48 protein-coding genes, 2 pseudogenes and 1 riboswitch (2 of these 51 cut by a window edge) are annotated in these 56,312 nt (G+C 75.5%); of the genes and pseudogenes, 25 read left to right on the plus strand and 25 right to left on the minus strand.

Annotated elements, in window-relative coordinates; translation table 11 throughout:
- Nucleotides 1–876 carry the 5' portion of a ScbA/BarX family gamma-butyrolactone biosynthesis protein gene (locus tag ACZ7LB_RS23130; RefSeq protein WP_471470770.1) on the minus strand. The gene continues 78 nt to the left of window position 1, outside the view, so only the first 876 of its 954 coding nucleotides appear in the window; its start codon is at nucleotides 874–876; its stop codon lies off the left edge, out of view.
- Between the two features lie 928 nt (nucleotides 877–1,804).
- On the opposite strand from ACZ7LB_RS23130, the gene ACZ7LB_RS23135 reads away from it, so the two are divergent.
- Nucleotides 1,805–2,527 carry a ScbR family autoregulator-binding transcription factor gene (locus tag ACZ7LB_RS23135; RefSeq protein WP_471470771.1) on the plus strand — a complete coding sequence of 241 codons (723 nt, stop codon included), beginning with the start codon at nucleotides 1,805–1,807 and terminating at the stop codon, nucleotides 2,525–2,527.
- Between the two features lie 414 nt (nucleotides 2,528–2,941).
- Here ACZ7LB_RS23135 and thpR read toward each other — a convergent pair whose 3' ends face one another.
- On the minus strand, nucleotides 2,942–3,517 hold the full coding sequence (thpR, locus tag ACZ7LB_RS23140) for an RNA 2',3'-cyclic phosphodiesterase (protein ID WP_471470772.1): 576 nt from the start codon (nucleotides 3,515–3,517) through the stop codon (nucleotides 2,942–2,944).
- A gap of 245 nt (nucleotides 3,518–3,762) precedes the next feature.
- Here thpR and ACZ7LB_RS23145 point away from each other — a divergent pair, with 245 nt between their 5' ends.
- Entirely contained in the window at nucleotides 3,763–4,257 is a 495-nt protein-coding gene (locus ACZ7LB_RS23145) for a GNAT family N-acetyltransferase (protein WP_471470773.1), read from the plus strand.
- A gap of 134 nt (nucleotides 4,258–4,391) precedes the next feature.
- Here the strand turns inward: ACZ7LB_RS23145 and ACZ7LB_RS23150 are convergent, their stop codons facing one another.
- Complete coding sequence (locus tag ACZ7LB_RS23150; protein ID WP_471470774.1) at nucleotides 4,392–5,756, minus strand: MFS transporter; 1,365 nt, start codon at nucleotides 5,754–5,756, stop codon at nucleotides 4,392–4,394.
- Between the two features lie 25 nt (nucleotides 5,757–5,781).
- Nucleotides 5,782–6,219 carry a MarR family winged helix-turn-helix transcriptional regulator gene (locus ACZ7LB_RS23155; RefSeq protein ID WP_471470776.1) on the minus strand — a complete coding sequence of 146 codons (438 nt, stop codon included), beginning with the start codon at nucleotides 6,217–6,219 and terminating at the stop codon, nucleotides 5,782–5,784.
- 158 nt (nucleotides 6,220–6,377) lie between these two features.
- Between ACZ7LB_RS23155 and ACZ7LB_RS23160 the strand changes: the two genes are divergently transcribed.
- A complete protein-coding gene (locus ACZ7LB_RS23160; RefSeq protein ID WP_202548914.1) occupies nucleotides 6,378–6,560 on the plus strand; it encodes a ribbon-helix-helix protein, CopG family in 183 nt (60 codons plus the stop codon).
- 248 nt (nucleotides 6,561–6,808) lie between these two features.
- Here the strand turns inward: ACZ7LB_RS23160 and tgmC are convergent, their stop codons facing one another.
- The 3 genes from tgmC to tgmA are packed head-to-tail and all read right to left on the minus strand — an operon-like array spanning nucleotide 6,809 to nucleotide 9,169.
- Nucleotides 6,809–7,930, minus strand: coding sequence for an ATP-grasp peptide maturase system methyltransferase (tgmC, locus tag ACZ7LB_RS23165; protein ID WP_471470778.1), 1,122 nt, complete (start codon nucleotides 7,928–7,930; stop codon nucleotides 6,809–6,811).
- The gene (gene tgmB / locus ACZ7LB_RS23170) at nucleotides 7,923–8,882 is read right to left on the minus strand and encodes an ATP-grasp ribosomal peptide maturase (RefSeq protein WP_471470779.1); all 960 of its coding nucleotides are present in this window, start codon (nucleotides 8,880–8,882) and stop codon (nucleotides 7,923–7,925) included. Before tgmB ends, tgmC begins: the two co-directional genes overlap by 8 nt.
- Before the next feature lie 14 nt (nucleotides 8,883–8,896).
- Nucleotides 8,897–9,169: a putative ATP-grasp-modified RiPP gene (gene tgmA, locus ACZ7LB_RS23175; protein WP_471470781.1), complete on the minus strand. Its 273-nt coding sequence runs from the start codon at nucleotides 9,167–9,169 to the stop codon at nucleotides 8,897–8,899.
- Nucleotides 9,170–9,524: 355 nt separating this feature from the next.
- Here tgmA and ACZ7LB_RS23180 point away from each other — a divergent pair.
- Nucleotides 9,525–9,879 (plus strand): annotated as a pseudogene (locus ACZ7LB_RS23180) (DUF5753 domain-containing protein); the annotation flags it as partial.
- Nucleotides 9,876–10,088 (plus strand): DUF397 domain-containing protein, encoded by a 213-nt coding sequence (locus ACZ7LB_RS23185; protein ID WP_161223972.1) that lies wholly within the window; start codon nucleotides 9,876–9,878, stop codon nucleotides 10,086–10,088. The pseudogene ACZ7LB_RS23180 and the gene ACZ7LB_RS23185, both read left to right, overlap by 4 nt.
- 155 nt (nucleotides 10,089–10,243) lie before the next feature.
- Here ACZ7LB_RS23185 and ACZ7LB_RS23190 read toward each other — a convergent pair whose 3' ends face one another.
- Nucleotides 10,244–11,701, minus strand: a complete 1,458-nt coding sequence (locus tag ACZ7LB_RS23190; RefSeq protein ID WP_471470783.1) for an NCS2 family permease — start codon at nucleotides 11,699–11,701, stop codon at nucleotides 10,244–10,246.
- Between the two features lie 350 nt (nucleotides 11,702–12,051).
- On the opposite strand from ACZ7LB_RS23190, the gene ACZ7LB_RS23195 reads away from it, so the two are divergent.
- On the plus strand, nucleotides 12,052–12,321 hold the full coding sequence (locus tag ACZ7LB_RS23195; RefSeq protein WP_365209598.1) for a DUF2530 domain-containing protein: 270 nt from the start codon (nucleotides 12,052–12,054) through the stop codon (nucleotides 12,319–12,321).
- Nucleotides 12,322–12,419: 98 nt separating this feature from the next.
- Nucleotides 12,420–14,831 carry an HAD-IC family P-type ATPase gene (locus tag ACZ7LB_RS23200; RefSeq protein ID WP_471470784.1) on the plus strand — a complete coding sequence of 804 codons (2,412 nt, stop codon included), beginning with the start codon at nucleotides 12,420–12,422 and terminating at the stop codon, nucleotides 14,829–14,831.
- Nucleotides 14,832–14,931: 100 nt separating this feature from the next.
- Here ACZ7LB_RS23200 and ACZ7LB_RS23205 read toward each other — a convergent pair whose 3' ends face one another.
- Nucleotides 14,932–18,174: a sacsin N-terminal ATP-binding-like domain-containing protein gene (locus ACZ7LB_RS23205; protein ID WP_471470785.1), complete on the minus strand. Its 3,243-nt coding sequence runs from the start codon at nucleotides 18,172–18,174 to the stop codon at nucleotides 14,932–14,934.
- 1,193 nt (nucleotides 18,175–19,367) lie between these two features.
- Nucleotides 19,368–20,294, minus strand: a complete 927-nt coding sequence (locus tag ACZ7LB_RS23210) for a DUF3027 domain-containing protein (RefSeq protein ID WP_471470787.1) — start codon at nucleotides 20,292–20,294, stop codon at nucleotides 19,368–19,370.
- 535 nt (nucleotides 20,295–20,829) lie between these two features.
- On the opposite strand from ACZ7LB_RS23210, the gene ACZ7LB_RS23215 reads away from it, so the two are divergent.
- Genes ACZ7LB_RS23215 through ACZ7LB_RS23230 form a run of 4 tightly spaced genes read left to right on the plus strand, consistent with a single transcriptional unit; the run spans nucleotide 20,830 to nucleotide 24,439 of the window.
- The gene (locus ACZ7LB_RS23215) at nucleotides 20,830–22,218 is read left to right on the plus strand and encodes an MFS transporter (RefSeq protein ID WP_471470788.1); all 1,389 of its coding nucleotides are present in this window, start codon (nucleotides 20,830–20,832) and stop codon (nucleotides 22,216–22,218) included.
- A 58-nt stretch (nucleotides 22,219–22,276) separates the two neighbouring features.
- A complete protein-coding gene (locus ACZ7LB_RS23220) occupies nucleotides 22,277–22,789 on the plus strand; it encodes a DUF2771 domain-containing protein (protein WP_471470789.1) in 513 nt (170 codons plus the stop codon).
- Between the two features lie 47 nt (nucleotides 22,790–22,836).
- On the plus strand, nucleotides 22,837–23,601 hold the full coding sequence (locus ACZ7LB_RS23225) for a futalosine hydrolase (protein ID WP_471470840.1): 765 nt from the start codon (nucleotides 22,837–22,839) through the stop codon (nucleotides 23,599–23,601).
- On the plus strand, nucleotides 23,588–24,439 hold the full coding sequence (locus ACZ7LB_RS23230) for a 1,4-dihydroxy-6-naphthoate synthase (RefSeq protein WP_471470790.1): 852 nt from the start codon (nucleotides 23,588–23,590) through the stop codon (nucleotides 24,437–24,439). Before ACZ7LB_RS23225 ends, ACZ7LB_RS23230 begins: the two co-directional genes overlap by 14 nt.
- A 202-nt stretch (nucleotides 24,440–24,641) precedes the next feature.
- Here ACZ7LB_RS23230 and ACZ7LB_RS23235 read toward each other — a convergent pair whose 3' ends face one another.
- Entirely contained in the window at nucleotides 24,642–25,025 is a 384-nt protein-coding gene (locus ACZ7LB_RS23235; RefSeq protein ID WP_161223961.1) for a cold shock domain-containing protein, read from the minus strand.
- 152 nt (nucleotides 25,026–25,177) lie between these two features.
- On the opposite strand from ACZ7LB_RS23235, the gene ACZ7LB_RS23240 reads away from it, so the two are divergent.
- A complete protein-coding gene (locus ACZ7LB_RS23240; protein WP_471470792.1) occupies nucleotides 25,178–25,450 on the plus strand; it encodes a hypothetical protein in 273 nt (90 codons plus the stop codon).
- Nucleotides 25,451–25,594: 144 nt separating this feature from the next.
- Here the strand turns inward: ACZ7LB_RS23240 and ACZ7LB_RS23245 are convergent, their stop codons facing one another.
- Nucleotides 25,595–26,608 (minus strand): hypothetical protein, encoded by a 1,014-nt coding sequence (locus ACZ7LB_RS23245; RefSeq protein ID WP_471470794.1) that lies wholly within the window; start codon nucleotides 26,606–26,608, stop codon nucleotides 25,595–25,597.
- Nucleotides 26,609–26,726: 118 nt separating this feature from the next.
- On the opposite strand from ACZ7LB_RS23245, the gene ACZ7LB_RS23250 reads away from it, so the two are divergent.
- From ACZ7LB_RS23250 to ACZ7LB_RS23260, 3 genes are all read left to right on the plus strand, one after another.
- Complete coding sequence (locus ACZ7LB_RS23250; RefSeq protein ID WP_471470795.1) at nucleotides 26,727–29,516, plus strand: helicase-associated domain-containing protein; 2,790 nt, start codon at nucleotides 26,727–26,729, stop codon at nucleotides 29,514–29,516.
- Between the two features lie 540 nt (nucleotides 29,517–30,056).
- The gene (locus tag ACZ7LB_RS23255; protein WP_265292850.1) at nucleotides 30,057–30,227 is read left to right on the plus strand and encodes a hypothetical protein; all 171 of its coding nucleotides are present in this window, start codon (nucleotides 30,057–30,059) and stop codon (nucleotides 30,225–30,227) included.
- A gap of 85 nt (nucleotides 30,228–30,312) precedes the next feature.
- Nucleotides 30,313–31,956, plus strand: coding sequence for a DNA repair helicase XPB (locus tag ACZ7LB_RS23260; protein WP_471470797.1), 1,644 nt, complete (start codon nucleotides 30,313–30,315; stop codon nucleotides 31,954–31,956).
- A 333-nt stretch (nucleotides 31,957–32,289) separates the two neighbouring features.
- Here the strand turns inward: ACZ7LB_RS23260 and ACZ7LB_RS23265 are convergent, their stop codons facing one another.
- Nucleotides 32,290–32,475: a hypothetical protein gene (locus tag ACZ7LB_RS23265; RefSeq protein ID WP_471470798.1), complete on the minus strand. Its 186-nt coding sequence runs from the start codon at nucleotides 32,473–32,475 to the stop codon at nucleotides 32,290–32,292.
- A gap of 495 nt (nucleotides 32,476–32,970) precedes the next feature.
- On the opposite strand from ACZ7LB_RS23265, the gene ACZ7LB_RS23270 reads away from it, so the two are divergent.
- The gene (locus ACZ7LB_RS23270; RefSeq protein WP_471470800.1) at nucleotides 32,971–35,025 is read left to right on the plus strand and encodes a HelD family protein; all 2,055 of its coding nucleotides are present in this window, start codon (nucleotides 32,971–32,973) and stop codon (nucleotides 35,023–35,025) included.
- A gap of 785 nt (nucleotides 35,026–35,810) precedes the next feature.
- Here the strand turns inward: ACZ7LB_RS23270 and ACZ7LB_RS23275 are convergent.
- Nucleotides 35,811–36,506, minus strand: a complete 696-nt coding sequence (locus ACZ7LB_RS23275) for a copper homeostasis protein CutC (protein WP_471470802.1) — start codon at nucleotides 36,504–36,506, stop codon at nucleotides 35,811–35,813.
- 404 nt (nucleotides 36,507–36,910) lie between these two features.
- Nucleotides 36,911–37,591, minus strand: a complete 681-nt coding sequence (locus tag ACZ7LB_RS23280) for a maleylpyruvate isomerase family mycothiol-dependent enzyme (RefSeq protein WP_471470803.1) — start codon at nucleotides 37,589–37,591, stop codon at nucleotides 36,911–36,913.
- A 371-nt stretch (nucleotides 37,592–37,962) separates the two neighbouring features.
- Between ACZ7LB_RS23280 and ACZ7LB_RS23285 the strand changes: the two genes are divergently transcribed.
- Nucleotides 37,963–38,625 carry an HD domain-containing protein gene (locus tag ACZ7LB_RS23285; RefSeq protein ID WP_471470804.1) on the plus strand — a complete coding sequence of 221 codons (663 nt, stop codon included), beginning with the start codon at nucleotides 37,963–37,965 and terminating at the stop codon, nucleotides 38,623–38,625.
- A gap of 106 nt (nucleotides 38,626–38,731) precedes the next feature.
- Entirely contained in the window at nucleotides 38,732–39,781 is a 1,050-nt protein-coding gene (locus ACZ7LB_RS23290) for a GNAT family N-acetyltransferase (protein ID WP_471470842.1), read from the plus strand.
- Nucleotides 39,782–39,909: 128 nt separating this feature from the next.
- On the opposite strand, the pseudogene ACZ7LB_RS23295 reads toward ACZ7LB_RS23290, so the two are convergent.
- A pseudogene (locus ACZ7LB_RS23295) lies at nucleotides 39,910–40,176 on the minus strand (DUF4031 domain-containing protein); the annotation flags it as partial.
- Between the two features lie 8 nt (nucleotides 40,177–40,184).
- Nucleotides 40,185–40,568, minus strand: coding sequence for a hypothetical protein (locus tag ACZ7LB_RS23300; protein WP_471470806.1), 384 nt, complete (start codon nucleotides 40,566–40,568; stop codon nucleotides 40,185–40,187).
- A 54-nt stretch (nucleotides 40,569–40,622) separates the two neighbouring features.
- Between ACZ7LB_RS23300 and ACZ7LB_RS23305 the strand changes: the two genes are divergently transcribed.
- From ACZ7LB_RS23305 to ACZ7LB_RS23315, 3 genes are all read left to right on the plus strand, one after another.
- Nucleotides 40,623–41,582: a MurR/RpiR family transcriptional regulator gene (locus tag ACZ7LB_RS23305; RefSeq protein WP_471470807.1), complete on the plus strand. Its 960-nt coding sequence runs from the start codon at nucleotides 40,623–40,625 to the stop codon at nucleotides 41,580–41,582.
- 224 nt (nucleotides 41,583–41,806) lie between these two features.
- Nucleotides 41,807–42,757, plus strand: a complete 951-nt coding sequence (gene murQ, locus ACZ7LB_RS23310; RefSeq protein ID WP_471470808.1) for an N-acetylmuramic acid 6-phosphate etherase — start codon at nucleotides 41,807–41,809, stop codon at nucleotides 42,755–42,757.
- A 35-nt stretch (nucleotides 42,758–42,792) separates the two neighbouring features.
- Complete coding sequence (locus ACZ7LB_RS23315) at nucleotides 42,793–43,356, plus strand: hypothetical protein (RefSeq protein WP_471470809.1); 564 nt, start codon at nucleotides 42,793–42,795, stop codon at nucleotides 43,354–43,356.
- A gap of 171 nt (nucleotides 43,357–43,527) precedes the next feature.
- Here the strand turns inward: ACZ7LB_RS23315 and ACZ7LB_RS23320 are convergent, their stop codons facing one another.
- The 5 genes from ACZ7LB_RS23320 to thrC all read right to left on the minus strand — a co-directional run bounded on the left by ACZ7LB_RS23320 (nucleotide 43,528) and on the right by thrC (nucleotide 49,074).
- Complete coding sequence (locus ACZ7LB_RS23320; protein WP_471470810.1) at nucleotides 43,528–44,658, minus strand: NADH:flavin oxidoreductase; 1,131 nt, start codon at nucleotides 44,656–44,658, stop codon at nucleotides 43,528–43,530.
- 247 nt (nucleotides 44,659–44,905) lie between these two features.
- A complete protein-coding gene (groL, locus tag ACZ7LB_RS23325; RefSeq protein WP_161223941.1) occupies nucleotides 44,906–46,528 on the minus strand; it encodes a chaperonin GroEL in 1,623 nt (540 codons plus the stop codon).
- Nucleotides 46,529–46,861: 333 nt separating this feature from the next.
- Nucleotides 46,862–47,065, minus strand: a complete 204-nt coding sequence (locus ACZ7LB_RS23330) for a cold-shock protein (protein ID WP_004929928.1) — start codon at nucleotides 47,063–47,065, stop codon at nucleotides 46,862–46,864.
- A gap of 447 nt (nucleotides 47,066–47,512) precedes the next feature.
- Nucleotides 47,513–47,788, minus strand: a complete 276-nt coding sequence (locus ACZ7LB_RS23335) for a MoaD/ThiS family protein (protein WP_471470811.1) — start codon at nucleotides 47,786–47,788, stop codon at nucleotides 47,513–47,515.
- Nucleotides 47,785–49,074: a threonine synthase gene (gene thrC, locus ACZ7LB_RS23340; RefSeq protein WP_471470813.1), complete on the minus strand. Its 1,290-nt coding sequence runs from the start codon at nucleotides 49,072–49,074 to the stop codon at nucleotides 47,785–47,787. Before thrC ends, ACZ7LB_RS23335 begins: the two co-directional genes overlap by 4 nt.
- An 18-nt stretch (nucleotides 49,075–49,092) precedes the next feature.
- Nucleotides 49,093–49,241, minus strand: a riboswitch (SAM riboswitch).
- 184 nt (nucleotides 49,242–49,425) lie between these two features.
- Here thrC and ACZ7LB_RS23345 point away from each other — a divergent pair.
- Nucleotides 49,426–50,370, plus strand: coding sequence for a glucosyl-3-phosphoglycerate synthase (locus ACZ7LB_RS23345; protein WP_471470814.1), 945 nt, complete (start codon nucleotides 49,426–49,428; stop codon nucleotides 50,368–50,370).
- Between the two features lie 167 nt (nucleotides 50,371–50,537).
- Nucleotides 50,538–51,926, plus strand: coding sequence for an alpha,alpha-trehalose-phosphate synthase (UDP-forming) (locus ACZ7LB_RS23350; RefSeq protein WP_471470815.1), 1,389 nt, complete (start codon nucleotides 50,538–50,540; stop codon nucleotides 51,924–51,926).
- Nucleotides 51,927–51,981: 55 nt separating this feature from the next.
- Here the strand turns inward: ACZ7LB_RS23350 and otsB are convergent, their stop codons facing one another.
- From otsB to ACZ7LB_RS23365, 3 genes are read right to left on the minus strand one after another with little or no spacing between them, the layout of a single operon-like run.
- Nucleotides 51,982–52,860 carry a trehalose-phosphatase gene (gene otsB, locus ACZ7LB_RS23355; RefSeq protein WP_471470816.1) on the minus strand — a complete coding sequence of 293 codons (879 nt, stop codon included), beginning with the start codon at nucleotides 52,858–52,860 and terminating at the stop codon, nucleotides 51,982–51,984.
- 36 nt (nucleotides 52,861–52,896) lie between these two features.
- Nucleotides 52,897–53,130: a DUF3263 domain-containing protein gene (locus tag ACZ7LB_RS23360; protein WP_471470817.1), complete on the minus strand. Its 234-nt coding sequence runs from the start codon at nucleotides 53,128–53,130 to the stop codon at nucleotides 52,897–52,899.
- Between the two features lie 58 nt (nucleotides 53,131–53,188).
- Nucleotides 53,189–54,454, minus strand: coding sequence for an ABC transporter substrate-binding protein (locus tag ACZ7LB_RS23365; RefSeq protein WP_471470819.1), 1,266 nt, complete (start codon nucleotides 54,452–54,454; stop codon nucleotides 53,189–53,191).
- 136 nt (nucleotides 54,455–54,590) lie between these two features.
- Between ACZ7LB_RS23365 and ACZ7LB_RS23370 the strand changes: the two genes are divergently transcribed.
- Together ACZ7LB_RS23370 and nagA are read left to right on the plus strand one after the other, a co-directional pair.
- Nucleotides 54,591–55,571: an ROK family protein gene (locus ACZ7LB_RS23370; protein ID WP_471470820.1), complete on the plus strand. Its 981-nt coding sequence runs from the start codon at nucleotides 54,591–54,593 to the stop codon at nucleotides 55,569–55,571.
- On the plus strand, nucleotides 55,571–56,312 hold the 5' portion of the coding sequence (gene nagA, locus ACZ7LB_RS23375; protein ID WP_471470821.1) for an N-acetylglucosamine-6-phosphate deacetylase. The gene runs 404 nt beyond the window's last position; the window shows 742 of its 1,146 coding nt (coding positions 1–742); its start codon is at nucleotides 55,571–55,573; its stop codon lies beyond the right edge, outside the window. Before ACZ7LB_RS23370 ends, nagA begins: the two co-directional genes overlap by 1 nt.

Genomic DNA, 56,312 nt, shown 5'->3' on the forward strand with positions numbered 1-56,312 from the left:
CCGCGGCGTCTCCGGGCGGAGCACCCTCGCCTCTATCAGGCAGGGGGCGTCGAGTTCGGCGTAGCGGGTGAACTCGCTGCGCAGGTCGACGAGAAGGGCGTCGGGGCGGCCCACGGCGGCGCGGGCGGCCTGGCGGGCGGCCTCGATCAGCATCATGCCGGGGACGTGGTCGACGGGGTGGTCGAAGAAGACCGGGTGGTCCGTGTCGACGCGCAGCGTCCAGAGGTTCTCCCGGGGGTTCGCCGCGAGCAGCACGTTGTCCGGGTCCGTGTGGCCCACGCGGGCCGCGCCGACCGGTACCGGCGGGCGCTGGGCGACGGTGGTGGGCCGCCCGCCCCGCAGCCTGCGGTGGGCGGCGGGGCTGGCGCAGCTGAAGCGGGCGCCGCCGGTCGCCACGGGCAGTCCGTCCCGCAGCACGGTCACCCCGTACCGCATGCCGGCCAGGGTCCGTCCCCGGCGGACGACGTTGACGCACTCGGCGCGCAGTTCGACGTCGGTCGGGCGGGGGCCGATGACGAAGGCTGACGGCAGGGCCGTGAAGGAGATGTCCCACATCACGAACTGGTGGCCGAACGGGAGCCCGTACTCGGCGTGGGAGAGCAGGCTCCCGGTCTGACGGATCGTCTCGACCAGGAGCAGCGGGTCCTGGTGGCCGTGGGCCGGGGCGAAGAGGGCGTGGCTGCGCGGCCACTGGGCCCGCACCGTGAACCGCTCGGGCGCGCCCGGCGCCGCAGCGGCCGTGTCCGACTCCCAGCCGGTGAGCAGCACCTCGGCCACGGAGGCCCGGTGCACGTATCCACGCGGAACCGTTGCGAGCAGGGGGCCGCTCCCTAAGGCGGCGGCCTCATTCCCGGTGCCTTCGAACGAAGTCAGCATGCGCGGCACTCCTGCCTGGTCGGGACAGGGGCAGGCGTGGACGCGCGCCTGGACTCCCCCCGTCGCCCTGCAATGCGTACGCCCACAAAGTACAGACAGGCTGGTCTTTTTTACAAGGAGAGCGGAGGACCTTCCGGCGACCATACCGACAGCCCGTACTCGTCACCCGAAGCGAAAGTTGCCACCGTATGACCAGAACATTGACGACGTGACATGACAAACGGGATGCGTACACATCGCGAGGCGGCGGACCCACCGGTACGGCGGCCCGCTTTTCGGCACCTTCACCCCTTCGTTCCACGGACAGCACATTGACAAGCAGGCAAGTCTGTCTGTTACTGTCACCGCCAGTGACCGGATGGACGGTCACCGTGAAATACCGGGAGGGGCCGATGGACCGGCAGGCCGTTCACGCGGGCGGACCTCGCCGCGCCGAAGGAACCGTCCCTCCCTTCTCCGGGGTGGCGGACCCTCCCCCCGCCACCCCGGCCACCACGGCGCGCGCCGACTCCCGGGCCCCCGCCGCGTCCACCGCCCCGGCCGCCCGCACCACCCGCGCCGCGAGGCCCGGCGGGCTCCACCGGCCCGCCCCCGGCCCGGCCGCCGGACCCGCCCCCTCCCCCGGCACCACGGCGTTCCGGCCCGTCCCGCCCCGGCGTCCCACCACCGCCCGCGGCCCCGGCCCCCGTACCGGCGGCCCCTGAGACGGCCCCGCTCCACGCCCCGAGGACACCCGGGGCGAGCCTCCCCGGAGGCACCCGGGGACGCCTCCCCGAGCGGGCCGCGGCCGGGCGCACCGCCGGCGTCGCGGCGCCCTGCCGGGCCGCCCGGGGGTGGCGGAAAGGGCATGCGCCGGGGAGGAGACCCCGGGCACCACTACTATGCAGGCAGGCTTGTATGTTCTGCTGCGGGTAAGGAATCGCGAGTCATGGCCCGACAAGAGCGCGGTATTCGATCGAGGCACTCGATCCTGGAGGCCGCCGCGGACGTGTTCGGCGAGCGCGGCTACGACGCGGCGAGCACGAACGAGATCCTCTCCAGGGCCGGGCTCACCCGGGGCGCCCTGTACTACCACTTCCCCTCGAAGGAGGCCATCGCCACCGCGCTCGTCGAGGCGCAGGGCGAGGCGCTGACGGTCCCGGAGCGCCGGACCTGGCTGCAGAGCGCGATCGACCTGACCCTGAGCTTCGCCCACCGGCTGAAGACGGACACGGTGCTCCGGGCCAGTGTGCGGCTGACGGTGGAGCAGTCCTCGTTCACCTCCTCCGCCCGGGCCCCCTACGACCAGGCGATCAGGGCCATGGAGGACCTGCTGCGCCGCGCCGAGCGGCGGGGCGAGCTGCTGCCCGGCACCGACGTGGCCGAGGTCGCCGCCACGATCGTGAGCGCCTTCACCGGGCTCCAGGTGGTGTCACAGGCCTACAGCGACCGGCGGGACCTGCCCCTGCGGATCTCCGCCATGTGGCGGCTGGTGCTGCCCGGGCTCGCCACCCCGGGACTGCTGCCCCGCCTGGACGCGTCCCCCTCGGGCGAGGGCGTACGGCTCCCCGGACAGCAGGTGCCCTCGGCGACCGTCCCCCGCGACGACGGCGCGGAGCCCGCCGGGCACGCAAGCCGGGCCGGGGCGCCCCTCGCCGACGGGCTCCCCTGACGGGCCCGGGCCCCGCAGTACCGCGGGGGAATCCCGTACGGGTCACCCCGGCCACCCGCCCCGCGCGCGCCCCGGTCCCGGGGCCCCCGGCCCGCCGGGAACAACGGGAACAACGGGAACGACGGGGACAACGGGAACGGCTGGTACGGCGGCCCGTGGGCCCCGCCCCGCTTCGCCCTGGCCGTGTCCGACGCACCCGGCACGGGCTCGCGCCGGCACCACCGGCTCCGGCCCACCCGGTGGCTCCGGCGCCCGGTCACCGCCGGAACGGCAGCGCCGGACGGGCACGCCGGGTACGACGGGACCGCCGCGCGGTGACGCTAACGGAGCGCCGCCACCACCACGACGACGAGCATCAGCACCAGCACTACGGCCATGATCCGGTTACGGCTCTTCGGGTCCACGCCCCCGAGCCTAACCGGCGCCGCCGAACGCCGGGCGGGCGACCGTCCGGTAGCGGGGCCGCTCGCCCGGCACGCCCGACCTCGGCAGATCGCTGCGGACCAGCGCCAGGTCCGTCACGGTCCAGCCGGGGCCCTCGAACCCGTCGAGCGCCGCGAGGCAGGGGCCCACGGAGGTGGCGGAGCGGGCGCGGGCCACGGTGAGGTGGGGCCGGTGGCGGCGGTGCCCGCCCGGTTCCGCCACCCCGGCCCGGCGGCCCGCCGACTCCGCGCGCCCGGCGAGCAGCCGCAGGGCGGCGAGGTCCCCCGACACCCCCGTCCACAGCGCCCGCCCCTGCCCGAACTGCCCGCCGCCGCGCAGGGCGAGCCGGAAGGGCGCTGTCCGGTGGGCGGCCCGTTCCAGCCGGGCCGTGAGGCCGGGCACCGACTCCCCGGCGACGTCGCCGTAGAAGGCGAGCGTGAGGTGCCACCCCGCCCGCTCCGTCCAGCGCAGCCGGTCCGCGCCGGGCAGCCCCCGCACCGCGGCCACCTCGGCGTCGAGCGCGGTGAGGACCTCCTCGGGCGGCAGGACGGCGGCGAAGAGTCTCATGCGCCCAGTCTGCCGCCGACGGCTGCGGCCCGGGAACGGCCGGGCTCGCGCCGGGGCGCCCCGGGCACCGGACGCCCCGGGCCGTACTCCCCCGGCGCCCGGCCCCGCGCACCGACGGGCCCTACGGGACGCCCGCCGGGCCCCGCGCGACGCCCGGCGGCCCCGCGCACCGCCCGGCCCGCGCGACGCCAGGGGCGGGCCCCGTACGCTGCCCGGGACCGTCGAACGCACCCGTGGAGGCCGCCGTGCCCCGACCGTCCGTCCGCCCGGCGCGCCCCGCCGACCTGCCCGTGGCCGAGCGGCTGTGGCTGCTGTTCCGCCACGACATGTCGGAGCTGTCCGGCACCCTTCCCGACGCCGACGGGACCTTCGCCGCCGACCGCCTGGAGCGCGCGTTCACCGACCCCGGGTGGGCGGCCCACCTCGTGATGCTGGACTCCCGCCCGGCCGGCTTCGCCCTCGTCCGGGGGCTGGACGGCCCGCAGCGCGTGCTGAACAGCTTCTTCGTCGTGCGGGGAGCCCGCCGGTCGGGCGTCGGCCTGAGCGCCGCGCGGCAGGTGGTCGCCGCGTACCCCGGGCCGTGGGAGGTCGCCTTCCAGGACGCCAACGCGGGGGCCGTCCGCTTCTGGCTGCGGGTGGCCGGGGAGATCGCCGGGGAGGCGTGGACCGAGGAGCGCAGACCGGTCCCGCACCGCCCGGACCTGCCGCCCGACGTCTGGATCTCGTTCGAGGCGCGGTAGGCGGACGGCCGCGCGGTGGCCGCGGTGGCCCGGCGGCCGGGGCGCTTGGAACGGGGCGCACGGGACGCGGTGCGACGTACGCCGCCCCGGCCCCCGGCGCCCTACCCCGCCCCGCCGGGAGGCCCCCGGCCCCGTCACCCCACCGGTGCCAGTTCCTCCCGGTGCTCGCGCGGGACGAAGCGGAGCCTCGGGTGGCCCCCGTTCCAGCCCAGGCTCAGGCGGAGGTTGCCGACGCGGGCCATGACCAGGCCGACGGCGGCGGCGGACAGCGCCGCCACGGCGCCTCCGGCGGCGAGGCCGGTGCGGGCGCCGTACATGTCCGTGACCCAGCCGACGAGCGGGGCGCCGACCGGCGAGCCGCCGAGGAAGACCATCATGTAGAGGGCCATCACCCGGCCCCGCATGGCGGGATCGGTGGTCATCTGGATGCTGGTGTTGGCGGTGACGTTGAAGGTCATGCCGAAGATCCCCAGCGGCACCATCAGCAGCGAGAACATCCACAGCTCCGGCGCCGCCGACGCGGCGATCTCCAGCAGCCCGAAGCCCGCCGCCGCCGCGATCAGCACCCGCACCCGGGCCGTGCCGCGCCGGGCGGCGAGCAGCGCCCCGGCCAGCGAACCGACGGCCATGAGGGTGTTGAAGAGGCTGTACACCCCCGCCCCCGCGTGGAAGACGTCGTCGGCGAAGGCGGAGAGGAAGACCGGGAAGTTGAAGGCGAAGGTGCCGATGAAACCGACGAGGACGATGGTCCAGGTCAGTTCGGGCCGCCCGGCGACGTAGCGCAGGCCCTCGCGGAGCTGGCCCTTGCCGCGCGGGGTGCGGCGGGCGGGGTGCAGCTCGCGGGAGCGCATCATCAGCAGCCCGGTGAGCGGCGCCACGAAGGACAGGCCGTTGGCGAGGAACGCCCATCCGGTGCCCACGCCGGTGATCATCAGTCCGGCGACGGCGGGGCCGACGAGGCGGGCCGACTGGAAGTTGGCGGAGTTCAGGCTGACGGCGTTCTGGAGCTGGTCGGGCCGGACCAGTTCGGAGACGAAGGACTGCCGGGCCGGGTTCTCGATGACCGCGGCGAGCCCCAGGGCGAAGGCGGCGACGTAGACGTGCCAGACCTGGACCTGGCCGCTGAGGGTGAGGACGGCGAGGAAGAGCGAGCTGACCGCCATCGCGGACTGGCTGAACAGCAGGGCGGGCCGCTTGGGCAGCCGGTCGACCAGGACGCCGCCGTAGAGGCCGAGGAAGAGCATCGGCAGGAACTGCAGGGCCGTGGTGATGCCGACCGCCGCCGAGGACCCGGTGAGGCTGAGCACCAGCCAGTCCTGGGCGATGCGCTGCATCCAGGTACCGACGTTGGAGACCGCCTGCCCGAGGAAGAACAGGCGGTAGTTCCGGACGCTCAGGGAGGCGAACATCCCGTTGCGGCGGCGGGCGCCGGGCGGGGCGGCCGCGGTGTCGTGTCCATGGGGTGCGGGGGCGGAGTCTGCTCCGGGTCCCGTACTCAACAGGGTCGCCTCCTCGCGATGGGGATTACAGGTGTGCGAGCTTCTCCAGCACGGGGGCGGCCTCGCGCAGTTTCGCCCACTCGTCCTCGTCGAGCCCCTCGACCAGGGTGGCCAGGAACGCGTTCCGCTTGCGGCGGCTCTCGTCCAGCATCACGACGGCCTGTTCGGTCTGCGTCACGACCTTCTGGCGGCGGTCCTCGGGATGCGGCTCCAGCCGGACCAGCCCCTTGGCCTCCAGCAGCGCCACGATGCGGGTCATCGAGGGCGGCTGGACGTGCTCCTTGCGGGCCAGCTCACCCGGGGTGGCACTGCCGCAGAGGGAGAGGGTGCCGAGCACCGACATCTCGGTGGGGCTGAGCGACTCGTCGACCCGCTGGTGCTTGAGGCGACGGGACAGCCGCATCACGGCGGAACGCAGGGAGTTCACGGCGGCAGCGTCGTCGCCGCGCTTGAGGTCCGGCATGTTTCTTAGCGTAACTCATTAGTCTTGCGAAATACCACCGCTCGTCACGGCCTCCGCCCGTGATGCCCGCCACGCATCCCACCGGGCATCACCCTTACGAGTGAGCCGCCCGCGGAATCCGGGGCACCGCCCGGCTTCCCGGGGTGACCCTCGTGGGCATGGGGACGAGTGTGCTCAGCCTGCGCGTGGACGGGGAACTGCTCGACCGGCTCCGGCACCACGCGGCGAGACGGGGGATGAGCGTCCAGGACTATGTCGTCCGGACGCTCGTTCGCGACGACTTCGACCAGCGGTTCCAGTCCTCCGTGGAGGAGACGGAACGGTTCTACGGGGTCGGCTGACGCCGGGCCCCCGGGGCCCCGGGTCCCCGCTCCTCCAGGCCCCGGGGCCGGGGGCGGGTCGGCCCGGGGGCCGTCACCGGGCAGGAGGGGGAGAGGACCACCGACAGGACTCACGGCGGTCCGGAAACCGCACCTGCGGTAGTGGCCCGACGCGGATGGCGTGGCCACCGGGTCACCCGTAGAGGGGGCCGTTTCACCGGAGGTGCCCGCAGTGGAGGTCGGGAGCACCGGGTCCTGCCGGCCCGCGGTCACGCCCAGGTCAGACGTTGCCCCTCGGGGCCGACGTGCAGCCGCATGCGGTCGGCCGCAGGGCATCCGTCCGCCTGCCACCGCATGACACGCTCGGTGATCTCGTCCCACAGACGCGTCGGCCCGCCCTGCCGGACCATCCACCGACCACCGTCCTGGAAGACGGCCGCCCATGCCCCGGCCTCCACGTCGATCACGACGTGTTCCGTCCGGCCGTCCCGTACGAGCGTGAGCCGCTGGGCGCGCGGCGCGGCGGACTGCGCGACGAAGCGGGCGGTCCAGTCGTCGAGCGCGTCCGCGCCCAGCTCCGCGGGCACCGCGTCGCCCTCGCCGAGGTCCGGCAGGACACCCGGCGGCGGCGGCAGGTGGGGGCGGGCCAGCATGAACGAGACCTGCCCGCCGAGGACCCGGCCGCTGGCCGTGCCGTCGTCGGCGACCGTGAGCCGCACGAGTTCGGATGCGTGCATCCATCCGCCGACCGTGACCAGGACCTCGCCTCCGGTGCGGGTCTGCGCGAGCCAGTCGGCCGGCACCGTGTGCACACCGCACGTGGCGATCACACGGTCGTAGGGGCCGCCCTCCTCGCAGCCCGCCAGTCCGTCACCGACCACGCGGACAGGCCAGTGCCCGGCACCCGCGAGCGCGATCCCGGCACGGGCGGACACCTCGGCGTCGACCTCGACCGTGGTCACGTTGTCCTCGCCGACGGCATGGCACAGCAGCGCGGTCGAGTAGCCCGTGCCCGTGCCGCTCTCCAGGACGCGCGTCCCCTCGGCCGCCCGCAGGTCTTCGAGCATGCGCACGACCAGACTCGGCAGAGTGGACGACGACGACGGAGCCGCGGCGACGCGCCCCTCGACCTGGTCGGGGAAGACGCCCCCGGCCACCTGCGTCACCAGAGTGTCGTCTTCGTAGATCCGCGCGAGTCCTTCCGCGGAGTCCCCGGCCGCGGGCCGGTACCAGCCGCCCTCCTCGTACTCGAACCAGCCGTGCGCGAGGAACGCCTCGCGGGGGACCGCCAACAGGGCCGCGGCCCATTCCGGGCTGCGCAGGGCGCCGTTCTCGGACAGGCGCCGCACGAGGTCGGCCCGTAGGTGTTCCGACGCCAGGGGATCACTCATGCTGACTCGCTCCGTTCTCCAGCAGATCCGCGATCGCGGTGGTGATCGGCAGTCCGGCCGCGTCCTCGATCCACGCCCACTGGCCGTTGGGATCGCACTCCAGGAACCACCACGCGCCGTCCCCGGTCACGGCGAAGTCGAAGGCGCCGAAGTTCAGCCCGAAAGCGGCGAGGAACCGCACCGTAGCCCCACGCAGCCCGTCCGGGCAGGTGACCGGTTCATAGGCGAGGCCCTGGTACTCGGATCTCCAGTCCACGACCCCGGGCGGCGCGGTGATCCGCGCGCTGAACACCTGCTCGCCGACGACGACCGCACGCACGTCCGCCACCTTGGGCACCTGCGCCTGGAACAGGTGCGCACTGTGGCTCACCGCGCCGTCGACCTCGCCCGCCCCTACCGGAGCCGCCCAGATTCCGGCGGGCTCGCCCTCGACCTCGTACACCCCCGCGTGCAACGGCTTGTAGACGGTCGGTTGTGCGGCGCAGAACGCCCTGGCCTCCGTCGGGTCGTTCGTGATCAGGGTGGCCGGGACCGCGAATCCGGTCCGGAGCGCCGCGGAAAGCTGCGCGGGCTCGTACTCCGCCCTCGCGATGGCCAGTGGATGGCTCAGGTACAGGCACCCCGACAGCGCGCCCAGCACGCCGCCCAGGCCACGCCGGTTCTCCTGCGCGGCGAACCGGGTCGTCTGCTCGTCGCTGTGCGTCGGCCAAGGACTCGGCCGACGGTGGTACAGGGAACGCACGGCGGACAGATCCGCCGTACGCTCCCCGACCGTCACGCGCCCGTCCCAGCCTCCCGTCCCGACGCGCGCGGCGAGCACCACGGGCGCCGGAAAGTCGCGCCCCGGATCGAACCGGAGCACGGGAACCCGGCGCCGGTTCAGCTCCGCGATGACCAGGTCAGCGGTTGCGTCCTCGAACTCCGTGCAGACCAGCACCGGGCGTTTGTCCATGGCGCTCCCACCCCCTAGTCCTGCGTCGCGTCGTGACCGGAGTCGCCGTCCGCCTTGCCGTCCTTGCCGACCTGTGTGGGCGGGTAGGTGTTCACACTCGTGCCGTGCTTGCCGAGTTCGGCCGGCGTCATCGCTCCGTCCTCCCCGGCCCGTCGGCCGGTCTGCGTGGCCGGGTCGATGCCCACGTACCGCCACGGCGAGGGAGCACCGTTGCGCAGCGGGACCATACGGCGCAGCCCCCACGGGGTCGGCGCGGTGGTCTTCGTACGTGCGAGGCCCGTTCGCAAGTCTCCTCCTTGGTCGCTTCTTGCGGTGGGGCGCGCAGGACCCGCCCCGGCGGGCGCTCTGCCCGTCCCAGCGTGCGGGCACCGGTCCGACCGGGGCGGGGGTGGTTCCCTCTCCGCTGTCTGCGCCGTCATGGCTGCCGCTCCGTATGCCGTTGGCCGCTCGCCCGTCGTGCGGGGCGGGTACTTACGCTGTGCACTCCCGGCATCACCGGCCGGACGTACGCCCGACAGGCCGGGAGGCTTTCCAAACCAGTGGGAAAGAAAGGGAGTTGAACGCACGACCGAACCGTCACCCGAACTGGACGGTGAGCCCGCGAACGGCCTTGAGTGGTTCGGGCGTGAGGTGGTGGCGGCCCTGCTCTGGGTGATCCTGCACGAATCGACGCTACGGACGGAGGCGGGCAGCCGGGCCGTCATGGCCGACCAGCTCCGCCACCTCGTCTCGGCCGCGGGAAACCCCCACGTCACGCTCCAAGTCCTGCGCTTCGACGCGGGTGCCCCCGCCTCATCCCCACCGTTTACCCTGCTAACGCCCGACGACGGGGCAACAGTCCTGTACTCGGAGAGCGGGGGGGCAGGGGCACATGACGGACTCCGCGACGGCGGTGGACAACGCGCGCACCACATACGAGCGTCTGCGGGCTTCCGCCCGCGGCCCCGAGGAGTCCTTGGCTCGGATACGAGAAATCGCGGAGGAGTACGCCAGATGAGCAGCACGCACGGCTCCCGGCCCCTGCGGTGGGTCAAGAGCACGTACAGCGGTGGCGAAGGCGGCCAGTGCGTCGAGTGGGCGCCCGAACACGCGGCGGCCAGGGGAGAGTTCCTGGTCCGCGACAGCAAGGACCCGAACGGCCCCCACCTGGCCCTGACCCGCGAGGGGTTCGCCGGTCTCGTGAGGTTCGCCAGGCGCCACGGGTGACAGCCCCCACCGACCCGCGCGCCCGTGCCGTCCCGCCGACCCGCCCGTGACGGCCGTCAGGCGGGACGGCGCGACCTGCCGGGGCCGGTGAGCGAACGCGGACGGCCCCGCACTCCCCGAAGGAACGCGGGGCCGCCGTCACGGCCGGGGCCCGGTCAGGTCAGGCCGAGGGCCGGCATCAGGTAGTAGAAGGCGAAGACCACCGACACCGCGTACATCGCCGGCGGCACCTCCCGGCCCCGCCCGGCCGCCAGGCGCAGCACGCAGAAGGCGATGAAGCCCATGCCGATGCCGTTGGTGATCGAGTAGGTGAACGGCATCATCACCATCGTCACGAAGGCCGGGATGGCGATCGTGAAGTCGGCCCAGTCGATCTCCCCGATCGAACCGGCCAGGATCAGGAAGCCGACCGCGACCAGCGCCGGGGTGGCCGCCTGGGCCGGGACCATCGTGGCGAGCGGGGTGAGGAACAGCGCGAGGGTGAACAGACCGCCGGTGACGACGTTGGCGAAGCCGGTGCGGGCGCCCTCGCCGACACCGGCGGTGGACTCCACGAAGCAGGTGGTGGCCGAGGAGGAGCTGGCGCCGCCCGCGGCGACGGCCACGCCGTCGATGAAAAGGACCTTGTTGATGCCGGGCATCTGGCCCTGGGCGTCGGTCAGCTTGGCCTCGTCGCTGACGCCCATGATCGTGCCCATGGCGTCGAAGAAGCAGGACAGCAGCACCGTGAAGACGAACAGGACGCCGGTCAGGATGCCGACCTTGCCGAAGCCGCCGAACAGGCTGGCCTGGCCGATCAGCCCGAAGTCGGGCGTGGAGAGCGGGTTGCCGGGCCACTCGGGCGTGGTCAGGCCCCAGGAGGGGATGTCCGCGAGGACGTGGACGACCATGGCGACGCCGGTCATCACGACGATGGAGATGAGGATGGCGCCGGGCGTCCTGCGGACGATCAGCGCGAGCGTCAGCAGCACGCCGAGGACGAAGATCAGCACGGGCCAGCCGTGGAGCTGGCCGCCGCTGCCGAGCTGGAGCGGGACGGTGGTGCCGGCCGCGTCGGGGATCCGGCTGATGAACCCGGAGTCCACCAGGCCGACGATCATGACGAAGAGGCCGATGCCGATCGAGATGGCCTTGCGCAGCCCGTAGGGCACGGCGTTCATCACGCGCTCCCGCAGACCGCTGGCGACCAGCAGCATCACGATGAACCCGGCGAGCACCACCATGCCCATGGCGTCCGGCCAGGACATCCGCGGGGCGAGCTGGAGGGCGACGACCGAGTTCACCCCGAGTCCGGCGGCCAGCGCGATCGGCACGTTGCCGATCACGCCCATGAGCAGCGTGGTGAAGGCCGCCGTCAGGGCGGTCGCGGTGACGAGCTGCCCGTTGTCGAGGTGGTTCCCGTACACGTCCTTCGCGTTGCCCAGGATGATCGGGTTCAGCACGATGATGTAGGCCATCGCGAAGAAGGTGGCGAAACCACCGCGGATCTCGCGCGGCAGGGTGCTGCCGCGTTCGGAGATCCGGAAGTAGCGGTCGAGAGCGCCCTGCGGCGCCCGGGGCGCGTCGGGGGGCTCGGGGCTGGGGGGTACCTGGGCGGAAGCCGGGGTGGACATGCTGAACCTCATGTCACCAGCGGGTCTCCCCCATGCCCGCTTGGTGTTTCCTACGAATGAAAGTGGTCAGAGACAAACGGGTTCAGTATGAAGGTATGAGCCCGTGGGGCGCCATCTTCGCGCGTAGACCCCTTCCGTGCCATGCCCCGCGCCACGCCCCGTGCCACACGCCGCTCCGCGCCGGACGCACGCCGGACCCACGGCGGGCCCACCGCGGGCCCACGCCGGAGATGCGGCGCCACCCGGGCCGGGCCCGGCCGGCACCCGGGCCGCGCACCGGAGCGGCGGGCGGCGGGCGGCGGAGGGGACGGCCCCGGCGCGCCCGCCGGAGCCCCTCGTAAGCTGTACGCATGGCGAAGTGGACACCTACGCACGAGGCGCCGGAGCCCCTGGAGGGCCCCGTGGTCGCGACCATCACCGGCGGCACCGTCATCTGGTTCGTCCTCTTCCTGGCACAGGTGCCCTTCTACGGCTGGTTCGACGACCGCGGGCACGCCTGGTGGGTGTGGACCTGCCTGGCCGGCGGCGGCCTCGGGCTCATCGGCGTCTGGTACGTCCGCAAGCGGGACGCCGCGATCAGGCGCGCGGCGGCAGCGGGCCCCCCGGCGACCGCCCCGTAGCACCGGCTCCCGCACCTCCCGGGCCGCGCCCCGGGAGGCCGGGCCGTTCCGCCCCCCCTCGGGGGGTGAAGCCGGAGCGCCGCACGTACCGTCGGAGCATGACGCATACAGACGCGGACGCCGCCGACGCCGTGGTCGACCCCGCGTACCCCGTCACCGCCACCCCGCCGGAGACCGGGCTGACCGCCGCCGAGGTCGCGGAGCGGGAGACGCGCGGCCAGGTCAACGACGTGCCGGTGCGCAGCAGCCGTTCGCTGGCCGAGATCGTCCGCGCCAACGTCTTCACCCGGTTCAACGCGATCATCGGCGTGCTGTGGGTGATCACGCTGGTCGTGGCGCCCATCCAGGACGGCCTGTTCGGCTTCGTGATCATCGCCAACACCGGCATCGGCATCGTGCAGGAGTGGCGGGCCAAGAAGACGCTGGACTCCCTGGCCGTGATCGGCGAGGCGCGCCCCACGGTGCGGCGCGACGGGACGGCGGTGGAGATCCGGACCTCGCGGATCGTGCTCGGCGACGTGCTGGAGATCGGCTCCGGCGACCGGGTCGTCGTGGACGGGGTGTGCGTCGAGGCGGACGGGCTGGAGGTCGACGAGTCGCTGCTGACCGGCGAGGCCGACCCGGTGGTCAAGCGCCCCGGGGACCCGGTGATGTCGGGCAGCTTCGTGGTCGCGGGCGGCGGCGCCTTCCAGGCCACGAAGGTGGGCCGGGAGGCGTACGCGGCGCAGCTCGCCGAGGAGGCGTCGCGCTTCACCCTCGTCCGGTCGGAGCTGCGGACCGGGATCTCCACCATCCTGAAGTACGTGACCTGGATGATGGTCCCGACCGCGATCGGGCTGATCATCAGCCAGCTCGTGGTGAAGGAGAACGCCTTCGGGGACTCCGTCGCGCGGACCGTCGGCGGCATCGTGCCGATGGTGCCGGAGGGGCTGGTGCTGCTCACCTCGGTCGCCTTCGCGATCGGGGTCGTCCGGCTCGGCCGCAAGCAGTGCCTCGTGCAGGAGCTGCCCGCCATCGAGGGCCTGGCCCGGGTCGACACCGTCTGCCTGGACAAGACCGGCACCCTCACCGAGGGCGGCATGGACGTGACCGGGCTGCGGATGCTCGGCGGGGCGGACGAGGCGTACGTGCGCACCGTGCTGGCGGCCCTCGGGACGTCCGATCCCCGGCCCAACGCCTCCCTGCGGGCGATCATCGACGCCTTCCCGGCGGACGGGCCCGCGCGCGACTGGCAGCGCACCGGGACGCTGCCCTTCTCCTCGGCCCGCAAGTACAGCGGCGCCGCCTTCCGCGAGGGCGACGGCTCGTCCGGCGCGTGGCTGCTGGGGGCGCCCGACGTGCTGCTGGCCGAGGACGATCCGGCGCTCGCGGAGACCGGGCGCCTCAACGAGCGGGGGCTGCGGGTGCTGCTGCTGGCCCGCGCCGCGCGGGGGCTGGACGATCCGCGCGCCGGGGACGGGGCCGTGCCGACCGCGCTGGTGGTGCTGGAGCAGCGGCTGCGCCCGGACGCGGCCGGGACCCTGCGCTACTTCGCGGAGCAGGGCGTACGGGCCAAGGTGATCTCCGGGGACAACGCGGTGTCGGTCGGCGCGGTCGCCGCCAAGCTCGGCCTCGACGGGGAGGCGGTGGACGCGCGGCGGCTGCCCGCCGGGCGGGAGGAGATGGGCGCGGTCCTGGACCGGGGCACCGTCTTCGGCCGGGTCACCCCGCAGCAGAAGCGGGACATGGTGGGCGCCCTCCAGTCGCGCGGGCACACGGTCGCGATGACCGGCGACGGCGTCAACGACGTGCTCGCCCTCAAGGACGCCGACATCGGCGTGGCGATGGGCTCGGGCTCGGAGGCCACCCGGGCGGTGGCCCAGATCGTGCTGCTGGACAACAGCTTCGCCACGCTGCCGTCGGTGGTGGCCGAGGGCCGCCGGGTCATCGGCAACATCACGCGGGTGGCGACGCTGTTCCTGGTCAAGACGGTGTACTCGGTGCTGCTGGCGGTGCTGGTGGTGTGCTCGCAGGTGGAGTACCCGTTCCTGCCCCGGCATCTGACGCTGCTGTCCACGCTGACCATCGGCGTGCCCGCCTTCTTCCTGGCCCTCGCGCCCAACAAGGAGCGGGCCCGGCCGCACTTCGTGCGGCGCGTGATGCGGTACGCCGTCCCGGGCGGGCTGGTGGCGGGGGCGGCGACCTTCGTGACGTACCTGCTGGCCCGGAGCCACTACACCGGGGCGAACGCGCTGGAGGCGGAGACCAGCGCGGCGACGCTGACGCTGTTCCTGGTCTCGATGTGGGTGCTGGCGATCATCGCCCGCCCCTACACCTGGTGGCGGGTGGCCCTGGTCGCGGCGATGGGCGGGGCCTTCCTGGTGGTCCTGGCGGTCCCCTGGCTCCAGGACGTCTTCGCCCTGCGGCTGGTCGGCACGGCGATGCCGTGGACGGCGGTCGCCGTCGCGGTGGTGGCCTCGGCCGTCCTGGAACCGGTCTGGCGGTACATGGACCGCCGCGCCGGGGACTGACCCCTCCGCGGGCCACTCCGGGACCGCGGGCGGCCCCGGAACCGGAACCGGGCCCCGCCCCGGTGGGGGCGGGGCCCGGCGGGCGGCCCGGGCGGGCCGGTCAGTCGAACCAGCGGTCCCGGGACAGCTCCTCCGTGCGGGTGGGGTCCTCCAGCAGGGCCGCCGTCTCGAAGCGGCGGGGCCACTGCCCGGTGGCCCAGGCGAGGGCGGCGGCCACGCCCTCCAGGGTGGCGGCGTGCGGGACGCCGTCGGCGGTCAGGCGCCAGTCGACGGCGACCCCGTCCACCACCAGTTCCCCGTGCTCCACGTAGGACCGCGGGGTGCGCGCGCCCAGCAGCGCCCGCACCGCCTCCGGCACGTCGTGCTCCGTGCCCTCGGAGTCCACCGTGCCGCTGACGGAGTCGCTCAGCCGCCGCACCTGGAACAGCTCGGCCAGGTCGGCGGCGCGCGCCGGACGCACCGGCAGCAGCGGCACCCCGGCGGTGAAGGGCAGCAGGTCGGGCGAGTCGACGACCACGGCGTCGACGGCGTCCACCACCTCGACCCGGCCGTCGACCACCGCGCGGACCTCGTCCGGCAGGGTCACCCGGTCCGGGTCCAGCTCCGCCAGGACGCCGTACAGGGCGTGCAACTGGGCGGCGGTGACCGGGCGGCCGGGGTCCGCGAGGCGGTCCAGCAGCTCCGCCGCGCCGCCGGGCTCGTCCAGCAGGGCGGCGACGGAGGTGCGGACGCCGAGCGCCCGGAGCACCTGCTCGTCCTCGAAGCCGGTGGCGTCTGCCTCGTCGTACAGGCCGCGCAGCAGCGGGTCGCCGCCGGCCGCGCGCAGTCCGGCCGGGCGCCGGCCGCCGAGCACCGGGTGGCCGCGCAGCCACCAGGCGGTGTAGGGCCGCACGGTCTCGTGGGTGCCGTCGGGCAGCAGCACCCGCACCGGCTGGACCAGGGCGTCGCGCAGCGGGGGCCGCGACAGCAGGGCGAGGGCCTCCGGCCAGCGGTCGTCGTCGACGAGGTCGAGGTCGCGCACGGCGACGAGTTCGGTGGCGACGGGCGGGACGGGACTGTCCGGGAAGCGGTCGAGGACGTCCTCGCTCCAGACGTCCACGGCGTCCAGCAGCCCCGCGTCGTCCGGCTCGGCGAAGTCGCCGTCCCGGGAATCCAGTTCGTCGGGGTCCAGGACGACGTCGGCGGCGCGCACCAGGGCGAAGGTGACCAGGACGCCGCAGGCGGCGAGCGGTTCGGGGCCCCACTTCCCGGCCAGTCCGGCGTCCACGGCGGCGAGTTCGTCCTCCCGCATCACCCGGGCGAACGGGCCGCCGGGGAAGACGAGTTCACCGGCGGGGGCGAGTTCGCCGTCCTCGTCGGGCAGGGCGAGGGCGCCCAGCCAGGGCTCCTCCCCGGCGTCCAGCCCGGCGTCCCGGACGAGGCCGAGGACGGTGTCGGCGAGTTCCTCGGCGTCGAGGGTGTCCTCCTCCCAGACGGCCCCGCCGTCGTCGTCCAGGGAGGCGGCGACGGCGGCCCGCACCTGCGGCGTGGTGAGCACGGCGCGCGCGGTGGCCGGCAGGGCGCCGAGCTTCTCCAGCAGCGGGTGCGCGGCGTCCGGGTGGGCGACCTTGAGGCCCAGACGGGCCAGGATCTCCGGGTCGAGGGCGCTGGAGTCCGGGGAGGGCAGCAGGACCTGGCGGGGGCCGATCGCGGTCCGGACGGCGCCGGTGCCGAACCCCCGGGGGGCGTCCCCGGCCAGCGGCACCGGCAGCCCGGAGAGCCGGTCGGGGTCGACCCCGGCGAGGCTGTCGTAGAGCCGCCACCACCAGGACGGGGCCTTCTCCAGCCCGGCGAGCCGGTCGACGGCGTCGCTCAGCGGCAGCCTGGCCACGCCGAGGGCGCGCAGCTCGGCGCGGCGCTCCAGCCCGGCGGGCAGCAGCGTCGGCAGCACCTCCGCCAGGACCCGTACGGTCGCGGCGCCCGCGCCCTCGACGATCTCGGCGTCCCGGGGGCGCAGCGACGCGGGGAGACGGTCCGCGTCCTCGCCGTCCCCGTCGCCGTCGCCGTCGCCGGGGGGCAGGGCGGGGGGCAGGAAGGAGGTGCGGGGCAGCCGGTCGAGGACGGCCCGGCGCAGCGCGCCGTCGAGTTCGCCGCTGCCCAGCGGGCCGGGCACGAGGTCGACGAGGCCGGGGCCGACCGGCCGCCAGTCGGCGAGCAGCCCGGCGTAGGCGTCGGCGGCGCGCTGGACCAGGAAGTCGGTCAGCGGGCCGGGCGCGGTGTGCCGCCGGCTGGAGTCCAGCGGGAAGGAGGCGATGAGCAGGGCGGGCACGCCGAGCGGCTCTTCGCTGGGGGTGGGGGCGTGCACGACGGGCTCGGTGCGGGGGCGGGCGGGGGCGCCGTCGGCGTCGACGGGCACGGCCCAGGTGACCGACCAGTGGGGCCGCAGCCGCTCCTCGACGGGCCGGTCGGCGAGCAGGTCCGGGGTGAGCGGGCCGTGGGCGGCGGCGGTGCGCCAGCGGGTGGTTCCCTCGCGCGAGTCCTCGACGGCGGTGAGGGCGCCGTCGGCGCGGCGGCGCAGGGTGCGGACCTCGTCGCCGGTCTCGACGACGACCTCCGTCAGCCCCGGCAGGGCGAGCAGCAGCGCGTCGTCGACGGTGCGCAGCAGGCGCTCGGCGAGGTCGGCGGCGGCGGTGTCGCGCAGCGGCAGGATCACGACGGTGTCGTAGGACTCGGGGGCGGTGCCCTCGGCGGGGAACGGCAGCCGCAGCAGCGGCACATGGCCGTCGCGGCGGCGGATCTCGTCCCCGAGGCCGGGGCTGTGCCGGGCGGTCCCGGCGGCCAGGTCGCGGGCCTCCGGCAGCGACCAGCGGACCCCGCCGTGCCGTCCGATGACGGCGGGCTCGTCGGTGACGGCGAGGACGGCGGCGAAGCCGACGCCGAACCGGCCGACGGCGACGGCGGCGGCGCCCGGCCCCTCCGGGCCCCCGGCACCGCCGGGGCCGCCCGGGCCACCCGCGCCGGGGACGGGCGCGTCGCGCTTGGCGGAGGCCCGCAGCGTGGACAGCGACTCGACGCCCGCCGCGTCGGGCGGGGCGCCGGTGTTCGCGGCGACCAGGACGCCGTCGCGCAGGGTCAGCCGGAGCCGTCCCGGCACCCCGGCGCGCGCGGCGGCGTCGGCCGCGTTCTGCGCCAGCTCGACGACCAGACGGTCGCGGTAGCCGCCGAGGACGAGGTCCTCCTCGGCGTTGGCGTCCTCGCGGAACCGGGCCGGGCTCGCGGCCCAGGCGTCCAGCACCCCGCGCCGCAGCCGCGCGGTACCGAACGGGTCCGCGCTCTCGGCGGCGGGCCGCACGAACATGCTCACGGTCATCTCTCCTCATCGGCCCTCGTCGGCGTGAGCTCGAAGGTACCGCCCCGCCCGGCACGGGGCGCATTCCCACCGGCGGGTACGCCCCGGCGGGGACGGGGGAGCGCACCGGCGGACACGGGCCGGGTACCCCGCCCGGAGCGGGCGAGCGCCCTCGTACCAGCTCGGGCGTACGCCCCCGACGGCGCCCGGCGGCGAAGGCGGCACCGGCCGCACCGGCGACGCGACGGCCGGGCGACGCGGAAACCGGGAGCCGGAACCGGGCCGCCGGGAGAGCCCGGCGGCACGGGAACCGGCCGACACGGGCGGCCCCAACGGGGCGGGAGCCCGGCGACGCGGAAACCCGAACAGGGCGGAGCCGGGCAAGGGACGGGCCCGGCGGCCCGAAAGCCCGGCAGTACAGGAACCGGACGGCACAGGCGCGCGGCGCGAGGGCTCGGCAGCACGGCGGCACGGCGGCACGAGAGTCGGGCGACGCGGGGGCCCAGAGGCGCGAGAACCGGGCTGCGCGGAGGCCCGGACGCGCGAGAACCGGGCTGCGCGGAGGCCCGACAGCGCGAGAGCCCGGCAGCGCGAGAACCGGGCAGCGCGAGTACCCAGAGGCGCGAGAGCCCAGCCGCGCGAGTGCCCGGAACGCGGGAACCCGGAGGCCCCGGAGCCGAAGGCCCGGACGCGCGGGGGACCGGAGGCGCAGGGCACAGCCCTGTCCTCGCCTCCCCGTCCGCCCGGCGGCAGCCGGCACCCCGCACGCGCTCCCGCCGCGCCGGGGACCGGGCCCCTCCCGCGTGCCGCCGGCGCACGGGCCGAGGCCCGGCACGCGCGGCCGTACGGGCTCGGCGCCACCGGGTCCGCCCTCCGGGCGGGCGGGGGCGACGGGGTCCAGTGACCTGAGTCAGAGATATCCGGGTAGTTCTCGCGAGCCGCCCGGCGTGCCGGAGGCCGGATGTCAGCAGGCCGGGCCGGACCTGCCGGCCGCACGGCATCCGGCTGATGGCCGCGATCTGACGAGGAATCTCTGACTCAGGTCACTGGGGTCTTTCGTTCGGGTCGGGCCGGATCGGGGAGCGGGGTCCGGCGCCGTGCGTCGCGAGGCGGAGGAGGGAGTCGGGGCGGAGCCCCGGCGACCGACGACAACACCGCGAGATGCGGCGCCGGACCCCGCGAGCCCGGCATGATCCGAACGAGAGGCCCTAGGAGTGGCCCAGCTCCGCCGCCGACGCGTCCTCGCCCTCCGGCACCGAACCGGAGTCCGCGGCCGGGCGCAGCGGGAACGGGTCCACCCGGGTCTCGTCGATCACCGGCGGCGGGGGCTGCGGGGGCCGGGGCATGACCGCGGCCTCGGAGTGGCCGCCGCAGCCGTAGGCGAGGGAGACGACCCTGCCGTCCGCCGGGGAGAACTCGTTGGCGCAGAGGCCGAAGGCCTGGCCGAGGGAGCCGCCGATGCGGACCAGGAAGCCGCAGGAGACGCAGGGGGCGGGTGCCGCCTGGGCCATCGGGGTCCTCGGGCCGAAGGACTCCTCCCAGCGCTCGGCGGCGGCCAGCAGGCCGTAGCGGGACAGGACGCGGGCGCGCCGCAGGCCCAGCTCCTCGGCGACGGAGGCGATGGTGCCGCGGGCCGGAGTGGTCGTCAGGCCGGCCGGCGGACCCGCCGTCAGCTCGGCGTCCTCGGCCTCCACGAGGTCGGCCATCTCGTGGGAGACGGCGGAGTTCGGCGGCGGCTCGTCCTCGCCGGACCAGCCGGGCTCCAGCCGGAGATCCTCGGCGTCGGTGGGCAGCAGGTCGCCGGGGCCCATGTCCCCGGGGCGCAGCCGCTCGCTCCACGGCACCCACTCGGGGGCCAGGAGGGCGTCGGCGCCGGGCAGCAGGACCGCCTCGTCCACCGTGACGACGCGGGCGCGGGAGGCGCGGGCGACGGTGACGGCCCAGCGCCAGCCGCGGTAGCCCATCTCCTTGGAGGCGAAGTAGTGGGTGACGACACGGTCGCCCTCCGACACCATCCCCTCGTGTTCGCCGACCACCCCTGGCGCGGCGACCTCCTCGGCAGCGGCGCGGGCGAGATCGACCGCCTCGGCGCACAGGCGGTCGGGGGTGCGGCTTCGCGTTGTCGCTGCGCTCACAGGTATCGCTTCTCTCCATACGCCGTCTCACGAGTGCGCCCCTGTCCGCGAGGGGCGGACGGAGCGGACCTGTGGACCGCGTCGACGTCCGCGCCCTGTCGCCCTCGGGCGCGCCTACGTCATCCATTCTGCGGGATGACCGTAAGGCGCGCGGCCGAGAACGTTCGCCATGGCGCAGCTACGCACGCTACCTGCTCATCTGCGCTGGGCCTACACCGACGGGCTTTTCCACCGCGCCCCGCTTCCCCCGCCGGCCCGCCGGACGCTCCCCCGCCCCGGGGGTGAACACCCCCCGCGCCCCTGACGGAAACGGCCCCGCGGCCCCCGGGCGTGTCCCCCGGCCCCCGCCGGGGGCGGCTCCGGGCACCCCTCGCGAGCGCCCCCGAGTCCGTTCCCCCGGTGCGCCCCCGGCGTGCCCCGGCACCCCCGGGGGACGCCCCCGAGGGCCCCGCGCCCCGCCCGCCGGGGTCCCCCGGGGGCGTCCGTCCGGGTCCGGGCCGCGCTAGATCGGCTCCCGGCGGGGCACTATGTCGGAGTGGCAGCCGCACGGACGGAGTTCAAGGGCGGGAGCCGGGGACGGGGTCCCGGGTGGTTCCGCGCGGTCGGCCGTGCCCTGCGGCGGCCGGTGAGCGCGACGGCGCGCGTCATCCGCCGGGCGACCCACGCGCACGGCGCCGGCGAGTCCGGCCTCGGCAAGCTGATCGAACTGCACGGGGTGAACGGCGCGGGCGACGTGATGATCACCGTCGCGCTCGCCTCCACCGTCTTCTTCTCCGTCCCCACCGACGAGGCCCGCGGCCGGGTCGCCCTCTACCTGGCCATCACCATGGCCCCGTTCACCCTCCTCGCCCCCGTCATCGGCCCGCTCCTGGACCGCGTGCCGCACGGCCGCCGCGCCGCCATGGCCACCGCGATGGGCGCCCGCGCCCTGCTCGCGCTGGTGCTGTCCGGCGCGGTCGTCACCGGCAGCCTCGGCATGTACCCGGCGGCCCTGTGCGTCCTGGTCGCCTCCAAGGCGTACGGCGTGGTCCGCAGCGCGGTCGTGCCGCGGCTGCTGCCGCCCGGCTTCTCCCTGGTCAAGGCGAACTCCCGGGTCACGCTCTGCGGGCTGCTCGCCACCGGGATCGCCGCGCCCGTGGCGGCCGGGCTCCAGCAGGTCGGCCCGCGCTGGCCGCTCTACGGCGCCTTCGTGATCTTCGTGGCGGGGACCTTCCTGTCGTTCACGCTGCCGCCGAAGGTGGACTCCGCGCGGGGCGAGGGCCGGGCCCTGCTCGCCGCCGAGGAGCACCTGCTGCACGGGCCGCGGCGCGAGGAGGGCAGGCGCCCCGGGCTGCGCACGGTCGGCCCGGCGGTCACCCTGGCGCTGGCCGCCAACGCCGCCATCCGCTGCCTGACCGGCTTCCTGATCTTCTTCCTCGCCTTCCTGCTGCGCGTGCACCCGATGACGGGTCAGAGCGCGGCGGTCTCGCTGGGCATCGTGGGCGTGGCCGCCGGGGCCGGGAACGCGCTGGGCACGGCGGTCGGGGCGTGGCTGAGGTCGCGGGCGCCGGAGATCATCATCGTGACGGTGGTCGCGATCCTGGTGGGCGCGGCGGTGACGGCCGCGGTGTTCTTCGGCGCCGTGCTGGTGGCCTGCCTGGCCGCCGTCGCCGGTTTCGCCCAGGCCCTCGCCAAGCTGGCCCTGGACGCGCTGATCCAGCGGGACGTGCCCGAGCACGTGCGCACCTCGGCGTTCGCCCGCTCGGAGACGCTGCTCCAGGTCTCCTGGGTCTTCGGCGGCGCCGTCGGCATCGCGCTGCCGCTCAACGGCACCCTGGGCCTGGCCGTCGGCGCCACCATCGTGGCCGCCGGCTGGCTGACGACCGTACGGGGGCTGATCGCGTCGGCGCGGCACGGCGGCACCGCGCGGCCGAGGGTGGCGTGAGCACGGCACGCCGCCCCCAGGTGGGGAACGGGCCCCGGGCGCCGTATAGCCTTTCGCCATGACCACGTTGCCCCGCGGCGCAGCCGCTACCGGACACCGCGCTGTGCGACGCCGCCGTGCCGTCGCCACCGTCGGCGCCGTCTCCGCAGGACTGCTCCTGCTGTCCGCCTGTGACGAGCCCACCCCGGTGTCGACGATCACGGTCGGCACCGACTCGGTGAGTTCCCAGGCCGCCTGCGGCTGGGAGGGCAAGGCCCTCTCCGACGCGCAGATCACCGCGTGTCTGAAGGACAAGGACGCCAAGACGATCACGGTCGACCCGGACGAGACCGTGCGCTTCGGCGTCGACCCGAAGATCGCGGACAAGCGCTGGACGATCCTGATGAACGGTCAGCAGCTGGTCAACGACTTCAAGAAGACCTACACCACCGTTCCCGGCAGCGTGTTCTTCAACGCCCAGTACGGCGCCAAGGGCAACTCCACCAACGTCGCCATCGCCGCCCGCGACGGCAAGGCGGACAGCGAGAAGATCACCGCGGTGTGGGTGTTCAAGCTGAAGAAGGCGGACTGACCGCGTCCGCCCCCGCGCGGCACCCCGGGGCCCCGCCCCGCGTCCTGGTGGCCACCGCGGTCCCCGCGGAGCGGGACGCGGTGGCCCGCGCGTTCCCGGGCCCGGTCACCGAGGTGATCCGTCCCGGGGCCGTGCTGCACCGGCTGCCGCACGGCTGGGACCTGCTGACCGCCGGGGTGGGCCCCGCGCTCGCCGCCGCCTCCACGGCCGCCGCGCTGACCGCCGCGGCCCTCGGCGGCGACCCCTACGGGCTGGTCGTCTCGGCCGGCATCGCCGGCGGCTTCGCGCCCGGGGCACCGGTCGGCTCGCTGGTGGTCGCGGACGAGATCACCGCCGCCGACCTGGGCGCCGAGACGGCCGACGGCTTCCTGCCGGTCACCGACCTCGGCTTCGGCACCGTCACCCACCGCCCCCCGGCCGCCCTGGTGCGCGCGGTCGCCGCGGCCACCGGGGCCCGCCCCGGCACGGTCCTGACCGGCTCCACGGTGACCGGCACCGCCGCCCGCGCCGACCTGCTGCGCTCCCGGCATCCGCGGGCCCTCGCGGAGGCCATGGAGGGCTTCGGCGTCGCCGAGGCCGCCGCCGCCCACGGGGTGCCCGTACTGGAACTGCGCGCGGTCTCCAACCCGGTGGGCCCGCGCGACCGCGCCGCCTGGCGGGTGGGCGACGCCCTCGCCGCCCTGACGGCGGCCTTCGCCGCGCTCGGCGGGCCGGGCGGCGCCCGGGAGCCGGACGGGCCCCGAGGACCGGGGAGACGGCCGGGGAACCCCGGGACCGTCCTGACGAGTTGGACCACACATGACCACCGGTGAAGCCCTGCGGATCGCCTACTCCCCCTGCCCGAACGACACCTTCGTCTTCGACGCCCTCGCCCACGGCCGCGTCCCCGGCGCCCCCGCCCTCGACGTGACCTTCGCGGACATCGACATCACCAACGGCATGGCCGAGCGCGGCGAGCACGACGTCCTGAAGGTCTCCTACGCCGTGCTGCCGAGGGTCCTCGGGGAGTACGCCCTGCTGCCCTGCGGCGGGGCCCTGGGCCGGGGCTGCGGGCCGCTGGTGCTGGCCCGCGAGGAGGGCGCCGACCTGCGGGGCCGCACGGTGGCGGTGCCGAGCGAGACGTCGACGGCGTACCTGCTGTTCCGGCTGTGGGCGGCGGACGCGGTGCCCGGCGGGGTGGGCGGCGTCGTGGTCATGCCGTTCCACGAGATCATGCCCGCCGTGCGGGACGGCCGGGTCGACGCCGGACTCGTCATCCACGAGGCCCGCTTCACCTACCGGGACTACGGGCTGCACCGGATCGCCGACATGGGCGAGCACTGGGAGAGCACCACCGGGCTGCCGATCCCGCTGGGCGCGATCATCGCGAAGCGGTCGCTGGGGGCCGGGACGCTGACCCGGCTCGCGGACTCCGTCCGGGCCTCGGTCCGCGCGGCCTGGGACGACCCCGCGCTCTCGCGGCCCTATGTGATGGAGCACGCCCAGGAGATGGACCCGTCCGTCGCCGACCAGCACATCGGGCTGTACGTCAACGAGTTCACCGCCGACCTCGGCGAGGACGGCTACGCGGCCGTCCGGGGCTTGCTGACCCGCGCGGCGGCCGAGGGACTCGTACCGGCCCTCGGCCCGGACGCGCTGGATTTCCCTTAGGGTCTTCCGTTCGGATCGGGCCGGATCGGGGAGCGGGGTCCGGCGCCGTGCGTCACGAGGCGGAGGAGGGAGTCGGGGGCGGAGCCCCGGCGACCGACGACAACGCGACGGGGTGCGGTGCCAGGGCCCGCGAGCCCGGCCTGATCCGAACAAGAGGCGCCCCAAGGAAAACGCGTCCGGGCCGCGGGCGCGGAACGGCGGCTCACACGTCCAACTGGTCCGCGACCGCGCGCAGCAGACCGGCGATCTGCTTTCCCGCCGCCTTGTCGGGATAACGGCCCTTTTCCAGCATCGGGGTGATGTTTTCGAGCAGGGTCGTCAAATCCTGCACGATCGAGGCGAGTTCGTCGGGCTTCCGGCGCTGCGCCGCGGCGACCGAAGGCGCCGGTTCCAGCAATGTCAGGGAAAGCGCCTGGTCGCCGCGCTGACCCGCGACGACACCGAATTCCACGCGCTGGCCGGGCTTCAGCGCCTCGACTCCGGCGGGGAGGACCGAGGAATGCACGAAGACGTCACCGCCGTCGTCGCGGGAGAGAAAGCCGAAGCCCTTCTCGCTGTTGAACCACTTGACCTTGCCGGTGGGCACGTCCGTCCTCGTCCTCGTGTTCGTCGGAAAACCGCTCATGACAGCACTCGGGCGGGTCGTGGGGACCCGCCGGTGTCCAGGCTAATGCTCCAGGGGCCGGTGACAAGACGTCCGCCGGTCGGTCCCCTCGGGGTGGGAACTACCCTGGTGGGGTGGCTGACAAAACCCAAGCGAATTCCTCCGGGCCCGGCGACCGGCTGGTCCGCGCCGGAGCGGTCGTCTTCTTCGTCGGCGCCGTGGCCGCCCTGATCACGGTGGCCCCGCTGCTGATGGGGACGACGCCGTTCCCGGTCTACATGTTCGGCCTGAGCATGCTGATGGGCGTCGGGTTCCTCATCGCCGGCGCGGGCGTCCTGCGGTCCGTCGCGGCGGGGCGCCGCCGGGCGCGCGCGCTGACCGGAGGGGCGCCCTCGCCCACCCCGTAGCGCCCCTCCGTCCACCCCGTGGCGCCCCCCAGGACCGGCCGGGCCGCCCCCCGGGTCCCTCGGGGATCCGCCCGGAGGGGCTCCGGAGCCTGCCCGGAGAGGGCCTCGGGGCCGTCCCGGAGGGGCCGTGCCCGGACCCTCGGGTCAGCCCTGGTGGCGGCGGGCGTGCCAGAGGAGGTAAAGGGCGGTGGCGACGGCGGCGGCCCGCAGCGTCCAGGGCCAGGTCTCGGCGACCGCGTCCCGCATCGCCCCCTGCGCGACCGGATCGCCCCAGCGGCCGTCCGCGCGCCCCCAGAGCCAGACGGCGGACGCGGCGGCGACCGTGCCGGGCAGCCCCAGCACCGCCCACCGGGACTGCTCGCGGGTCAGCCGCCGCGAGCAGTAGGCGATCAGCCAGCCCAGGCCCAGCGGGACGAGCGAGCCGAGCAGCGCCCCGGCGGCCAGCAGCGCCGCCCCCGTCAGCAGCAGGGGGTTCCGCGCGCCCCCGGCGGGCCACAGGCGCGGCAGCCCGAACCGCCGGGCGGACCCGCCGGGCCCGCCGCCCGCGGCCTCCGCCCCGGGGGCGTCCGGCGCCCCGCCGTCCTCGGCGTCGTCCTCGTCCGGATCCCCGGACGGCGGCGGCCTGAGCAGTTCCGGGATCTCCACGCCGCCGACGAACCCCGGCACGCCGTCACCGGCCCCGAACGGGCCCCCGGCGGTCCCGAACGGTCCCCCGGCGCCGCCGGACGGCCCGTCCACCCGCCACCACTCGCGCCGTTCGGCGCGCTCCCCCGCCATGCCCCCCGGCACCGCCGCCCCGGTCCCGGCGGCCCCCGGGGACGGCGCGGCGCCGCGCGGGCCCGCGCCCCGGGACCCGGCGGAGGGCTCGTCCGCCCGCTGCACGGGCACGGCGGGGGCGGGCGGCGGGGGCGCGCCGCCCGCCGCCCCCGGCCCCGCTCCGGCCGCCTCGACCAGGTCGTCGGGGCTGCCCAGCCCGTCCAGGATGCGCCGCACGGCGGCGGGACTGTCCGCGGCGGCCCCGGACCGGTGCCGGTCGATCCGCTCGCGCAGGTCCGCGACCAGCCGCATCCGGGCGGCGGACGGCAGCTGCCGCTGCTGCGCCACGTCGCCGACGCGGCTCAGATACTCGTAGACGACCTGGTCGCTCTCGATCCCCACGAACCCCTCCGGGCCGGTGCGTTGTGGTGCTCCGAGGCACGAAGGTACCGGTTCACCGCGCCGGGGCGGCCCGGCGGCACGACTGCTCGCCGCACGGGACACCGGCTAAGTTGGGCCGATGAGCACCGAGGAGAAGCCCGCGGCCCCCCGGTCCCTCGCGGAGGCGCTCCGCGGCAGGGACGACGCCTCTCTGGCCGCCCTCCTGCGCAGCCGGCCCGACCTCGTCACCCCCGTGCCCACGGACCTCACCCAGCTCGCCACCCGGGCCGGCACCCGCGCCTCGGTGGTGCGGGCGCTGGAGCGGCTGGACCGGTTCGCGCTCCAGACGGCACAGGCGCTGGCCGTGGCCGCCGACCCGGCGCCGTACTCCGAACTGCTCGCGCTGATGGCCGGTGACGACGCCGACCCGGCCGTGACCGCCGCGCTCCCCCGGGCCCTGGCCGGGCTGCGCGAGCAGGCCCTCGTGTGGGGCGGCGACGACCGGCTGCGGCTGGTGCGCACCGCCCGGGAACTGCTCGCCCCCTCCGCCCGCCACCCCTCGCCGACGGGGCTCGGGCCCACCGTGCGGGAGGCCGCGGCGGGCATGTCGCCGGGCCGGGTGCAGGAGATCCTGGCCGCCGTCGGGCTGCCCTCGACGCACGACTCGGTGTCCGCCGTGGCCGCCCTGGCCGCCCTGTTCGCCGACCGGCGCCGGATGGCCGGGGTGCTCGCCGGGCTTCCCGAGGAGTCCCGTCAGGTGCTGGACCGGCTGGTGTGGGGGCCGCCGTACGGGCAGGTCACCCATGACCCGGCGCCCCATCTGCGCCGGCTGCTGGAGCGCGGGCTGCTGCTGCCGACCGCGCCGGGCACCGTCGTCCTGCCCCGCGAGGCGGCCCTGCACCTGCGCGGCGGCCGGGCGCACCGCTTGCCGGAGCCGCTGCCGCCCGCCGTGGAGGCCGCCGCGGCGCACCCTCCCCGGGTGGTGGACGCCACCGCGGCGGGCCAGGCGCTGACGGCGCTGGCCACGGTGGAGGAGTTGCTGAAGGACTGGGACGAGGGCGGTCCCGCGGTGCTGCGGGCCGGCGGGCTGAGCGTGCGCGACCTCAAGCGCACCGCGGCCGCGCTGGACGTGCCGGAGCAGGTGGCCGCCTTCTGGGCCGAGCTGGCGTACGCGGCGGGCCTGCTGGCCTCCGACGGCGAGGCCGACGAGCGGTACGCGGCGACCCCGGCCCACGACGAGTGGCGGGAGCTGCCGGCGGCCGAGCGCTGGGCGCGGCTGGCCGGGGCCTGGCTGACGGCGACCCGGGCGCCGGGGCTGGTCGGCGGCCGGGACGCGAAGGACCGCACGCTCTCCGCGCTCGGCCCCGGCCTGGACCGCTCGGCGGCGCCCGAGGTGCGGCAGCGGGTGCTGGGCCTGCTGGCCCGGCTCCCCGAGGGCTCCGCGCCGGACGAGGGCTCGCTACTGGCCCGGCTGGACTGGGAGCGCCCGCCGCGCGGGGACCGGCGGGAGCGGGCGGACGACGATCCGCGCACCCTGCTGGCCCGGTGGACGCTGGCGGAGGCGGAACTGCTGGGGATCACCGGGCGGGGGGCGCTGTCGGCGCCGGGACGCGCGCTGACCGGCGGGCCCGAGGCGCCCGCCCCGGGTGCGGAGGAGTCCGGCGCGGGGGGTTCCGGCGCGGACGGCGCGGGTGCGGGCGCGCCGGGCACGGGCGCGGACGGCGGCGGAGCGGGGGCGGGCGGGCGCGGTGGAGCCGGGACCGCCGGGGCCGACGGGGCCGACGGGGCCGACGGGGGCCGGGGTTCCGCGCGGTCCGGGGGGCGCGGGCCGGTGGCCGCCGGAGCGCACCACCCGGCGCCCGCCGACGGGCAGCCGCCGGAGCACGAGGCGCCCGCGGGCCCCGGTGACAAGCTCCCCGTGCACCACCGCACGCCCCCGGTGACGGCACCCCCGACGGCGGCCGAGCGGGCGGCCGCCGCCGCGCGCGCCGCCCGGCTGCTCGCCCCGCTGCTGCCCGAGCCGCTGGACCACGTCCTGCTCCAGGCCGATCTCACGGCGGTGGCGCCGGGCCCGCTGGAGCGGCCGCTGGCCGATGTCCTCGGGGTGCTGGCCGACGTGGAGTCCAAGGGCGGGGCCACGGTCTACCGGTTCACCCCCGGCTCCGTCCGGCGCGCCCTGGACTCCGGGCGCACCGCCGCCGACCTGCACGCCTTCCTGGCCGCCCACTCCCGTACACCGGTCCCCCAGCCCCTCGCGTACCTCATCGACGACGTGGCCCGGCGGCACGGGCGGCTGCGGGTGGGCGCCGCCTCGGCGTACGTGCGCTGCGACGACGACGCGCTGCTCAGCGAGATCCTGGCCGACAAGCGGGCGGCCCCGCTGGGCCTGCGCCGCCTGGCACCGACCGTGCTGGCCGCGCAGGCCGACCCGGGGGCGCTGCTGGAGGGGCTGCGGTCGATGGGGTTCGCGCCGGCCGCCGAGTCCGCCGCGGGCGATGTGCTGATCACCCGCGCCGACGCCCGCCGCACCCCGCCGCGCACCCCGCCGGAGCCGGTCCCGGACGGGCCGCCGGTGCCGGACGACGTCCTGCTCGCCGCCGCGATCCGCGCCGTCCGGGCGGGCGACCTGGCGGCCACCGCGCCGCGCAAGCCCGCCGCCGACGGCTCGGGGGCCGCCGCCGGGCCCGGGGAGCTGCCCCGGACCAGCGCCGCCGAGACCCTCGCGACGGTGCAGGCCGCGGTCCTGACCGGCGGGACGCTGTGGATCGGCTACGTCAACGCCGAGGGCGCCGCCAGCCAGCGGGTCATCGCGCCGGTCGGCGTGGAGGGCGGCTTCGTCACGGCGTACGACCACACGGCGGACGAGGTGCGCACCTATCCGCTGCACCGGATCACGGGCGTGGCGGAACTCGCGGACGAGGTGCCCTGACCGGGGGCCCGGCCGGAGGGGCGTCCGAGGCCGGTCGGGCCACGGGACCGGGGCGGCGGGACCGGCCCCCTCCCCGGGGGCCCGGGGAGGGACGCGGGGACCGGGGCCTGGCCCGGGGCCCGGGGAGGGACGTCGGCTCGGGGCGGAAGCGGGCCCGGAGACCCGCAGATCAGCAGATCAGGGCCGCGCCGGGTGCGGGGCCGGTGTCCAGTGGGAGCGAGCGGCGCCGGGCGGGTGCCCACCGTGACCGGGCGATGGCCGGGACCGGGCGGCGCTGGGACCGGTCGGCACCCCACCGGCAGCGCGGGACCGACCGGTGCCCCGCCGGGAGTGCGGGGACGCCGGTGCCCCGACGGGAGTGCGGGACGGGTGCGGGTCCGGCCGCCGTTGCGCCGTCCGGGTGTACGCGCCGGTCCATGCGCGCCACGCCGTGCGGTTCCCACGCGCGGGGGAGTTCCGCCCGCTCCGCGCATCGGCGCCGCGCGGCGCGGGCAGCCACCGGACGCACCGCGTTCCGCACCCTCCGAAAGGCCGGCCCCCATGTGCGCGCAGCTCTCCGACACCACCCGCTCCGCCGTCGCCGTCTCCGTCGCCGCCGTCGTGACCGCCGCCGCGCTGATCGGCGCCCTCGCCCCGGGCTCCACCGGCCCGCCCCCGCCCGGCCCCGCGGCCTCCGGGACACCGGGAGCCGACAAGGTCACGTTGCCGTAGCCGGACCGGGCACCCCGCGATCAGGCACACTGGACGATTGGCCGAACCGACGTCCGGCCGTCTGTGCGTGCGAAAGGTGCCGCCCGTGAATGGTCCGTTGATCGTCCAGTCCGACAAGACCCTGCTGCTCGAGGTCGACCACGAGCAGGCCGACGACTGCCGCCGGGTCATCGCGCCGTTCGCGGAACTGGAACGGGCACCGGAGCACATCCACACCTACCGCGTCACCCCGCTCGGCCTGTGGAACGCGCGGGCGGCCGGGCACGACGCCGAGCAGGTCGTGGACGCGCTGGTGGAGTACAGCCGCTATCCGGTGCCGCACGCGCTGCTCGTCGACATCGCGGAGACGATGGACCGCTACGGCCGGCTGACCCTCAGCAAGCATCCGGCGCACGGGCTGGTGCTGACCACCACCGACCGCCCGGTGCTGGAGGAGGTGCTGAAGTCGAAGCGGATCGCCCCGCTGGTCGGCGCCCGGATCGACGCCGACACGGTGGCGGTGCACCCCTCCGAGCGCGGTCAGATCAAGCAGACCCTGCTGAAGCTGGGCTGGCCCGCGGAGGACCTCGCCGGGTACGTCGACGGGGAGGCGCACCCGATCGAGCTGGCCGAGGACGGCTGGGCGCTGCGCCCGTACCAGAAGCAGGCCGTGGAGAACTTCTGGCACGGCGGCAGCGGGGTGGTCGTCCTGCCCTGCGGCGCGGGCAAGACCCTGGTCGGCGCCGGTTCGATGGCGCAGGCCCGGTCGACGACGCTGATCCTGGTCACCAACACCGTCTCCGCCCGGCAGTGGAAGCACGAGCTGGTGCGGCGCACCTCGCTCACCGAGGACGAGATCGGCGAGTACAGCGGCACGAAGAAGGAGATCCGCCCGGTCACCATCGCCACGTACCAGGTGCTCACGACCCGGCGGAAGGGCGTCTATCCGCACCTGGAGCTGTTCGACTCCCGCGACTGGGGGCTGATCATCTACGACGAGGTGCACCTGCTCCCCGCGCCGGTCTTCAAGTTCACGGCCGACCTCCAGGCGCGGCGGCGGCTCGGCCTGACGGCGACCCTGGTGCGCGAGGACGGGCGGGAGTCGGACGTCTTCTCGCTCATCGGGCCGAAGCGGTTCGACGCGCCGTGGAAGGAGATCGAGGCGCAGGGCTACATCGCGCCCGCCGACTGCGTCGAGGTCCGGGTCAACCTCACCGAGTCCGAGCGGCTGGCCTACGCCACCGCCGAGTCGGAGGAGAAGTACCGGTTCTGCGCGACGACCGCCACCAAGCGGAGGGTGACCGAGGCGATCGTGCGGCGCTTCGCCGGGCAGCAGATCCTCGTCATCGGGCAGTACATCGACCAGCTCGACGAGCTGGGCGAGCACCTGGGCGCGCCGGTGATCAAGGGGGAGACGACCAACGCCCAGCGGGAGAAGCTCTTCGACGCCTTCCGGCGCGGGGAGATCGGGGTGCTCGTGGTCTCCAAGGTCGCGAACTTCTCGATCGACCTGCCGGAGGCGACGGTCGCCATCCAGGTCTCGGGCACCTTCGGCTCCCGGCAGGAGGAGGCCCAGCGGCTGGGCCGGGTGCTGCGGCCCAAGGCCGACGGCCACCAGGCGCACTTCTACTCGGTCGTCGCCCGCGACACCATCGACCAGGACTTCGCCGCCCACCGCCAGCGCTTCCTGGCGGAACAGGGCTACGCCTACCGGATCATGGACGCGGACGAACTCCTGACCGAGGGCTGAGGGCCCGGGCTCCGGCCAGCGGCTCCCGGTGGCGGGGCCGCGGACCGCGCGGGACGCGGGACGCGGGCTGCGGGCTCGCGGGCTGCGCGGTCCGCGGGACGCGATGCCGGGCGCCCGAACGGGCGTCGCCGGGACGGGCGTCGACACCGGCACCACCCGGTGCGCGGCGCGCGCGGGGCCGGACGACGGGTGACCGTGTGCGCCGGACGACGGGACGACGGGACGACGGTCCACACCGGGCGGACGGAACGGCACCGGCGGTACGTCCGGCGCGGTCCGGTACTCCGGGACGGGTTCCTGTCCGCCGGGGCGGCGGTACGGCGGAGGGCCGGGTCAGCGGCGGCGGACGCCGGCCTCCTCGCCGTACTCCCCGAGGAGGACCACGTCGAAGGCGGCGCCCGCGAGCACCTTGGCGGCCCGCAGGGCATCGCCGAGGCGGTGCCGGTGGCTGTCGGTCACGGGCGTGGCACCGGCCGGTCGGGCCGGGGCCGGGACAGGGGAAACGGTTGCTGCGCTCATGCCTCCATGGTGATATTCCGGGCATGCGTCCGGCATCGGTCCGCAGACCGAATCCGCCCGCCCCCGCGTACGCCCCCGGACGGACCCCGGCCCCCGCCCCGGCACCCCTGTCCCCTAGGGGACACCTGGGGGAGGAAGGGGGGTCGGGAGAGGAACGGCCGGAGAGGCGGGGCCCGGGCCTGCGGAAACCGGGCGAGGCACGCCAGGAAGGGCGGTAGGGCGGGCCGACCCGGACGGTGGCGGCGCGGTCCTGCGGGTACGGCGCGCGCGGGAGCACCCCCCGCTTACCCGCGCCCCCCGGGAGGGACGGACACCCCGGGGAAACCCGTTGGCGTCCGCCGGCCGCCGTCGCCTAGAATCCCGCTCTTCCCCGCCTCCTCCACGGAGTGCCTCCGTCCGGACGGAAACCGGCCGGTTTCCGCGCGACACCGGGCCGCCGCAGCGCGTGCCGCCGCCCGCGCCGTCCACCCCCGCAGGCCGTCCGAAGGAGCTCCCTTGTCCACGCCCGTGCCCCCGCCCGCCCCCGACGACCCACTGGCCCGGGAGCGCGCCCACCTCGCCTCCTCCCGTTCCGCGCTGCGCGCGATGCGCGAGGACGCCGAGGCCCTCGACATCACCGACGTCACCGCGAACTGGGTCAACGCTACCGTGCTGCAACGCCAGATCGAGGACCGCGTCAAGGCGCTCGCCGACCTCGGCGGCACCCCGCTGTTCTTCGGCCGCCTCGACTACCTGCACGCGCCGGGCGCGGAGGCGGCCGAGGGCGCCGGGGGCGAGCGCTTCTACATCGGACGGCGCCATGTGCACGACGCCGCGGGCGACCCGATGGTGATCGACTGGCGGGCGCCCGTGTCGCAGCCGTTCTACCGGGCGTCCGCCAAGGACCCGATGGACATCGGGCTCCGCCGCCGCTTCGGCTACACCGGCGGCGACCTCACGGCGTACGAGGACGAGCGCCTGTCCGACCCGGCGGAGGCGGCGGCCACCAGCAGGCTGCTCCAGCGGGAGATCGAGCGGCCGCGCGTGGGCCCGATGCGGGACATCGTGGCGACGATCCAGCCCGAGCAGGACGAGATCGTGCGCGCCGGGCTCTCCGGGAGCGTCTGCGTCCAAGGCGGCCCGGGGACCGGGAAGACCGCCGTGGGCCTGCACCGGGTCGCCTACCTCCTCTACGCCCACCGCGAGCGGCTGGCCCGCGCCGGCACGCTGGTCGTCGGCCCGAACCGCTCCTTCCTCCACTACATCGAGCAGGTGCTGCCCGCGCTGGGCGAGCTGACGGTGCGGCAGGCCACCGTGGACGACCTGGTCGCCCACGTCGAGGTGCGCGGCGCCGACGACCCCGCGACCGCCGCGGTCAAGGGCGACGCCCGGATGGCCCTGGTGCTGCGCCGGGCGCTGTACGCGGGGATCACGCCGCCCGCCGAGCCGGTCGTGGTGGTCCGCGGCTCGCGCCACTGGCGGGTGCCCGCGCACGAGGTGGCGGAGATCGTCGGCGAGCTGCTGGAGCGGGACATCCGCTACGGCGCCGCCCGCGAGGCCCTCCCGCAGCGGATCGCGCACGCCGTGCTGGTGCGGATGGAGCGGGCGGGCGAGGCCCCGGACGACCGGGTGCAGGACGCGGTGGCCCGCAATCCCGCCGTCAAGGCGCTGGTGAAGGCCGTCTGGCCGCAGGCCGACCCGGCGAAGCTGGTGCTCCGGCTGCTCTCCGACCCGGACCACCTGGCGGAGCACGCCGAGGGCGTGTTCGACGCCGACGAGCAGAAGGCGCTGCTGTGGGCGCGGCCGGCCCGGTCGGTGCGGTCGGCCCGCTGGTCGCCCGCCGACGCGGTGCTGATCGACGAGGCCGCCGACCTGATCGAACGCACCCCCTCCCTCGGCCATGTGGTCCTCGACGAGGCGCAGGACCTCTCCCCCATGCAGTACCGCGCGGTGGGGCGGCGCTGCACCACCGGTTCCGCGACGGTGCTGGGCGACCTGGCGCAGGGCACCACGCCGTGGGCGACCCGGAGCTGGGCCGAGGCGCTGGCCCACCTGGGCAAGGCCGACGCGGTGGTGGAGGAGCTGACCGCCGGGTTCCGTGTGCCGACGGACGTGATCGCCTATGCCTCCCGGCTGCTGCCGCACATCGCGCCGGGGCTGGCGCCGGTCGGGTCGGTGCGGGAGAACCCGGGGTTCTTCGAGGTCCGCGCGGCCACCGGGACGGACGACGTGACCGGTGCCTGCCGGGAGCTGCTGGCCCGGGAGGGGTCGGTCGGCCTGATCGCCGCCGACGCGCGCGTGCCGGAGCTGGCCGGGGCGCTCGCCGCGGCGGGCCTGGCGCCCCTGGCCCCCGGCGAGGAGACCACCCGCGAGTCCCGGCTGACCCTGGTCCCGGCGTCCCTGGCCAAGGGCCTGGAGTACGACTACGTCGTCCTGGACGAGCCGGGCGCGGTGGTCGACGGCGAACCCGACGAGCGCACGGGCCTGCGCCGCCTCTACGTCTGCCTCACCCGCGCCGTCTCGGGCCTGATCGTCACCCACACGACGGCCCTGCCGGCCCAACTGGGCTGAGCGGCACGGAGCCGGACGGTCCGGACGTCCCCGCGCCCGGACATCCCGTGCCCGGGTCCGCCGAGGCGCCGTGGGGGTTCCCACTGAGCCGTCCCGGAACGTCCATGGGCGCCGGGGCGGAGCGTCCCCGGCTGGAGTGCGGGCCGGGGTGTCCCGGGCGCGGTACGAGCCGGGTGTCCCGGGCCGCCGTACGGGCCGGGTTCGTCCGGTGCGGGACGGACCCGGTGGGCGCCGCCGGTACCGCCGCCCCCGGCGGCCGTCCGCTCACGGCGCCCCGGCCACCACGCCCCAGCCGGCCCCCGTCCCCGGACACGCCCGCCCCCGCTCGCGCGGTCCCGTGGGCGCGGCGGTGCTCCCGAGGTCCCGGTGGACGATCGGCCCACCTGTACGGAACCCCGGCAGCCCCGCGGCGTCCCGGGGGTTGTGCCCCGCCGCTCCCCGCCCGCGCCCGCGCGGAACACGCACCGGTACCGGGCGCGGGCCCGGGAGTCCGGGCAGGCGCGTCGGAACCTCACCCCGGGCGGCCCCCGGCCGTACGACCACGGCCGTGACCGTCACGAGAGCCCGGTCGCGGCCACGACCGTCAGCGCAGCCTCAGCGGCCTCCGGCCGCCACGGCCGTCCCCCGCCCCGCGCCCCGCCGGGCGCGACCGGCACCGTGCGGCGCGTACCCACGGCCGCCGGGCGGCGCGTGCTCACCGTGCCCGGCCGACCGGGGGTCTCCGGAGGACGGCGCGTCGGTGGGGAGGCGCCGGACGGCGTGCCCGGTGCCTCCCCGCCTCGGGGTCACTTCGCGTCCAGCACGGCCCGCCACTGGGCGACCGACTCCGCCGACACCGGGCCGTCCCAGCCCTCCGGACGGGCCGCGCCGCCGATGTGGAAGCCGTCGATGCCGGCCTCCAGCAGCGTGGGCACGTGGTCCAGGCGCAGGCCGCCGCCGACGAGGAGCTGCTGCTCGTAGCCGTGCTCGCCGTGCCGCTCCGCCTCGGCGACCAGGGTGGCCAGGCCCTCGTCGACGCCGTCGGCGGCACCGGCCGTCAGATAGGTGTCCAGGCCGGGGAAGTCGGCGAGCCGCTTGCGCAGGGCGTCGCGGTCGGCGGCCCGGTCGATGGCGCGGTGGAAGGTCCACCGGCAGCCGTCCAGGGCCCCGGCGACGCGCTCCACCGCGTCGACGTCCAGATCGCCGTCGGCGCCGAGGAAGCCGAGCACGAACTGGGTGGCCCCGGCGGTCTCCCGCAGCTCGCCGGCCAGCTCCGCGAGCCGGTCGACGTCACCGGCGGCGAAGCCGTCGGCGAGCCGCAGCATCACCCGGAGGTCGATGTCGACGGCGGCGCGGATCGCGGCGACGGTCCCGGTCGACGGGGTGAGGCCGTCCGCGGCCATGTCGGTGACCAGTTCGAGGCGGTCAGCGCCTCCGGCCTGGGCGGCGACCGCGTCCTCGACGTCGAGGGCGATCACCTCCAGGACTGCACGCTTGCTCATGGGACCCCATTCGTCGGCTTCGTGGGCTGCTATAGGTCTAGTCCAATCAAAGACTAAACCCCGACAGGCCCCGGAGGGGCCCCCTCGGAAACCGCGCCGCCCCCGTTTCCCACCGCCTCCGTCGTCCTTCGGCCACCCTTCCGGACACCGTGCCCCCGCCCCCGCGCACGGCCGGGCACGGGACCGGGACGCACCGGACGCGGAACCGGGGCACACCGGACCCGCGTCCGGCCCCCGTCCGACCGTCGCCGGCCGGACCCGGCGCCGTGTCCGGCCCTCGCCCGGACCCGTGGCCGACCCGCGTGCCGACCCGCGTGCCGGTCCCGGCCGGGCCTCCGCGCCCGTGCCCCGCACCCGGCCCCGCCGCACCGCGTCGCACCCGCGCCCCGCGCCCGGCGCGCGCCTCACCAGCCGAAGAGGCTCAGCTCCTCCGCCGTCGCCCCCGCCAGCTCGTACCCGGAGGGCGCCGTCGCGCGTCCGCCGTAGAGGCGGACCAGGACCGGGGCCGGGCCGAGGTAGCGGGCCGGGGTCCGGTCGCCCGGGGCGGCGCCGAGGCGCAGCGGGGCGTCCGTGTCGTCGAGGTCGGCGTGGAGCGGCAGATGCCCCTGGCCACGGGTGATCTGGGCGAGCAGCGGCAGGGCGTGGGCCAGCCCCGCGCCCGCGTACGCCCCCGGCACCCCGAAGGTCTCGCGCAGATCACCGGCGTGCACCCACTCCCCCAGCGCGAGCAGGTCCAGCACCCCGTCCGCCCGCGCGATCAGGGGACCGACCCCGGTCATCCCGCGCTCCAGCTCGTCGAGGACGCGCGGGGCGTCCCAGCCGGCCCGCTCGGCGATGTCCCGTTCGTTGGACTCCGCCGTGAACACGCCCTTCTCCAGCCGCCCCTCCAGGACCCGGGTGAACGCCGCCGCGCAGTGCGCCAGCAGGTCCCGCGCCGTCCAGCCGGGGCACGCCGCCACCGGCAGCGCGAGGTCGTCCGCGGAGCGGGAGCGCAACAGGGGGAGCAGTTCGTCCCGTTCGGCCTCCAGGAGCCGTCCGGGGAGCGCGGGATCGCGTACGTCGTGCACATCAGCGGGAGTCGTCATGCGGACACGGTAGGGGCGGAGGACGCCCCGCGCGGGGAGGCCCCGCGCTCCCGCCCCGCCGCGGACGCGCGGACCGGTGGGGGCGCCGGGCCGGAGGACACCGCTCCGGCCCGGCGCGGGGACCGAGGGGCGCGGGACCGAGGGGCGCGGGGAGGCCCGGGAACACCGGCCCCCGGCACCACCGGGACCAGAGGCCGTCCGGGACCGGCACCCGGCGCCCTCACAACCCGCACCGCCGTGCCCCGCCCCCGCACCCTCAGAACCCGCACCGCCGGGTACCGGTGCCGCCGGCGGCCGGAGCTCCCGGACCGCCGGGCCCGCCCGGACCGCCGCCGGATGTGCCGGCGTCCCCCGGGCGCCAGAATGGGGCCATGACCGACGCCGACGCCCTGCGGGGGCGGTTCGTCAGGGTGCTGGACGCCGTGCGGGAGCCCGGGGCGGGCCCCCCGGCCCAGCCGTACGCCGAGGACCTGCTGCGGCGATGGGGCGAACCGCAGCGGCGCTACCACACGACCGCGCACCTGACCGCCGTCCTCGACCACGTGGACGCCCTCGCCGAGTACGCCGCGGACCCCGGCACCGTGCGGCTGGCCGCCTGGTTCCACGACGCCGTGTACCGGCCGGAGCTGTCCGGGAACGAGGAGCGCTCGGCGCGGCTCGCGCGGCGGGCGCTGACCGAGGCCGGGGCGGGGGCGGGGCGGACCGCCGAGGTGGCCCGGCTGGTGCTGCTCACCGCCACCCACGACCCGGCCGGCGACGACCGCGACGGACAGGTGCTGTGCGACGCGGACCTGGCCGTCCTGGGCTCGCCGCCCTCGGCGTACGCCGCGTACACGGCGGCCGTCCGCGAGGAGTACCACTTCGTGCCCTCCGACGCCTTCCGCGCCGGGCGGTCCGACGTCCTGCGCCGCCTCCTCGCCCTGCCCCGGCTGTTCCACACCCCCCGGGGGCGGGACGCCTGGGAGGCCACCGCCCGCTACAACCTCGCCGCCGAGCTGGAAATCCTCTCGCCCGGGGACGCGTCCGCCCCGTAGCCTCCCGGCCATGGTGACGACGGGGCGGGACACGGACGGGGCCACGGGGCACGGCGCGGGCGGGGAGCCGGCCTGCGGCAGGGGCGGGGAGCTCGCCGCGGCGCGGGTGACGGAGGCCGTCGCGGGCTCCGTCGCGCTGCTGCGCACGGCGGTGGACCGGGACTGGGACGGCACACCGGCGGCGGGCCTGGAGTGGAGCTGCCGCGCCACGGCGGAGCACCTGGCCGAGACCCTCTTCGCCTACGCCGGGCAGCTCGCCGCGCGGGCCGCCGACGCCTACGTCCCCTTCGGGATCACCCTCGACGAGGGCACCGGGCCCGAGGACGTCCTGCACGTCCTGGAGACCGCCGGGGCGCTGCTGGCCGCCGCCGCGGCCACCGCCCCGGCCGACGCCCGCGCCTTCCACCCCTACCCCCACCGCAGCGCGGGCCGCGAGGGGTTCGCGGCCATGGGCGTCACCGAGGTGCTGGCGCACACCCATGACATCGCGACGGGCCTCGGGCTGGTCCACGAGCCGTCCGCCGAGCTGTGCGCGTACGCGCTGACCCGGATCTTCCCGCACGTGCCGCCCGGCCCGGACCCCCTGAGCACCCTGCTGTGGGCCACCGGCCGCGGCGAGCTGCCCGGCCGGACCCGGCCCGCCGCGTGGACCTGGCGCAACGACCTCGTCCTGCCCGCCGGGCGTCTCCGCCTCCACGGCCTCACCCCGGCCGCCGCCCTCGACCTCGCCGCGGGCGGCGGCGGCGGCTTCGACTGGGTGGCGAGCGGGCCGTTCCAGGGCACCCGGGACGCCTCGCGGATGCTGGTCACGGCGTACGAGGCGGGGGCCCACCGGCCCGAGTGGGGCGTCTTCGTCCTGGTCCGCGCCGAGGACGGGCGCGCGGTCGGCGCCATCGGCTTCCACGGCCCGCCGAACGGCGAGAACCGCGCCGAGATCGGCTACGACCTCGCGGTGGACGGCCGGGGCCGGGGATACGCCACCGAGGCGCTGCGCGCGCTGTCGGCGTGGCCGCCGGCCCGGGAGGGCGGCACCCGCCTGCTGGCGATGACCGAGCCGGACAACACCGCCTCGCAGGCCGTCCTCACCCGCGCCGGATACGTCCGGACCCGGCGCGAGGAGGAGACGGGCCTGCTGGTCTACGAACTCCCCGGCTGACCCGGCGGACCCGCGCCGCCCGGCGCGGGCCACGGGTGGGGACCGCCCGGGACCACAGGACGCCACGGCGCCGGACGCGCCGAGGGGAGCACGGGCCCGCCCGACGTCCCCGGGGGCACCGGGCCCGGCGGCCCCGCCGCGCCCTTGCGCCGCCGCAGCCCCGCCCCGTGCAGCAGCCGCACCACCTCGCGGCTGCTCACCTGGAGCGCCCCGGCGGCGACCGCGTCCGCGTAGCGCTGCGCGGGCAGGTCGTAGTGGTCGCGCTCGAAGGCGCGGCGCGGCACGCCGAGGGCCGCCGCGAACAGGTGCAGCTCGGCGTAGGAGACGTCGCTGACCAGGTGCGACCAGAGGCGGCCGTGCCCCGGCCAGGTCGGCGGATCGATGTAGAGCGCCACCGGGACCCCTACGACGGCAGGGGGCCGCCGAGGGCGGCGCCCAGCGAGCCGACGGGGGCGACGACGACACCGGCCCGGTGGCACACCCAGCGCGGGTCCGGCCCCAGCTCGGGCTCCACCTCCAGGGCGTGCGGGTCGCCGGAACCGCAGACCGGGCACAGCGGCCAGCGGCCGTACCGCTCCAGCAGGGCGTCCTGCACGTCCTGGGCGACCAGTCCGGCCACGAACCCGGCGCCCTCCGGCCACTGCTCGACCCACCAGCGGCGCCCGGCGACGGCCTCCTCGACCAGCGAGACGACGTCCGCCTCCGCGACCCGTCCCGCGACCAGATCGGCCAGGACGAGGGCGCGGGCGGCGTGCAACGCCTGTTCCAGGGGGCTGATGGGGTCCATGCCTCCATTGTGCGCACTCTTGACCCGGCACCATAACGAAAATATCTTTCATTAGTGACCGATGACCTGAAGGAAAGTTTCGTCCCACCGGCCGCGGCCACCGTTCCCGGCGGTTCCCGGGCCTCCCTCCCGGCTCCCGCCGCCCTCGCCGCCAAGGTGCGCACGCTGACGCCGTCGATGACCCGTTCCATGCAGCGCGTCGCGGAGGCCGTCGCCGGGGACCCGGCGGGCTGCGCCGCCCTCACGGTCACCGGCCTCGCGGAACTGACCGGCACCAGCGAGGCGACCGTGGTGCGCACCGCCCGCCTGCTCGGCTACCCCGGCTACCGGGACCTGCGCCTGGCGCTGGCCGGGCTCGCCGCCCAGCAGCAGTCCGGCCGGGCGCCCGCCATCACCACCGACATCGCCGTCGACGACCCGATCGCCGACGTCGTCGCCAAGCTCGCCTACGACGAGCAGCAGACCCTCGCCGACACCGCCGCCGGACTGGACACCGCGCAGCTCGGCGCCGCCGTCACCGCGCTCGCCACCGCCCGCCGCATCGACGCCTACGGGATCGGCGCCTCCGGGCTGGTCGCCCAGGACCTCACCCAGAAGCTGCTGCGCATCGGGCTGCTGGCGCACTCCCCCGGCGACCCGCACCTCGCCGTCACCAACGCCGTGCAGCTCCGCGCCGGGGACGTCGCGCTCGCCATCACCCACTCCGGGTCGACGGGCGACGTGATCGAGCCGCTCCGGGTCGCCTTCGAGCGCGGCGCGACCACCATCGCCGTCACCGGCCGCCCCGACGGCCCGGTCACGCAGTACGCCGACCACGTACTGACCACCTCCACCGCGCGGGAGAGCGAGCTGCGGCCCGCCGCGATGTCCTCCCGGACCAGTCAGCTCCTGGTCGTGGACTGCCTGTTCGTGGGCGTCGCCCAGCGCACCTACGACACGGCGGGCCCCGCCCTGTCCGCCTCCTACGAGGCCCTGGCCCACCGCCACGCCCCCCGCGGCGGCACCGGCCGCTAGATGTCTTTCGTTTGGATCGGGCCGGACCCCGCGAGCCCGGCATGATCCAAACGAGAGGCCCCGGGCCCCGCCGTCGCCTCCCGTCCGCCCGGCGGCCCGCCCTCCGGGTGAACGGGGGAACGTGACGACAGGACCGGGGAACCCGGCCCGCCGCCCCGCACCGCACCGCACCGCATCCGCACCGCACCGCACCGCCCCGCATCGCACGGAGAGAGCCACCCCGTATGACCTCCACCTCCCGCACCCCCCGCCACCCGCACCCCGGCCTGCGCGACCAGCTGGAGACGCTCACCACCGAGGCGTTCCGTCCCGAGCTGGCCGAGATCGACCGGATGCCGACGCTGGAGATCGCCCGGCTGATGAACGGCGAGGACACCGCCGTGCCCGCGGCCGTGGCCGCGCGGCTGCCCGAGATCGCCGCCGCCGTCGACGCCGTCGCCGCCCGGATGTCCCGCGGCGGGCGGCTCGTCTACGCGGGCGCCGGCACCGCCGGGCGGCTCGGCGTGCTCGACGCCTCCGAGTGCCCGCCGACCTTCAACACCGCCCCCGGCCAGGTCGTCGGCCTGATCGCGGGCGGCCCCGAGGCCGTGGTCACCTCCGTCGAGGGCGCCGAGGACTCCCCCGAGCTGGCCCGCGCCGACCTGGACGCCCTCGCCCTGACCGCCGACGACACCGTGGTCGGCGTCTCCGCCTCCGGCCGCACCCCCTACGCCGTCGGCGCCGTCCGCCACGCCCGGTCGCTCGGCGCCCTCACCGTCGGCCTGGCCTGCAACTCCGGCAGCGAGCTGGCCGCCGCCGCCGACCACGGCATCGAGGTGGTCGTCGGCCCCGAGCTGATCACCGGCTCCACCCGGCTCAAGTCCGGCACGGCGCAGAAGCTCGTCCTCAACATGCTGTCGACGATCACCATGGTCCGGCTGGGCAAGACCTACGGGAACCTGATGGTCGACGTCCGCGCCTCCAACGAGAAGCTGCGCGCCCGCTCCCGCCGCATCGTCGCCCTCGCCACCGGCGCGGCCGACGACGACATCGAACGCGCCCTGGACGCCACCGACGGCGAGGTCAAGCACGCCATACTCGCCCTGCTGGCCGACGTGGACGCCCCCACCGCCGCCCGCCTCCTGGAGGACTCCCAGGGGCGGCTGCGCTCCGCCCTGGCGGCGGCGCACGGCTGAGGTGCGGGGCCCCGCCGTGTGCGACCCTGAACGACATGAACCACGCCCAGCGGACCGCCCTGGGCCGCGCCCTGCGCCTCCTCGGTGAGCACGGCGAGGCCCTGGCCGCCGACACCCCCGACGCCAAGCTGCACGAGGTCAGGGCGGACCTGAGGCGCGCGCTGGACCAACTGGAGGAGAGCGTCGCCGCGGCGGCCCCCACCACCCGCTGCCTCGACCACCCCAACGGGCCGGTCGACACGGCCGCCCCCGACCTGTGCCTGCTCTGCGAGACCCGGCGCCGCGCCGCCCGCCGCGACGAGTACAACGGCGGTCCCCTGCCGGCCCGCGCCGCCGAGCCGGTGCAGTCCCGCTACGGGGTGCGCGGGGACCGTCCGCAGCCCCAGCAGCGCTGGCTGCCGGAGGCGTGGAACGGGCAGGCGTGGCAGTTGTGCGGCACGCCCCGGCGGGACCGGCGCGAGGCCGAGCTGTACCTCGCGGCGCAGCGCCGGGGGCCGCGCGCGGCGATGGCGTACCGGCTGGTGCACGAGTTCACCGACTACGAGGTGCTGCGCGTGTGGGGGACGCCGGTGCGCGTCGACGTCGAGCCGATGGGCTGAGACCCGGGCCGGGGCCCTCCCCCGGGCCGGGCCCCTCCCTCCGGACCACCCCGCCCCCGGGACCACCCCGCCCCCGGGACCACCCCGCCCCCGGGACCGCCGCGCCCGCGGACGGCGCGGGCACGGACGGCGCGGGTCGCGGCGGGGCCGGGGAGGGGGCGCCGCGCCGCCTCAGCTCAGGGTGCCCAGGGAGGCGGGCCGGAAGGGCTCCAGTTCGCCGAGGCGGCCGTCGAGCACCTTGGCGGCCCACTCGGGGTCCTGGAGCAGTGCGCGGCCCACGGCGACGAGGTCGAACTCGTCGCCCTCCAGCCGGTCGAGGAGGCCGTCGAGGCTGTCGGCCGGGGCCCCGCCGTCCCGCGGGGCGGCGGTGAAGCCGCCGTCGAGGCCGACCGCGCCGACGGTGATGGCGGGCCTGCCGGTGAGCTTCTTCGTCCAGCCCGCCAGGTTGAGGTCCGAGCCGTCGAACTCGGGGACCCAGTAGCGGCGGGTGGAGGCGTGGAAGGCGTCGACGCCGGCCGCGGCGAGCGGGGCGAGCACCGCCTCCAGTTCCCCGGGGGTGGCGGCGATCCGGGCCTCGTAGGCGCCGACCTTCCACTGGGAGTACCGGAACAGCACCGGGAAGCCCGGGGAGACGGCGGCCCGCACGGCGGCCACGGTCTCGGCGGCGAAGCGGGTCCGGGAGGCGATGTCGCCGCCGTAGGCGTCGGTGCGGCGGTTGGTGCCCGCCCAGAGGAACTGGTCGACGAGGTAGCCGTGGGCGCCGTGGATCTCCACGCCGTCGAAGCCGAGGCGCTCGGCGGCGGCAGCGGCGTCGGCGAAGGCGCCGATGACGTCGTCCAGGTCGCGGAGGGTCATCTGCCGCCCGGTGGGGCGGTCGGCGCCGAGGCGCAGCCCGGAGGGTCCGACGGCGGGGGCGTCCGGGAACGGCGGGTCGCCCTGGCCGCGCTCCATGCCGATGTGCCAGAGCTGCGGGACGATCCGGCCGCCGGCGGTGTGCACCGCCTCCGCGACCCCCTTCCAGCCCGCCAGTTGCTCCTCGCCGTGAAAGCGCGGCACGCGGTCGCTCTGCCCGGCCGACGGATGGCCGACGTAGGTGCCCTCGGTGATGATCAGGCCGACCCCGGCGGCGGCCCGGCGGGCGTAGTAGGCGGCCACGTCCGCGCCGGGGACGCCGCCCGGGGAGTGCTCGCGGGTCATCGGGGCCATCACGACGCGGTTGGCCACCGTCAGTCCGTTCAGGGTGGCGGGCCTGCCGAGTAACCGGGCGGTGCGGGGGGACGCCTCGGGTGCGGAGATGGTCACGGTGGCTCCTTGGTGGTCCGGGAGAACTCTGTGCACGCGCATGGACTCGCGCCTGCCCCGGTCAACGGCCCCGGCCGGACCGGAATTCCCGCTCCGCTCCACCCGTCTCCCCCGGGGGACACGGCCGTTGCCCCGGCGGCGCGCGCGGCGGGCCCGGCCCCGGGCCCCGGAACGCGCCCGAGGGCGGCACCGCGGGCCGAAGCCCGGGTGCCGCCCTCGGGAGAAGGACGGGTGACCGGCGTGCCGGTCAGAAGTCCATGTCACCGCCCGGCATGCCGCCGCCGGCGGGGGCCGCGGCCTTCTCCGGCTTGTCCGCGATGACGGCCTCGGTGGTGAGGAACAGCGCGGCGATGGAGGCGGCGTTCTGCAGCGCGGAGCGCGTCACCTTCGCCGGGTCGATGATGCCCTCGGCGATCATGTCCACGTACTCGCCCGTCGCGGCGTTCAGGCCGTGACCGACGGTCAGGTTGCGGACCTTCTCCACCACGACGCCGCCCTCGAGACCGCCGTTGACGGCGATCTGCTTCAGCGGGGCCTCCAGCGCGAGCTTCACGGCGTTGGCGCCGGTCGCCTCGTCGCCGTCCAGCTCCAGCTTGTCGAAGACCTGGGAGGCCTGGAGCAGGGCCACGCCGCCACCGGCGACGATGCCCTCCTCGACGGCCGCCTTCGCGTTGCGGACGGCGTCCTCGATGCGGTGCTTGCGCTCCTTGAGCTCGACCTCGGTGGCGGCACCGGCCTTGATGACGGCCACGCCGCCGGCCAGCTTCGCCAGGCGCTCCTGGAGCTTCTCGCGGTCGTAGTCCGAGTCGCTGTTCTCGATCTCGGCACGGATCTGGTTGACGCGGCCGTTGACCTGGTCGGTCGAGCCGGCGCCGTCGACGATGGTGGTCTCGTCCTTGGTGATGACGACCTTGCGGGCGCGGCCCAGGAGGTCCAGGGTCGCGTTCTCCAGCTTGAGGCCGACCTCCTCGGAGATGACCTCGCCGCCCGTGAGGATGGCGATGTCGCCGAGCATGGCCTTGCGGCGGTCGCCGAAGCCCGGAGCCTTGACGGCGACGGACTTGAAGGTGCCGCGGATCTTGTTGACGACCAGCGTGGACAGGGCCTCGCCCTCGACGTCCTCGGCGATGATCAGCAGCGGCTTGCCCGACTGCATGACCTTCTCCAGCAGCGGGAGCAGGTCCTTGACGTTGGAGATCTTCGAGTTGGCGATCAGGATGTACGGGTCGTCGAGGACGGCCTCCATACGCTCCATGTCCGTGGCGAAGTACGCCGAGATGTAGCCCTTGTCGAAGCGCATGCCCTCGGTGAGTTCCAGCTCCAGACCGAAGGTCTGGGACTCCTCGACGGTGATGACGCCTTCCTTGCCGACCTTGTCCATGGCCTCGGCGATCAGCTCGCCGATCTGGGTGTCGGCGGCGGAGATCGAGGCGGTGGAGGCGATCTGCTCCTTCGTCTCGACGTCCTTGGCCTGCTCGAGCAGGGCGGCGGAGACGGCCTCGACGGCCTTCTCGATGCCGCGCTTGAGGGCCATCGGGTTGGCGCCGGCCGCGACGTTGCGCAGACCCTCGCGCACCAGGGCCTGGGCGAGGACGGTGGCGGTGGTCGTACCGTCACCGGCGACGTCGTCCGTCTTCTTGGCGACTTCCTTGACCAGCTCGGCGCCGATCTTCTCGTACGGGTCCTCCAGCTCGATCTCCTTGGCGATGGAGACACCATCGTTGGTGATCGTGGGGGCGCCCCACTTCTTCTCGAGGACGACGTTGCGGCCCTTGGGGCCGAGCGTCACCTTGACGGCGTCCGCGAGCTGGTTCATGCCGCGCTCGAGGCCGCGCCGCGCCTCCTCGTCGAACGCGATGATCTTGGCCATGTGAAGTGGTCCCTCCAGGACTGGGGGTGATTCCTTCGGACCGCGCCCGCGCCCGCGACGGACGGCTCGCCTGCCGCGGGTTCCTTCCCCCACCGGCCTGCGGGCCTCACCGACCCGGTCCTTCGTTGTCACTCTCACCTTCAGAGTGCTAACGCAATGATTAGCACTCGACCCCCGGGAGTGCAAGCGCCCCGGGCTCCGGAGCGGCCCGTCCGGCCGGTCCCGGACGGTCCTCCGGACCCGGAACCGGGGGCGTCCGGGCAGACCGGAGGGCCCGCACCTGTGGGGTGCGGGCCCTCCGGGAAAGACCGTTCGCTCGTGTGGCCGCGCGTCTCAGGCGCTGAGGCGGACCATGTCGGCCTGCGGGCCCTTCTGACCCTGCGAGATCTCGAACTCGACCCGCTGGCCTTCTTCGAGGGTGCGGTAGCCGTCCATCTGAATCGCGCTGTAGTGGACGAAAACATCCGCACCACCGTCGACCGCGATGAAGCCGTACCCCTTCTCCGCGTTGAACCACTTGACGGTGCCCTGAGCCATGCCTAACTCCCCTATTACTGGCCCTTGCGCGGATCCGCACCTCGCGAACCCGGGTCAGACCTCGCCCCCCACGAATGGGGGCGTGCGCCGGAACGCGTCGACCGCGGCCGAATGTATCTGCCCAACTGCCGTCTGCAACAGGTCAATCGGACGAGAAATCAGGACGCGGCCAGCCAGGAATGTTGCGACAGTTCACCCGGATTCAGGGCAAGTCAGACCGCACAAAGGGAACAAAGGTCGCGAAAGGCGCCCGCACTTTGGCTGCTTCTTGTCGGACGGGGAGCGGGAATTCGGGGCTCCGGACTTCACGACCGGGGGCGCGTTCCCCAACTCTACCGCGTTCAATCACATGGAATTGCCCCCTCCGCTTCTTTCCGCGGAGGGGGCAATGCGCACGGGGCCGGGCGGACGCCGCAGGGCGGCCCGGAAGGGCCCGCAGGGGCCGGGTCAGCCGCCGGCGACCGCCGGGATGATGGAGATGCCCGCGCCGTCCGGCGTGGCCGTCCCCAGGCCCTGCTCGAAGCGGACGTCGTCGTCGTTGACGTAGACGTTCACGAAGCGGCGCAGCTTGCCCTGGTCGTCGAGGACCCGGGCGGCGATGCCGGTGTGGTTCTTCTCCAGGTCCTCGATGACCTCGCCGAGGGTGGCGCCCTCGGCGGGGACCTCTGCCCGCCCGCCGGTGTAGGTGCGCAGGATGGTGGGAATGCGGACGGTCACGCTCATGCGAGGCCAGCCTCTCGGAAGGAGTCCAGGTTGGGGCGGATCGTCGCGGTGAGGCCGGTGCCGGCCACCGCGTCGAGGGTCTTCAGTCCGTCGCCGGTGTTGAGCACGACGGTGGTGAGCGAGGGGTCCAGGGCGCCGCTCTCGACCAGCTTGCGGGTGACGCCGACCGTGACGCCGCCGGCGGTCTCCGCGAAGATCCCCTCGGTGCGGGCGAGCAGCTTGATGGCGTCGACGATCTGCTCGTCGGTCACGTCCTCCACGGCGCCGCCGGTGCGGCGGGCGATGTCCAGGACGTAGGGGCCGTCGGCCGGGTTGCCGATGGCGAGGGACTTGGCGATGGTGTCCGGCTTCTGGGGGCGCACCACGTCGTGCCCGGCCTTGAAGGCGGCGGACACCGGCGAGCAGCCCTCGGCCTGGGCGCCGAAGATCCGGTACGGGCGGTCCTCGACCAGGCCGAGCCGGATCAGCTCGCGGAACCCCTTGTCGATCTTGGTGAGCTGGGAGCCGGAGGCGATCGGGACGACGATCTGGTCCGGCAGCCGCCAGCCGAGCTGCTCGCAGATCTCGTACGCCAGGGTCTTGGAGCCCTCCGCGTAGTAGGGCCGCAGGTTGACGTTGACGAAGCCCCAGCCCTCGCCGGCCGGGTCGCCGATCAGTTCGGAGCAGAAGCGGTTGACGTCGTCGTAGTTGCCCTCGATGCCGATCAGCTCACCGCCGTAGACGGCGGCCATGACGACCTTGCCCTGCTCCAGGTCGTGCGGGATGAACACGCAGGAGCGCAGCCCGGCCCGCGCGGCGGCGGCGCCCACGGCGCCGGCCAGGTTGCCGGTGGAGGAGCAGGAGAGGGTGGTGAAGCCGAAGGCGCGGGCCGCCTCGAGGGCCTGGGCGACGACCCGGTCCTTGAAGGAGTGGGTCGGGTTGCCGGAGTCGTCCTTGACGAACAGGCCGCCGGTGAAGCCCAGTTCCCGGGCGAGGTTGTCGGCCCTGACGAGCTCGGTCCAGCCGGGGTTCAGGTTCGGCTTGGTGGCCACGTCGGCGGGGACGGGCAGCAGGGGCGCGTAGCGCCAGATGTTCGCGGGACCCGCTTCGATTCGCGCGCGCAGTTCCTCGGCGTCGTGGGCCGAGAAGTCGTAGGCGATCTCCAGCGGGCCGAAACACTCCTCGCAGGCGAAGACCGGGCCGAGGGGCACCCGGTGACCGCACTCGCGGCAGGAGAGCGCCGCGGCGGGGCCGAGATCGACGGAGGTGCCCGGAGCGGCGGAGGGTGCGGGAGTCTGCACAGACATGAGAGGCGAGGCCCTTTCTCCTCATCTTCCCCACGACGCATCTCGTCGTGAGACGGAATTGGCACCTTCCCGAGCCGGGGAGCCTCGCCACGTCCGCGTGGCGGGAACCGACTGGAGGGTTGCCGGGGCTTCATCGGGCCGTTTCCCTCTGCCCCTCTGGATGAGCGGTATGCGGTTGTTGATCCGGTGCGCGGTGTCGGCGCACCCGCGGCCTTCGCACCGAAGGAAGTCACGGTGCGCCGACCCCGGTATGCGGGGGTCATCCGCGTTGCTCAAGACTGTAACCGAAGGCGAGGACGGTTGAGATAGTCGTCCGTACCGCGAGATGCGTCACAGAAGGAGCGGCCGACCGTGCTGGATGATGTCGAACGCTGGCTGCGCGCGCGTTCCTGGTCGGTGACCGACCGCACGATTCCCCAGCTCATGGCCGCGAAACGGGCCGGCGGGCAGACCGTCAGCGTGGTGCTGCCCGCCCTCGACGAGGAGGCCACCGTCGGGGAGATCGTGAGGGTGATCCGCCGGGAGCTGATGTGCCGCATCCCACTGGTCGACGAGCTGGTGGTGGTCGACTCGGGGTCGACGGACCGCACCTCGGCGGTGGCCGGGGCGGCGGGCGCGCGGGTCGTGCACCGGGACGCGATCCTCCCGCGCATCCCGGCCGTGCCCGGCAAGGGCGAGGTGCTGTGGCGCTCGCTGATGGTCACCCGCGGTGACATCGTCTGCTTCGTCGACGCGGACCTGCGGGAGTTCTCCGCCGACTTCGTCTCCGGGATCGTCGGGCCGCTGCTGACGGACCCGGACGTCCAGCTGGTCAAGGCCATGTACGACCGCCCGCTGGGGGCCGAGCCGGGGCAGGGCGGCCGGGTGACGGAGCTGATGGCCCGGCCGCTGCTCAACATGCACTGGCCCCTGCTGGCGGGCTTCGTCCAGCCGCTCGGCGGCGAGTACGCGGCCCGCCGCTCGCTGCTGGAGCGGCTCCCGTTCCCGGTGGGGTACGGGGTGGAGCTGGGGATGCTGGTGGACGCGCTGCACCTGGTGGGGCTGGACGCCCTCGCCCAGGTCGACGTGGGGGTGCGCAGGCACCGGCACCAGGACGGTTCGGCGCTCGGCCGGATGTCCGCCGCGATCTACCGCACCGCCCAGCTCCGGCTGGCCCGGGGGCATCTGCTGCGGCCCTCGCTGACCCAGTTCGAGCGGGGCGCGCACGGCTTCGAGCCGCGCACCCATGCCGTGGACACGGAGGAGCGGCCGCCGATGGCGCAGATCGCGGAGTACGCCTCCCGCCAGGTGGCCTGAACCGTATTCCGGGTGACCCGATCGGGTGTTCCGCCGGGGAACCGGAGAACACGCACCGGAATTCCCCCCTGTCTTCACCTTTCCCCCACGAAACGGGTGACCGGATCACCACCGGTGGGAAGTGAGCGCACGTTTGAGGTTTTCGGGGCCGGGCTAGGTTGAGGCGTATGGCCTCAACCTTCGGTGCTGCCCGGGTACTCGTCGCCTCCAACCGGGGGCCCGTCTCCTACGAGGTGGGGGAGGACGGCTCGCTGCGCGCCAGACGCGGCGGCGGCGGGCTGGTCTCCGGGCTGTCGGCCATCGGTCCGGACGCGGGGGCGCTGTGGGTGTGCTCCGCGATGGGCGACGGCGACCGCGAGGCGGTGCGGCGCGGGGCCGGCGAGGACGGCGTGCGGATGCTGGACGTCCCGGCCGACGTGCACGCGGACGCGTACAACGGGATCGCCAACTCGGTGCTGTGGTTCGTCCACCACATGCTGTACCAGACGCCGCTGGAGCCGGTCTTCGACACCGGTTTCCGCCGCCAGTGGGCCTCCTACGAGACGTACAACCGGACCTTCGCCGGGGCGCTGGCCGAGGAGGCGGCCGAGGGCGCGGTCGTCCTCGTGCAGGACTACCACCTGGCGCTGGTCCCCGGCATGCTCCGGGAGCTGCGGCCCGATCTGCGCATCGGCCACTTCTCGCACACCCCGTGGGCGCCGGCCGACTACTTCCGGATGCTGCCGGACGACATCGCGGAGCGGCTGCTGCGCGGGATGCTGGGCGCCGACCGGCTGGGGTTCCTGACCCGGCGCTGGGCGGACGCGTTCACCGGGTGCTGCGAGGCGCTGGTGGGCGGCACCGGGGACACCGCCGTCGGGGTGCACGGGCTGGGCGCGGACGGGGAGTTCCTGCGCGAGCGCGCGCACCGGCCGGACGTCGAGGAGCGGATGGCGGCGCTGCGCGGGGAGATCGGCGAGGGCCGCCGGACGGTGGTCCGGGTGGACCGGACGGAGCTGTCCAAGAACATCGTGCGGGGGCTGCTGGCCTACCGGCGGCTGCTGGCGGACCGGCCCGAGTGGCGCGAGCGGGTGGTGCACGTGGCGTTCGCCTATCCGTCGCGCCAGGACCTCGCCGTGTACCGGGAGTACACCGCCGAGGTGCGGCGGGTGGCGGACGCGGTCAACGCGGAGTTCGGGACGCCCGGGTGGACGCCGGTGGTGCTGCACGTGAAGGACGACTTCGCGCGGTCGCTGGCGGCCTACCGGATGGCGGACGTGGCCCTGGTCAACCCGATCCGGGACGGGATGAACCTCGTCGCGAAGGAGGTGCCGGTGGTCTCCGACCGGGGGTGCGTGCTGGTGCTGTCCCGCGAGGCGGGGGCGTACGAGGAGCTGGGCGCGGACGCGCTGGGGGTGAACCCGTACGACGTGGCCGCGACGGCGGAGGCGCTGCACGAGGCGCTGTCGGTGGGGGACGGGGAGCGGGCGGAGCGCTCCCGGCGGCTGGCCGCGGCGGCGACGGCGCTGCCCCCGGCGCGGTGGTTCCTGGAACAGGTGGAGGCGCTGCGGGGGTGACGCCACCGCGGCGCCCCCGGCGGGGCGTCGGCGGACGCACCCCCGCGGCCGGGTGTCAGCGGGACAGGCGGGCGGTCAGGGCGCGCAGCAGGCCGACCACCCCGGAGGGTCCGTCGACCGTCAGGTCGGCCCGCTCGGTGAGGGCGGTGACCTCGGCGCTGGCGCTGGCGACGAGGAGGCCGGGGACGCCCTCGGCGCGCAGCGCCCCGACGGCGGCGAAGGCGGGCAGGTCCCCCAGGTCGTCACCGGCGTAGAGGACGGAGCCCGCGCCGGTCGCCCGGACGTGGTCACGCAGGGCGACGCCCTTGTCCATGCCGGGCGGGCGCAGTTCCAGGACCATGCGGCCCGGTTCGACGAGGAGCCCGTGGCGCCGGGCCAGCTCCGCCAGGGGTCCGCGCAGGGCCTCGAAGGCGCCCTGCGGGTCGGCGGCGCGGCGGGTGTGGACGGCCAGCGCATAGCCCTTCTCCTCGATCCGGGTGCCCTCCCCCGCTCCGGCCCCGGCCAGCAGCCCCGGCAGGTCCGCGCGGGCGGCCTCGACGCCGGGGTGCGGGGGCGGGGCGGTGACGGTGCCGGTGGCCGCGTCCCAGCGTTCGGCGCCGTAGTGGCCGAGGACGACCAGGCGGTCGAGCCCGGGGACGTCCGCGAGGCCGCCGTGGCGGACGGCGGTGCCGGCCGGGCGGCCGGTGACGATCGCGACGGAGGCGACGTGCGGGGCGAGGGCGGCGAGGGCGGGCACGGCGCCGGGGTGGGCGCGGGCCAGGTCGGGGTCGGGCACGATCGGGGCGAGGGTGCCGTCGAAGTCGAGGGCGATCACGGCGCGGCCGGGCCGGGCGAGGATCGCGTCGAGTCCCGCGCGTCCGGCGGCGGTCGCGGGGACCGGCAGGGGGTCCGGGGAGTCGGGGGATTCGGGGGTGGAGTCCTGGTGGCTTCCCATACCCGCGAACCTATCCCGCGGCGGCGCGGCGCAATCTCAGCGCTCGGCGCGGCGCGACTCCCGCACCCGGCGCAGCCGGTTGACGGTCACGGGGTCGTGGGCGAGGGCGCGGGGGTCGTCCAGCAGGGCGTTGAGCAGTTGGTAGTAGCGCACCGGGGCCAGGCCCAGCTCCTCGCGGACGGCGCGTTCCTTGGCGCCGGGGCCGGGGAAGCCGCGGCGCTCCAGCGCGAGGATGCGGCGCTCGCGCTCGTCGGGTTCTCGCAGTCCCATGTACGACACGGTAGCGCCCGGCGCCGACGGCGGCGGCCGGGCCCCGTCCCGCCGGGGGTCAGTCGGCCCGGCCCGCGCGGGTGGCGGTGCGCTGGAGGTCGCCGAGCACCTGGGCGGGGTCGCCGCCGTCGACGACCGCCCGGCCGATGAGCTTCTTGACGTCGGCGCTGACCGAGGCCCAGGAGGTCTTGCCCGCCGGGTACAGCTCGGAGAGCTGCAGTTCGTCGAGGAAGGGCCGGAGGTCCTTGTCCTGGGCCGCGGTGGCCATGGTCTCCGAGGCGGAGGCGGTGACCGGCAGCAGGTCGTACTTCCGGGAGAAGGCGAGGACGTTCTCGTCGTTGTAGACGAAGTCGAGGAAGTCGCCGACCTGGTCCGCGTGGCCGTTCTGCTTGAAGGCCGTCATCCAGTCGGTCACGCCGAGCGTGTTCTTGTTCCCGCCCTCGATGCCGGGGGTGGGGACCATGCCGTACTTCACGCCCTTCTTGGACGCGATCTTCATGAGGGAGGGGTGGCCGTTGAGCATGCCGACCTGGCCGTTGGCGAAGGCGGTGAAGGCGGTGGCCCGGTTCATCTCGCCGGGGGCGACGGGGCCGGTGAGGCCCTTGGCGACCAGTTCGTCCCGCAGCCAGGTGAAGGTGGAGACGTTGCTGGGCGAGTCGATGGTGTAGACGCCGAGGCCGTCGGTGTAGCCGCTGCCGCCGCTGAGCATCCACTGCATCGTCTCGGCCTGCGCCTCCTCGGGGCCGAGCGGGAGCGCGTAGGGGTACTTGACGCCCCGTTCCCTGAGCTTCCCGGCGGCCCGGGCGAGGTCGTCCCAGCTCTTGGGCGGGGTGAGGCCGGCCTCCTCGAAGAGGGTCCGGTTGTAGAAGAGGACGCGGGTGGAGCCGGCGAAGGGGAGGCCGAACTGCACGCCGTCGACCTGGCCCGCGCTGGCGAGCTGGGAGACGAAGTTGGCCTGGACGGGTATGGAGAGCAGGTCGTCGGCCCGGTAGAGCAGCCCCTCGTCGGCGTAGTCGGCGTAGGCGCCGATCTGGGCCATGTCGGGGGCCCGGCCCGCCTCGACCATCTCGCGGACCTCGCGGTCGACGTCGTTCCAGGACAGGACGGTCACGTTGATCCGGACCCCGGGGTGTTCGTCCTCGTAGGCGCGGGCCAGGTCCTTCCAGTACGGCTCGGTGCTGCTGGCCTCGGTGTCGCCGTAGTCGGCGGCGACGAGTTCGAGGGTCACGTCGTCGGAACCGCCGGTCAGACCACAGCCCCCGAGGAGCGCCGTCGAGGCCAGTGCGGCCACCGCCGCGATCATTGCCGTCCTGCGTCGCTGCACCGTTCTGCCCCGCCCTGCCGTCGACGTTTTCGTGGTTCCGCGGTCGCGCACCGGGCGCCCGCTCCCGCAAGGGATTATGGTCTACACCACGTAAGTGGACTAGACCTCTCCCGGGTCAACGGGCCACACTGTCTCCGTGAGACATGTCATCGCCCTCGATGTGGGCGGCACCGGGATGAAAGCCGCCCTTGCCGGGCCGGGGGGCGAGCTGCTGTACCAGGCGCGCCTCGCGACGGGACGCGACCGAGGACCCGAGGCGGTGATCGAGGCCATCCTCGACTTCGCCGCCGAGCTGCGCGACGAGGGTGCCGGGCGCTTCGGCGAGCCCGCCGTCGCGGCCGGCGTCGTCGTTCCCGGAATCGTCGACGAGGAGCGCGGCATCGCCGCCTACTCGGCCAACCTCGACTGGCGCGACGTGCCGCTGCGGGCGCTGCTCAGCGAGCGCCTCGGCGGGGTCCCGGTCGCCCTCGGCCACGACGTGCGGGCCGGAGGGCTCGCGGAGGGCCGCATCGGCGCCGGCCGGGGCGCCGACCGCTTCCTGTTCGTGCCGCTGGGCACCGGCATCGCGGGTGCCATCGGCATCAACGGCCGCGTGGAGGCGGGCGCGCACGGCTTCGCGGGCGAGATCGGCCACATCGTCGTGCGGCCCGGCGGGGTGCCCTGCCCCTGCGGGCAGCGGGGCTGCCTGGAGCGGCTCGCGTCCGCGTCGGCGGTCAGCCAGGCGTGGGCCGAGGCGTGCGGCGACCCGGAGGCGGACGCCGCCGACTGCGCCAAGGCCGTGGAGTCCGGCGACCCGCGGGCCGTCGCGGTCTGGCAGGACGCGGTGGACGCGCTCGCCGACGGCCTGGTCACCGCGCTCACCCTGCTGGACCCCCGAGTGCTGATCATCGGTGGCGGCCTCGCCGAGGCGGGGGAAACCTTGTTCACACCGCTGCGGGAGGCCGTCGGCCGCCGCGTGACGTTCCAGAAGCTCCCCGACATCGTCCCCGCGGCCCTGGGGGACACCGCCGGCTGTCTGGGCGCCGGGCTGCTCGCCTGGGACCTGCTCGACGCCGGTGCCACCGCTTCCCGGGCTGCCACCACCGGGCCCACGACTCCCCCGGAGGTAACCATCTGATGGCTCCAAGCAAGGTACTCGCCGGTGCCCGGGTGGTACTGCCCACCGGCATCGTGGACGAAGGCCGCGTGGTCGTCGACGGCACGCGGATCGCGGACACGGCGCCCGCCGGGGCCGAGGTCGTTGAGCTGCCCGGGCACTGGGTGGTCCCCGGCTTCATCGACATCCACAACCACGGCGGCGGCGGGGCCTCCTTCACCGGCGGCAGCGCCGAGGACGTCCTCCAGGGCGTCCGCACCCACCGGCTGCACGGCACCACCACGGTGGTCGCCTCGCTCGTCACCGGTGACCTCGACGCCCTCGCCCGGCAGGCCGGGATGCTCGCGGAGCTGTCCCAGCAGGGCGAGATCGCCGGTGTCCACTTCGAGGGGCCGTTCATCTCCCCGTGCCGCAAGGGCGCCCACGACGAGCAGCTCCTGCGCGACCCCGACCCGGCGGAGGTCCGCAAGCTGGTCGACGCCGCGCACGGGCACGCCCGGATGGTGACGCTGGCCGCCGAACTGCCCGGCGGGCTGGACTCGGTGCGGCTGCTCGCCGAGCACGGCGTGATCGCCGCCGTGGGGCACACCGACGCGACCTACGAGCAGACCGTGCGGGCCGTCGACGCGGGCGCCACGGTCGCCACGCACCTGTTCAACGCCATGCCGCCGCTCGGCCACCGGGCGCCGGGACCCATCGCCGCCCTGCTGGAGGACGAGCGGGTCACCGTCGAGCTGATCAACGACGGGACGCATCTGCACC

The organism is Streptomyces sp. NPDC107521 (genome assembly GCF_055598485.1).

Coding starts and splice junctions, on each gene's coding strand:
- ACZ7LB_RS23360 (WP_471470817.1), bottom strand. CDS start 53,130: ATGGGACTGCGAGAACCCGACGAGCGCGAGCGCCGCATCCTCGCGCTG.
- thpR (WP_471470772.1), bottom strand. CDS start 3,517: ATGAGACTCTTCGCCGCCGTCCTGCCGCCCGAGGAGGTCCTCACCGCG.
- ACZ7LB_RS23255 (WP_265292850.1), top strand. CDS start 30,057: ATGTGCGCGCAGCTCTCCGACACCACCCGCTCCGCCGTCGCCGTCTCC.
- ACZ7LB_RS23350 (WP_471470815.1), top strand. CDS start 50,538: ATGGCCTCAACCTTCGGTGCTGCCCGGGTACTCGTCGCCTCCAACCGG.
- ACZ7LB_RS23330 (WP_004929928.1), bottom strand. CDS start 47,065: ATGGCTCAGGGCACCGTCAAGTGGTTCAACGCGGAGAAGGGGTACGGC.
- otsB (WP_471470816.1), bottom strand. CDS start 52,860: ATGGGAAGCCACCAGGACTCCACCCCCGAATCCCCCGACTCCCCGGAC.
- ACZ7LB_RS23200 (WP_471470784.1), top strand. CDS start 12,420: ATGACGCATACAGACGCGGACGCCGCCGACGCCGTGGTCGACCCCGCG.
- ACZ7LB_RS23195 (WP_365209598.1), top strand. CDS start 12,052: ATGGCGAAGTGGACACCTACGCACGAGGCGCCGGAGCCCCTGGAGGGC.
- ACZ7LB_RS23315 (WP_471470809.1), top strand. CDS start 42,793: ATGAACCACGCCCAGCGGACCGCCCTGGGCCGCGCCCTGCGCCTCCTC.
- thrC (WP_471470813.1), bottom strand. CDS start 49,074: ATGTCTGTGCAGACTCCCGCACCCTCCGCCGCTCCGGGCACCTCCGTC.
- ACZ7LB_RS23230 (WP_471470790.1), top strand. CDS start 23,588: ATGACCACCGGTGAAGCCCTGCGGATCGCCTACTCCCCCTGCCCGAAC.
- ACZ7LB_RS23160 (WP_202548914.1), top strand. CDS start 6,378: ATGGGGACGAGTGTGCTCAGCCTGCGCGTGGACGGGGAACTGCTCGAC.
- ACZ7LB_RS23280 (WP_471470803.1), bottom strand. CDS start 37,591: ATGACGACTCCCGCTGATGTGCACGACGTACGCGATCCCGCGCTCCCC.
- ACZ7LB_RS23335 (WP_471470811.1), bottom strand. CDS start 47,788: ATGAGCGTGACCGTCCGCATTCCCACCATCCTGCGCACCTACACCGGC.
- ACZ7LB_RS23220 (WP_471470789.1), top strand. CDS start 22,277: ATGACCACGTTGCCCCGCGGCGCAGCCGCTACCGGACACCGCGCTGTG.
- murQ (WP_471470808.1), top strand. CDS start 41,807: ATGACCTCCACCTCCCGCACCCCCCGCCACCCGCACCCCGGCCTGCGC.
- ACZ7LB_RS23135 (WP_471470771.1), top strand. CDS start 1,805: ATGGCCCGACAAGAGCGCGGTATTCGATCGAGGCACTCGATCCTGGAG.
- tgmC (WP_471470778.1), bottom strand. CDS start 7,930: ATGAGTGATCCCCTGGCGTCGGAACACCTACGGGCCGACCTCGTGCGG.
- groL (WP_161223941.1), bottom strand. CDS start 46,528: ATGGCCAAGATCATCGCGTTCGACGAGGAGGCGCGGCGCGGCCTCGAG.
- ACZ7LB_RS23300 (WP_471470806.1), bottom strand. CDS start 40,568: ATGGACCCCATCAGCCCCCTGGAACAGGCGTTGCACGCCGCCCGCGCC.
- ACZ7LB_RS23265 (WP_471470798.1), bottom strand. CDS start 32,475: ATGAGCGCAGCAACCGTTTCCCCTGTCCCGGCCCCGGCCCGACCGGCC.
- ACZ7LB_RS23275 (WP_471470802.1), bottom strand. CDS start 36,506: ATGAGCAAGCGTGCAGTCCTGGAGGTGATCGCCCTCGACGTCGAGGAC.
- tgmB (WP_471470779.1), bottom strand. CDS start 8,882: ATGGACAAACGCCCGGTGCTGGTCTGCACGGAGTTCGAGGACGCAACC.
- ACZ7LB_RS23285 (WP_471470804.1), top strand. CDS start 37,963: ATGACCGACGCCGACGCCCTGCGGGGGCGGTTCGTCAGGGTGCTGGAC.
- ACZ7LB_RS23185 (WP_161223972.1), top strand. CDS start 9,876: ATGAGCAGCACGCACGGCTCCCGGCCCCTGCGGTGGGTCAAGAGCACG.
- ACZ7LB_RS23190 (WP_471470783.1), bottom strand. CDS start 11,701: ATGTCCACCCCGGCTTCCGCCCAGGTACCCCCCAGCCCCGAGCCCCCC.
- ACZ7LB_RS23155 (WP_471470776.1), bottom strand. CDS start 6,219: ATGCCGGACCTCAAGCGCGGCGACGACGCTGCCGCCGTGAACTCCCTG.
- ACZ7LB_RS23250 (WP_471470795.1), top strand. CDS start 26,727: ATGAGCACCGAGGAGAAGCCCGCGGCCCCCCGGTCCCTCGCGGAGGCG.